The organism is Pantoea sp. CS_6 (genome assembly GCF_041954745.1).
Lineage (GTDB): Bacteria > Pseudomonadota > Gammaproteobacteria > Enterobacterales > Enterobacteriaceae > Pantoea > Pantoea stewartii.
The window spans coordinates 1-57,671 of sequence record NZ_JAVAYG010000013.1; the positions used below are offsets into that span (position 1 = coordinate 1).

A 57,671-nucleotide genomic window follows, 5' to 3' on the forward strand; every position below is an offset into this window, starting at 1 on the left:
CAATAAAGTAAAAAAGCCCCGTACGGAAGTACGGGGCTTTTTTACGTCCGGCGTCCGGGGAGGGCGGGGGCTGCCGGGCCTCTGCGGGCTTCAGGTCAGATCTCTGTTGCTGCCTGCCGGTCTCCTCCCTGGTCCTGCCCTGACCGTTTACCTTGCCTCTGCATGTATGCGGCCGTCATGACGTTTATCTTCCGACGCCGCCCTCGTACAACCCTATACGACGTCTCAGCCGATACCTGTCAGAGATAACGCGCCTTGTATCTCGTTCCCTTAACTGGCCTTTTCCAGCCATGTCATGATAAACGCAGCAACCTCTCCGGGCTGGTTCATATCCACGGTGGGCACATCCGGCTTACGCGAAAGGTCGTCAGTGACAACCGCCACGACATGCTCATCCAGCAGATCGACCAACTCCCCTTTAACACCCGATCGCCAAAGCACGATTTTGGGCACGGGCTCATCTTTGAAGCCTTCCACTAGCACCAAATCCAGTTGCGTACTATCCATTCGTGAGGCTAACGCTCTTAGACTAACGGGCTGCTCTGGCGTTTCACACATCATCGCCCAGCGCCGATCGCTGGCGACAATAACCTGATCGGCACCGGCTTTTCGCAGCCGATAGCTGTCCTTACCTGGCGTATCAACATCCATCTGATGATGCGTATGTTTGATCAGTCCTGCTCGTATTCCCTGCGCTTTCAACAGCGGTATAACCTGCTCAAGCAGCGTGGTTTTACCTGTTCCGCTCCAGGCGACAATTGCTAATAACGGGACGGGCATGATGATTTCTCCCGATTAACCAGATCGTCAGGCGTATTAATATTGCGGAAAGCTGATTCCGCATCACTGAACAGTACGGGATGTCCACCCTGTTCACGCATAAATTGCATAAGCCTGCGTTCACCACGTAACAAGCCCGCTTCAAGATCGCCGATCAGCGCCCGATTCATCAGCGCCAGAGTCGGATGATCACGTTCGGATGACTGCACCCAGACAACAGGTGCGCTGTTACGCTGCTGCCAAAGACGCGCAACAAAATCGCCGGGAATATCAGGTGTATCGCACGCGCAAAACGCAACCCACTCAGTAGGACTGTTTCGCAAACCGCTCAGCATACCTGCCAGTGGTCCGGGATAGTCCTGCATGGTGTCAGCCACGACCTGACAACCACTTATCTGATAACGATCAATGTTACGGTTGGCGCTTATTAACACAATGTCTACCTGCGGCTTTAACCGCTGAAGAACATGCTGATAAAGTGGTTTACCTTGCAGCATTATTAACCCTTTATCCTGTCCTCCCATACGGCGACCTTGTCCACCTGCAAGGATTACCCCGGTAATTGCTGTCATTTTCGTCTCCTGACTCAAATCTGGACGATACTCACATTGCGGCAGCGGACCACCTGCATAAAGGAATCATCATGAAAACGCATCGGCTGAGTGAACTGCTCGAACTCCTGCAACCTGCCTGGGAAAAAGAACCTGATCTTAACCTGCTGGCATTTTTACAAAAACTGGCCCAGGCGTCCGGTTTCGTTGGCCCATTAAGTGAATTAAGCGATGACATATTGATTTATCATCTAAAAATGCGTGATTCTGCCAGCCATGATCAGATTCCCGGACTGAAAAAAGATTATGAAGTTGATTTTAAAACGGCGCTGCTGCGTGCACGTGGAGTCATTAAAAATGATGAGTAGTGTTATCCTTAGCCGTTCACAGTAAAGATAAGCACAGGGATAACCATGAGTGATGCCGCCTTTAATTTTCAAACGCTCAATCCAGATGTCCTGCTTGATGCGCTTTGGGAAACAGGTATTCGGGTAGACTCCGGTCTTACTGCCCTGAACAGCTACGAAAACCGCGTTTATCAGTTTAGCGATGATAACAGGCAGCGCTATGTGGCCAAGTTTTACCGACCACAGCGTTGGTCTGCTGAGCAGATTACTGAGGAGCATCAGTTCTCTCACGATTTACTCGGCGATGAAGTGCCCATTGCTGCGCCCCTGGTTCTTAAGGGTAATACGTTGCAACAGCATGCGGGTTTTTACTTTGCGGTTTTCCCCAGCCTCGGGGGCCGACAATATGAAACCGATAACGACGATCAGATGGAATGGGTTGGGCGCTTCCTGGGCCGCATGCATCAAACTGGCCGAAAAAATCTGTTCTGGCATCGCCCCTCAATGGGACTTGATGAATATCTGGATCAGCCCCGGGATGTGCTGGCAAACGCTGAACTTGTGCCCGCGTCGCTGCGCAGTGCATTGTCAGAGGCCGTCGATAAGCTGGGTATGACACTCCGTCAATGCTGGCACGACAACTGGCAGCCGTTACGATTACATGGTGATTGCCACCCAGGCAATATCCTGTGGCGGGATGGCCCCCTGTTTGTCGATCTCGACGATGCCCGCAATGGCCCGGCCGTTCAGGATCTGTGGATGTTGATCAGCGGCGATAAGCAGGAGCAGCGGATCCAGTGGGATATTCTGCTGGAAGCCTATAGTGAATTCAGTGACTTCGATATTAACGAATTGTCACTGATTGAACCTTTACGTGCGATGCGCATGATTTATTATCTGGCTTGGGTTGTTCGCCGCTGGCAGGACCCCGCCTTTCCGCGCGCGTTTCCCTGGATGACCGATGAGGATTTTTGGCGCAGGCAAATTTTGCAGTTTATCGAGCAGGAAAAGGTGTTGCGGGAACCCCCGTTGCAGCTGACCCCGCAATTTTAATGACAAGTCAGGAGAGTTTTCCCCAATGAAGAAAATATTTTTTGCACTGATGGGTTTGGTGCTGGCCTTCAGCGCATCTGCTGCACAATTCTCTGAAGGTAAACAATATGTCAGCCTGCCTAAGCCGGTTGCCGGTGAACCGCAGGTCATGGAGTTTTTCTCTTTTTTCTGTCCTCACTGCTACCAGTTTGAAGAAATCTATCATGTCAGTGATGCGGTGAAAAAGAACCTGCCAGCGGATACCAAAATGGTTAAATACCATGTTGATTTCCTGGGCGGCGAGCTGGGGCCGGTTGTCACGCACGCATGGGCTGTGGCCATGGCGCTGGGGGTTGAAGATAAAGTCACGGCACCTATTTTCGACGGTATTCAGAAAACCCAGACCATTACCGATCCCGCCAGTCTGAAAGACGTTTTCATCAAAGCCGCAGGCATTACCTCTGAGCAATATGATTCGGCCTGGAATAGCTTTGCAGTAAAAGCGCTGGTTGCCCAGCAGCAAAAAGCGGCCGCTGATGTGGATCTGCGCGGTGTTCCCGCTATCTTTATTAACGGCAAATACATGGTTAATAACGGTGGACTGGATACGAGCTCAATGGAAAACTTCGTGGCGGATTATGCCAACGTTGTTAAATTCCTGGTCGAAAAGAAATAAGCGTTTTTTGCTATCATCTTCCGCAAAACGCCAGCATTCGCTGGCGTTTTCTTTTGCCATCACTCACCTTATCTCTGCTGGACTGGAGAAGCACAGTTTTTCTATCCACACAAGCAGACATGCCGTCAAAAATCACGAGCACATCACGGTTTTGTTTTAAGTTACTAATTTTAAATAATTATCATTGCTGGCTGGGATCGCTATGATATAAATAAATGATTGATATGATTTTTACGCACAAAGTTATCCACAGGAAGATCGTTACGATCCAAAAGGCTACAGCACCAAAAAACAACTTCCCGTTTGTCTTGATTAACCCTTTTCGCCAAGGTGTGGCATCCTTATAGACCAATCCATGGCAACGAAGAATACACAGACATATGGCGCAAATAGCAGAAAACCCCCTGATTTTGGTTGATGGCTCATCCTATCTTTATCGCGCGTACCACGCTTTCCCGCCGCTGACGAACAGTGCAGGAGAGCCTACCGGTGCTATGTATGGCGTGCTGAACATGCTTAAAAGCCTGTTGGTTCAATACAGCCCTACACATGTTGCTGTGGTGTTTGATGCTAAAGGCAAAACCTTCAGGGATGAGCTGTTTGAACATTACAAATCTCATCGCCCGCCCATGCCCGACGATCTGCGGTCACAGATTGAGCCGTTACACGAAATGGTGCGTGCGATGGGATTGCCTCTGCTGGCCGTCAGCGGTGTCGAAGCGGATGATGTGATTGGTACGCTGGCGTTAGAAGCGGAAAAAAAGGGTTACTCTGTCCTTATCAGTACGGGCGACAAAGATATGGCGCAGCTGGTGACGCCAGCGATAACGTTAATCAATACGATGACTAACACCATTCTTGGGCCGGAAGAAGTTGAGCAAAAGTATGGTGTGCCACCCGCCTTGATCATCGATTTTCTGGCGATGATGGGCGACAGCTCAGATAACATTCCAGGCGTACCAGGCGTGGGTGAAAAAACGGCTCAGGCCCTGCTACAGGGACTGGGAGGGATGCAGTCGATCTACGATAATCTCGATAAAGTTGCCGATCTTTCATTCCGTGGTGCCAAAACTATGGCCACAAAGCTGGAACAAAACCGCGAGGTGGCGTTTCTCTCCTATCAACTTGCGACCATTAAAACGGATGTGGCGCTGGATCAGCCTTGTGAGGCGCTCACCGTCGGTGAACCGGATATTCAGGCCTTGCAGGCGCTGTTTAGCCGTTACGAGTTCAGGCGCTGGTTGACCGACCTGCAAGAGGGAAAATGGCTGCAGGGTAAGAAAAGCAACCGACAGGCCCAACAGGTTCTTGTCGATGAGCCTGTAAAGGCGGAAGCCACAAGCGTCTTGTCTGCCGAGGGTTATGTCACCATCCTGGATCAGCAAACGCTGGACAACTGGGTTGAGAAGCTGAAAAAAAGCGACGTTTTCGCGTTTGACCTTGAAACCGATGCGCTGGACACGTTAACAGCCAACATTGTGGGTCTCAGTTTCGCCATCGCGCCAGGCGAAGCGGCTTATCTTCCTGTCGCGCATGATTATCTTGATGCGCCCGAACAGCTTGATCGCGATGCGGTACTCGCACAGCTCAAACCGCTGCTGGAAGATCCTGATGTCAGCAAAGTGGGGCAAAACCTCAAGTACGATCGCGGTGTCCTTAAGAACTACGATATTGAGTTAGCAGGCATTAAATATGACACCATGCTTGAGTCGTACATCCTGAACAGCGTGGTGGGCAAACATGATATGGACAGCCTGTCGGCACGCTGGTTGAATCATAAAACGGTCACCTTCGAAGAGATCGCCGGTAAGGGTAAAAATCAGCTTACGTTTAATCAGATTGCCCTTGAGCAGGCTGCGCATTATGCGGCAGAAGATGCTGACGTCACGTTGCAGTTGCACCTGAAGATGTGGCCTGAGCTTGAAAAAGAAGCCGGCCCGAAAAAGGTGTTCGAACAGATCGAGATGCCGTTGCTCAGGGTCATTTCGCGCATTGAGCGTAATGGTGTGTTGATCGATCAGACCATCTTAGCGCAGCACTCAAAAGAGCTGACAGCGCGCCTTGCTGAACTGGAACGTGAAGCGCATGAACTGGCGGGCGAGCCGTTTAATCTCTCTTCCACGAAGCAGCTGCAGGTCATCCTGTTTGAAAAGCAGGGCATCAAGCCCACCAAGAAAACGCCGGGTGGTGCGCCGTCGACCAGCGAAGAAGTGCTGGCAGAGCTGGCGCTGGACTATCCATTACCGAAAGTCATTCTGGAGCACCGTGGGCTGTCAAAACTCAAGTCCACGTACACCGATAAGCTGCCGTTGATGATCAATCCTGTAACCGGCCGCGTGCATACGTCTTACCATCAGGCCGTCACCGCGACCGGACGTTTATCGTCTACCGATCCTAATCTGCAAAACATCCCGGTGCGGAATGACGAAGGACGCCGCATTCGCCAGGCCTTCGTAGCAGGCAAGGGCAACCGCATCGTCGCGGCGGACTACTCGCAGATTGAACTGCGTATCATGGCCCATCTGTCGCAGGATAAAGGCCTGCTGGACGCGTTCTCGCAGGGAGAAGATATCCACCGGGCTACCGCAGCGGAAGTATTTGGCGTACCGCTCAGTAAGGTGACGGGTGAACAACGTCGCAGCGCGAAGGCCATCAACTTTGGTCTCATCTACGGTATGAGTGCATTTGGCTTATCCCGCCAGCTGAATATCGGTGCAGGTGAGGCGAAGAAATATATGGATCTGTACTTCGAGCGCTATCCAGGCGTCCTGCGCTACATGGAAAATACGCGTCAGCTCGCCGCGAGTAACGGTTATGTCGAAACGCTGGATGGGCGTCGCCTGTGGTTGCCTGACATCAAGTCCAGCAATGCGATACGACGTAAAGCGGCAGAACGCGCCGCAATCAATGCCCCTATGCAAGGAACGGCGGCCGATATCATTAAACGCGCGATGATCGCGGTTGATAACTGGTTACAGGAACAGCGAAGCGATGCAGTGAAGATGATTATGCAGGTGCACGATGAACTGGTGTTCGAAATCAAAGAGGAGGCCGTTGAAGCGGCCAGTAAGCAGATTCGTACGCTAATGGAAGGCAGTATGGCGCTGGATGTGCCCTTACTGGTTGAAGTTGGGGTAGGGGATAACTGGGAGCAGGCACACTAGGAAAGCAACCGGCGCTGACGTGATGCGTTAGCGCCCGGTGAGAAACGTGGCCCGTTCAACCATTCAGGTTTTCTCAGCATCATGAAGGAATGACTGACTCTGCCTCCACCATTTTTTTGATAATTTAACTACATGTCATCTTCATTTTTGTGACGAGCATAGTAAAAAAAGTGGCGGAAAATGAATGGGAGTAACAAAAAAACCTTTGTTGCTCACAAAAAATCAGGTAAAGTTTGAGGCGTAGGGTACAGAGGTAAGATGTTCTATCTTTCAGACCTTTTACTTCACGTAATCGGATTTGGCTGAATTTAGCCGCCCCAGTCATTCTGTGACTGGGGCGTTTTTTATTGGGCTTTTTGCCCGGCCTTACGCGTCACTGTCCTGATCGTCCACTGCGGGTTCCAGTTCACTAAACCAGCTATTCAGCTTGTGGCGCACTTTATCAACGCCAATCTTTTTCAGCGATGAGAAAACCTCCACCTGCACATCTCCCATGAAAGCCAGCGAGGCTTCCTTCACCATATTAAGCTGGGCCTTACGTGCGCCAGATGCGAGCTTGTCGGCTTTCGTCAGCAGCAGCAAAACAGGAATACCGCTGTCAACGGCCCACTGAATCATTTGCTGATCCAAATCTTTAAGAGGGTGACGAATATCCATCAGTACTACCAGGCCTTTTAATGCCTGGCGTTTTTGCAGATATTCTCCCAGTGCCCGCTGCCACTTGAGTTTCATCTCTTCCGGTACTTCGGCATAGCCATAACCGGGTAGATCGACGAGGCGCTTACCTTCGGCCACCTCAAACAGGTTAATCAACTGCGTACGACCGGGCGTTTTACTGGTACGCGCCAGGCTTTTTTGGTTGGTTAACGTGTTTAAAGCGCTGGATTTCCCCGCATTAGAACGGCCAGCGAACGCCACTTCAATGCCGGTATCAGAAGGTAAATGGCGGATATCAGGCGCGCTAAGGATGAAGCGGGTGACATGGTAATTCAGTTCAGACAAGGTAGTACTCCAGAAACGCATTAGGGCAATGGCGCTGATTATACGCATTATGGCGGGAAAGTGCTCAATACCATTGTTCAGGGCTGCCTGTAAGACATTTGCCATAAATCTTGCAAGTTATGTCGCTTTTTAATTAAAAAATTAAAAAAATAAATGATTAAAATTCAGTGCATTATACTAAAGTATAGGTTTTTCGCTCAAACACCATACAAGTATTACTTGAGCCTTTTACCAATTGGTCTACATTATTCAGCAGTGCAGGACAGCATTCATCAGGATGATGCGCTCAGGAACGTTGGGATAACGAAGAGCGAGAGGAAAGGAAATGGTCAGGGATTGCGGACCAGAAAAGGAAAAGGATGAGCTCCGGAGTTGAGCAGGCGCAGGATTAACCGGGATGTTGTGAGCCGAAACGGATTTGAAACATGATTCCTTCTGCCGAAGGTATGAAATAAGGCGACAGCTTGAGCTGTCGCCTTTTTTCTTTGTCTGGTTTCTGCTAGATTTCGCCGCAATTCTATACTGAATAAAAAACACCGGAACCCAAGATTATGAAGCAACCTGCAAGCGCGGCGAAGGGCAAGCCTGTCGCCAAAGCAAAACGTAAATCGCGTGAAGAGATCAATAACGAAGCGCGCGATCGTAAACGCGATAAAAAGCATCGTGGCCATGCGTCAGGCAGCCGTGCTAACCCGCAAGCGCAGAGCAGCAACGGTAAGCAAGCGGCCCCGGCAAAAGATCCGCGTATCGGCAGTAAAAAGCCGGTGTCGTTAATCGTTGACGACAACGCTGCACCCGCAAAAACCAAAAAAGTGACGGCAAAACCGGCGAAGCAGAAAGTGGTGCTGACACCGGAAGAAGAGCTGGCGCAGTTAGAGAACAGCGAGCGTCTTGATGCGCTACTGGACCGCCTTGAGAAAGGCGAAACGCTGTCATCTGAGGATCAGGGCTGGCTTGATGTCACGCTGGATCGCATTGATGAACTGATGGAACAGCTCGGCATCGCGATGGACGAGGAAGACGATCCGGAGGCGGAAGAAGATATGTACCGCCTGCTTAAAGGGAATTAAGCCGTCTTTGATCGGCATGCGTAAATGCGCATGCCTGGATTAACAGGTAAACGACAATGTTTTGGCCTGGATCAATTTTCGTGCTTTTGATGACATGTTATCTCCTGTGGTTATTGTTTAAACTACAACGACTGTCGCGTCTGAAGCAGCGTTTACGGCGGGTTTCCTCCCGCACTCCTCTCTTTCCTTCTGCATCGCGGCCTTTCCCACAGCGAGGTAAACGGAAGGAGTCAGCATGTCAGCGACACAAATCGACTGGGACCAGGCATTAATTGAAAAATACAATGCGGCGGGTCCGCGCTATACCTCTTATCCCACCGCGCTAGCGTTCAGCGAGACCTTTACAGACGCTGATTTTCACCGTGCCACTGAACGTTATCCGCAACGCGCGCTGTCGCTCTATGTTCATATCCCGTTCTGTCATCGCCTGTGCTATTTCTGTGGCTGCAATAAGGTTGTCACGCGTCACTTACATAAAGCCGACCGCTATCTGAACGCGCTGGAACAGGAGATTGTCGCCCGCGCGCCACTGTTTCGTGATCGTCGCGTCACTCAACTGCACTGGGGCGGCGGCACGCCGACATTTTTGAATAAGCAGCAGGTTAGCCGGCTGGTGGCGCTGCTGAAACAGCATTTCACCTTCGAGGATGACGCGGAGATGTCGATCGAGGTCGATCCGCGTGAAATTGAACTGGAGATGATCGATCATCTCCGGACGTGCGGTTTTAATCGCCTGAGCATGGGCGTACAGGACTTTAACAAGGCGGTGCAGGAACGAGTTAACCGGGTGCAGGATGAGGACGTGATTTTTGCCCTGATGGCACGGGCACGTGAGCAGGGGTTTCGTTCAACCAGCATCGACCTGATTTACGGTCTGCCGCTGCAAACACCGGAAAGCTTTGCTTTTACGCTGCAGCGGGTTATCGCGCTGGATCCCGATCGACTGAGCGTTTTTAACTATGCGCATCTTCCGTCACTCTTTGCCGCACAGCGAAAAATTAAAGAAAATGAACTGCCCTCGGCGCAACAGAAGCTGGCTATCCTGCAGCAGAGCATTACAACGCTCACCCGGCATGGCTACCAGTTCATCGGTATGGACCACTTTGCTAAACCGCAGGACGAGCTGGCGGTGGCTCAGCGCGAGGGGAACCTGCACCGCAATTTTCAGGGTTATACCACCCAGGGCGACTGCGATTTACTCGGTCTGGGCGTCTCCGCCATTAGCATGATCGGCGACCGCTACGCGCAAAACCAGAAAAGCCTGAATGAATGGTACAGCCAGGTTGAAAAACAGGGCCATGCCTTGTGGCGGGGATTCACGCTCAGTCAGGACGATTGCCTGCGCCGCGATGTGATCAAAACGCTTATCTGCAACTTTGCGCTCGATTTCAGCGCGACAGAAACGCAGTGGAATATCACCTTCGACAGCTATTTTGCCGAAGAGCTGGCGCGGTTAAAACCGCTGATTGCGGATGGGCTGGTGGTGCAAAACGCGACAGGCCTGAAAGTGACAGGAACAGGACGACTGCTGATTCGCCATATTTGTATGTGTTTTGATGCTTATCTGCGACAAAAGACGCAAACACAGCCCTATTCGCGTGTGATTTAACCGCCGGAACAGCACAGGCTGTTCCGGCGGAATCGCTTATTCCATGCCCAGCTCTTTCAGCTTACGCGTCAGCGTATTCCTTCCCCAACCCAGCAAACGCGCGGCTTCCTGTTTGTGACCCTGCGTGTGGCGCAGTGCAGTCGTCAGAAGCGTGCGTTCCATTTCCGGCTGTGCTTCTGACAGCAGGTTTTGATGACCGGAACGCAAGGCACGATCGGCCCATTGTGCCAGCAGGGTTGCCCAGCTGTCGGGAAGCGACTGCGTGGGGCTTTCCGGCGTACTGGATTCGAATAGCTCCGGTGGTAAATCCTGAATCAGCACTTCCTGACCGGCGGCCATCACCGTTAACCAACGGCAGGTATTCTCCAACTGACGCACGTTACCCGACCAGTGCAAACGGGTCAGCGCGGTCTCGGTCTCCGCATGCAGGATCTTGGCTTCCACACCAAGCTCGCGTGCGGCCACCTGCAGGAAATAACGGGCCAGACGGGGAATATCTTCACGACGCTCACGCAGCGGCGGCAAATGCACACGGATGACATTCAGGCGGTGAAACAAGTCTTCACGGAACTTGCCTTCCTGTACCCGCAGTTCAAGGTTCTGGTGCGTAGCGGCAATGATGCGCACGTCCACTTTAACCGGAGCATAGCCACCGACGCGGTAAAACTGCCCGTCTGCCAGTACGCGCAACAGGCGCGTCTGAACATCCAGCGGCATATCACCAATTTCATCTAAAAACAGCGTCCCGCCGTCGGCCTGTTCAAAGCGTCCCTGACGAATCTGATTCGCACCGGTAAAGGCCCCTTTTTCATGGCCAAACAGTTCCGACTCAATTAAATCCTTAGGGATCGCCGCCATGTTGAGGGCAATAAACGGCGCTTTACTGCGAGGACTGTGGCGGTGCAGTGCGTGCGCTACCAACTCTTTACCTGTACCCGATTCCCCGTTGATCAGCACGCTAATCGACGAACGGGAGAGACGGCCGATAATACGGAACACGTCCTGCATGGCGGGCGCTTCACCGATAATATCGGTGGTGGGGCCGCTTACCGGTTGATGACGTGGCTGCTGTTGCTCCTGATAGTGACTGATGGCACGTTCAACCAGTGCGACCGCTTCGTCGATATCGAACGGTTTGGGCAGGTAATCGAACGCGCCTTGCTGATAGGCGCTTACCGCGGCATCCAGGTCGGAATGCGCTGTCATGATGATGACAGGAAGCATGGGATGGCGCTGCTTGATTTGTTTTAGCAGAGCCAGCCCGTCCATACCCGGCATACGGATATCAGACAATAAAACGTCCGGGGTTTTTGTTGCGAGTGCATTGAGCACGTCGTTCGCGCTGTCAAAAGTGGCACAGCTTAAACCGGCTCCAGTGAGCGCGCGTTCAAGCACCCAGCGGATGGAGCTATCGTCATCGACGATCCAGACTATCCCTCGTTGCATAGAAACCTCACTGGCGAATAGGCAGGTAAACCGAAAACTCGGTATGACCCGGCCAACTGTTGAACTCAATTTTTCCCGAATGCTGATCAATCAGGCTACGGGCAATAGAAAGGCCTAAGCCGGTACCGCCTTCCCGTCCGCTTACCATTGGATAGAACAGCGTATCCTGTAGCTGGGCTGGAATACCGGGGCCGTCATCTTCGATATCAATGCGGGCAACCAGACGATAACGTGTGCCATGCAGCGTTAACTGGAAGGCTGTACGGGTTCGAATCACGATTGTGCCGCCGTCTTCGCCTAACGCCTGCAGCGCATTGCGCACGACGTTCAGCAAAACCTGCTCAATTTGATCGGGATCGTGCGGTAATTCCGGCAGGCTGGGATCGTAATCGCGAACCAGCGATACGTTTTCTGGCAGCTCCATCGAAACCAGGTTAACGACACGTTCCGCTACCTGATGAATACTCTGGGTAATATGCATACCGGGCTGTTGCGGCCCCAGTAAGCGATCAACCAGATTTCGCAGGCGGTCTGCCTGTTCAATAATGACTTTGGTATATTCATTCAGGGCAGGGTCCGGCAGGGCGCGTGACAAAAGCTGCGCCGCGCCGCGCAATCCACCTAGCGGGTTTTTAATCTCATGGGCCAGCCCGCGGACCAGATCGCGTGCGGCCACCTGCTGAGCATGCTGCAGCTGTTCCTGACTCAGGCGACGCTGATTATCCATCGGTGCCATTTCCAGCAGAATCAACCCATCAGGCAGGCGCTGTGCCGTGAGCGACATAATGTGCGCCCGGCCATCCACGACCAGAGTAACTTCGCTGTCAGTAAAGCCCTGGCCCGCCTCAAGACTCTCGCGCATGACCTCGACATTCAGCGAAAAGTAGCCGGTTAATTCAGGTAACGGCGTGCCGAACAATTTACGTGAGCTTTGCGCCAGTAATTGCTGTGCCGCCGGGTTGGCATAATGGATCGCCAAATCGGTATCCACCAACAAAATACTGTTGATTAAGGTATTGAGAATCTGCCCGGCGTCGGGCAGGGAGGCAGTTGCCATACAGCGTTCCTCTGCACTAATTTAGTGCATTGTAGTCTTTAAGCCGGAATTAAAGCGAATGAACGATGAATTCGCGGAGAAAAAAGCCCATCCGAAGATGGGCTAAAGTTTCCACGGCAACAAAAAAACGTTTCAGGTTAAGCGTGCCGCAATTGCAATCTTTCAATGCGGCACCCATTTTGCTGACTCTGAAATTAGACGCTGTAGTACAGTTCGAACTCAACCGGATGTGGCGTCATGCGCACACGGTCGTTCTCTGATTTACGCAGCTCGATGTAAGCATCGATCGCGTCGTCAGTGAAGACGCCGCCACGGGTCAGGAACTCGCGGTCTTCGTTCAGTGCATTCAGCGCTTCTTCCAGTGAACCTGCAACTTTTGGAATCTCAGCTTCTTCTTCCGGTGGCAGGTCATACAGGTTTTTATCCATCGCATCACCAGGATGGATTTTGTTGATGATGCCATCCAGGCCAGCCATCAGCAGTGCAGTAAACGCCAGGTACGGGTTAGCCGCTGGGTCCGGGAAGCGCGCTTCAATACGACGTGCTTTCGGGCTGGCAACAACCGGGATACGGATTGATGCAGAACGGTTACGGGCAGAGTAAGCCAGCATAACCGGTGCTTCATAACCCGGAACCAGACGCTTGTAAGAGTTGGTGGTTGGGTTGGCCAGGGCGTTGATTGCTTTTGCGTGCTTGATGATACCGCCGATGTAGAACAGCGCGGTTTCAGACAGGCCGCCGTATTTGTCACCAGAGAACAGGTTTTGTCCGCCTTTAGACAGAGACATGTGGCAGTGCATACCTGAACCGTTGTCACCAAACATTGGCTTCGGCATAAAGGTTGCCGTTTTGCCGTAAGCATGCGCCACGTTGTGCACAACATATTTGTAGATCTGAATTTCGTCAGCTTTTTTGGTCATGGTATTGAAGCGGGTTGCCACTTCGTTCTGACCCGCTGTCGCAACTTCGTGGTGATGAGCTTCAACAACCAGACCCATTTGCTCCATTGTCAGACACATAGCAGAACGGATGTCCTGTGATGAATCGACCGGTGGAACCGGGAAGTAGCCGCCTTTCAGACCTGGACGGTGACCTTTGTTACCGCCTTCGTATTCTTTGCCGGTGTTCCAGGCCGCTTCGATATCATCGATAGCGACGTGCGAACCAGAGGTTGACGAACCGAAACGGATATCGTCGAACAGGAAGAATTCTGGCTCGGGTCCAAACAGAACGGTATCAGCGATGCCTGAAGAACGCAGATAGTCTTCAGCGCGCTTTGCGATAGAGCGTGGATCGCGGTCATAGCCTTGCATGGTGCCAGGCTCAAGGATGTCACAGCGAATGATCAGTGTTGAATCTTCAAAGAACGGATCCATAACTGCCGTGGTTGCATCCGGCATCAGTACCATGTCTGATTCGTTAATGCCTTTCCAGCCGCCGATGGAAGAGCCATCGAACATTTTGCCTTCTTCGAAGAAGTCAGCGTTAACCTGGTGAGCCGGAATAGTAACGTGCTGTTCTTTACCTTTGGTATCGGTAAAACGCAGGTCAACAAACTTAACTTCGTGCTCGTTCATCATCGAGAGAACGTGTTCAGCGGACATACTCAACTCTCCTGGAAATGGTCATTGTCTACATGGTGAGAACCGGGTGAGGAAATGTGCGACATGTGTCAGCCATACCTCAGTCTGATCCCGACCAGCTCTGCAACCGTTGTCTTACGTCGTTTTCATCTGGATAATACAAAGCGAATTCTGTGCCAACTTTATTTCTTTGCACAAAATCGCGCTGTCATGCACCTTTTTGTCATAAAAGACGTGCACCATGATAGTTGCACTGCACTTTTTATGTGCATTGATGTTGAAAATGAGCACCATTTTGGTGCAAAACATCATTGCAGTGCAATTTTTGCACGGCTATTAGTGCGATTTTGCGACAATGCAATAAACTTTCAGTGAAAAGTGTGATCGTGTTCAGTCTCCCGCTTAATCCGTGTACAATACCGCGTTATTTCTAATGCCTGAGGCAAAAAAGCTGTGATCGAAAATTTGCGTAACATCGCCATCATCGCGCACGTTGACCATGGAAAGACCACCCTGGTTGATAAACTGCTGCAACAGTCTGGTACTTTTGATGCCCGTACTGAAGCCACCGAGCGCGTGATGGACTCCAATGATTTGGAGAAAGAGCGTGGGATTACCATCCTCGCAAAAAATACCGCCATTAAATGGAACGACTACCGTATCAACATCGTTGATACCCCAGGACACGCCGACTTCGGTGGTGAAGTTGAACGCGTAATGTCTATGGTGGATTCGGTACTGTTGGTTGTAGATGCGATGGATGGCCCTATGCCGCAAACCCGCTTCGTTACCAAAAAAGCGTTCGCGCATGGTTTGAAGCCGATTGTGGTTATCAACAAAGTTGACCGCCCTGGCGCACGTCCTGACTGGGTTGTTGATCAGGTGTTTGACCTGTTCGTTAACCTGGATGCAACGGACGAGCAGCTCGATTTCCCTATCATTTTCGCCTCTGCGCTGAATGGTATTGCCGGTCTGGATCACACCGACATGGCTGACGATATGACCCCGCTGTATCAGGCAATCGTTGACCACGTTTCACCTCCACAGGTTGAAGTCGAAGCGCCGCTGCAGATGCAAATCTCTCAGCTGGACTACAACAACTATCTGGGCGTGATCGGTATCGGCCGCATCAAGCGCGGTAAAGTGAAGCCTAACCAGCAAGTCACCATCGTAGACAGCGAAGGCAAAACCCGTAACGGTAAAGTGGGTAAAGTGCTGACTCACCTGGGGCTGGAGCGTATTGACAGCGACCTGGCAGAAGCGGGCGACATCATTGCGATCACCGGTTTGGGTGAACTGAACATTTCTGACACCATTTGCGATCCGCAGAATGTGCAGGCGCTGCCAGCCCTGAGCGTGGATGAGCCAACGGTAACCATGTTCTTCAACGTCAACACCTCACCGTTCTGCGGTAAAGAAGGTAAGTACGTGACCTCACGTCAGATCCTTGAGCGTCTGAACAAAGAACTGGTTCACAACGTGGCACTGCGTGTGGAAGAGACCGAAGATGCTGACGCGTTCCGCGTATCGGGCCGTGGTGAGCTGCATCTGTCTGTACTGATCGAGAACATGCGTCGTGAAGGTTTCGAACTGGCGGTATCCCGTCCGAAAGTTATCTTCCGCGAATTCGAAGGCCGTAAACAAGAGCCATTCGAGAACGTGACGCTGGATATCGAAGAAACGCATCAGGGTTCCGTTATGCAGGCCATGGGCGAGCGTAAAGGCGACCTGAAAAATATGGATCCAGATGGCAAAGGCCGCGTACGTCTTGACTACGTCATCCCAAGCCGTGGTCTGATCGGTTTCCGTAACGAATTTATGACCATGACATCAGGTACAGGTCTGCTGTACTCCACCTTCAGCCACTACGACGATATTCGTCCGGGCGAAGTGGGTCAGCGTCAGAACGGCGTTCTGATCTCTAACGGCCAGGGTAAAGCGGTAGCGTTCGCCCTGTTCGGTCTGCAGGATCGCGGTAAGCTGTTCCTGGGCCATGGCGCGGAAGTTTATGAAGGCCAGATCATCGGTATTCACAGCCGTTCTAACGACCTGACCGTGAACTGCCTGACCGGTAAGAAGCTGACTAACATGCGTGCTTCCGGTACTGACGAAGCCACCACACTGGTTCCACCGCAGAAAATGACGCTGGAACAGGCAATCGAGTTCATTGATGATGACGAACTGGTCGAAGTTACGCCTCTGTCAGTGCGTATCCGTAAACGTCACCTGACTGAGAACGACCGTAAGCGTGCTTCACGCGGCGGTAAAGACGCCTAATCGCGTAGTAATAAAGCCCCGTTTTAACGGGGCTTTTTTTTGTCCGGGGTTTTTACCAGCTCAGTTAAATCCAGTCTAAACCAGCCTGTAACTTCTTCTTTGTCCCCTTCCCACTTTGTCCTGTCGTACCTTAATTTAAAGTGTGTAATTTTCTCGTCCGGGCCGCCTGTTCAGGCCGCACTTTTACCGCTAGAGTGAATGATCCAGGGAACCAAAGGAGGCACCATGCTGTATATCTTTGATTTGGGCAATGTGATTATCGATATCGACTTTAACCGCGTGTTGGGCGTCTGGAGTGACCTCAGCCGCGTACCGCTGGCATCGCTTCAAAGTCATTTTCAAATGGATGCGGCTTTTGAGCAGCATGAGCGCGGTGAAATCAGCGATGAAGCCTTTGCAGAAGCCTTATGTGAAAAACTGGAGATTGCGCTGAGCTATGAACAGTTTGCTGCGGGCTGGCAGGCTATCTTTGTGGGGGTGCGTCCGGATACGCTGGCGCTGATGAATCAGCTACGCCAGGCGGGACATCGGGTGGTGATATTGTCGAATACCAATGCACTGCATTGCACCTTCTGGCCGACCCAGTATCCTGATGTGCAGCAGGCGGCTGACAAGATTTATCTGTCCCAGGAACTGGGCATGCGTAAACCTGAAGCCCGCATTTATCAGCACGTACTGGATGCGGAAGGATTCAGTGCCGATCAGGCCGTCTTCTTCGACGACAATGCCGCCAATATTGAAGGTGCGCGCGCATTAGGCATTACCAGCGTGCTGGTGACCGACAGTAAAACCGTGCCCGACTGGTTCGCGGGTCAGCCTTAAGCCATGAAGTTACATCGTTTTCGCCCCAGGTTTCATGCCTTCTGGCTGTGGCTTAAGCTGCTCTGGAAGCGCATTGATAATGATGCCATGACGACACAGGCGGGCAACCTGGCCTTTGTGTCGCTACTGGCGCTGGTGCCGCTGATCGCCGTAGTTTTTGCGCTGTTTGCCGCGTTTCCTGTGTTTTCTGATATCAGCGTCCAGCTTAAAAACTTTATTTTTGCCAACTTTATGCCTGCTGCGGGGAACACGTTGCAGCGTTACCTTGAGCAGTTTGTGGCTAACGTGCACCGCATGACCGCCGTGGGCGCCGTGGGGCTGATTGTCACGGCGCTGCTGTTGATGCATTCTGTCGATTCGGCTCTGAATGCTATCTGGCGCAGTCATAAAAAGCGCCCGCTGGTCTATTCCTTTGCCGTCTACTGGATGATATTGACGCTTGGGCCGTTGCTGGCTGGTGCCAGTTTAGCCATCAGCTCTTACCTGCTGTCGCTGAAATGGATAAACGTGACGGGGGTGACCAGCCTGGTCGATCAGACGCTGCGTTTCTTTCCCTTGCTTCTGTCGTGGCTGTCATTTTGGTTGCTGTACAGTATTGTCCCAACGCAGCGGGTGCCTTCTCGCGATGCGCTGACGGGGGCGCTGGTCGCCGGGTTGCTGTTTGAACTGGGGAAAAAGGGGTTTGCGCTGTATGTTACGATGTTCCCGACGTATCAGTTAATCTATGGCGTGCTGGCGGTGATCCCCATTCTTTTCCTGTGGGTGTACTGGACCTGGTGCATCGTTTTGCTCGGTGCCGAAATTACGGTTACCTTAGATGACTATCGCCAGTTCAAACGGCAGGAAAGAGAAAAAGAACGAGAGGACGGATGATTGCTTTAATTCAACGCGTTCAGCGTGCCAGCGTCAGCATTGATCATGCGGTCGTGGGTGAGATCGGGCAGGGATTATTGATTCTGTTAGGCGTTGAAAAAGGTGATGACGAAAAGCGCGCTGAACGACTGGCGGAGCGCGTACTGGGCTACCGTATTTTTAGCGATGAACAGGGCAAGATGAACCTGAACGTCAAACAGGCTGGCGGAAGCGTGCTGGTGGTATCACAGTTCACCCTGGCTGCCGATACGCAAAAGGGCATGCGGCCCTCTTTTTCCGGTGGCGCCGCGCCGCAGGAAGCGGAGCGGTTATATGAGTATTTCAGCGCGTGTTGTCGCCGTCATGATGTCACGACCGCCAATGGCCGTTTTGCTGCCGATATGCAGGTTGCTCTGGTCAACGACGGTCCGGTGACGTTCTGGTTACAGGTATGACGCCTCATTTCGCACGGCTTCGCCTCGGCAACCCCGCATCAGAACGAGAGAACCATTTTATGTATCATCTTCGTGTGCCACAAACGGCGGAAGAGCTGGATATGTATTATCAGTTCCGCTGGGAAATGTTACGAAAGCCGCTGCATCAGCCTCAGGGTTCTGAACGCGATGCCTGGGATGCATTAGCGCATCATCAAATGGTGGTGGATGAACAGGGCAAGCCGGTTGCAGTAGGACGGCTCTATATCAATGCTGATAACGAAGCGGCTATCCGTTTTTTGGCCGTTCATCCCACCGTACAGGGCAAAGGCCTCGGCACGCTGGTGGCGATGACGCTGGAGTCCGTTGCGCGTCAGGAAGGTGTGAAGCGCGTGACCTGTAGCGCACGAGAAGATGCGGTGGCGTTCTTCGCTAAACTTGGCTACCTGAATCAGGGCGAGATTACCGCACCGCAGACGACGCCGGTGCGCCACTTTCTGATGATCAAGCCGGTCGTCACACTGGACGATATTCTGCACCGTGCGGACTGGTGCGGGCAGTTACAACAGGCCTGGTATGAGCACATTCCTCTGAGTGAAAAAATGGGCGTGCGCATCCTGCAATATACCGGGCAGAAGTTTATTACCACCATGCCGGAAACCGGCAACCAAAATCCGCACCATACGTTGTTTGCCGGAAGCCTGTTTTCACTGGCTACGCTCACCGGCTGGGGGCTGATCTGGCTGTTACTGCGGGAGCGCCATCTGGGCGGCACCATTATTCTGGCCGACGCGCACATACGCTACAGTCGTCCGATTACCGGTAAACCCGGTGCTATTGCCGATCTTGGCTCACTGAGTGGCGATCTTGATCGCCTGGCGCGCGGACGCAAAGCCCGTGTTCAGCTTGAAGTGCAGCTGTTTGGCGATGATGAGTGTGGCGCGGTATTTGAAGCGGTTTACATCGTGTTGCCGGTGGATCCCGACGGACCACTGGAAGAGGGCGGCTCCGGCGCGCGTATCAATTAAATCACAGGGCCGCTATTGCGGCCCTGTGTGCGTTAGCGGACCTGTCCGGCCTGCATGCTCTGCTGTAGCTGCTGGCTGTCTGTGGTTACGGACAGTGTCGCGTTAACCGACGGGGCCAGCGGCTGATTCGCTTTCAGTGAGGCGTTCAGGCGCAGCTGCAAATTGCTGTCACCCTGCAAGGGAAGCGCCGGCCAGCCCCAGTTTTGCAGAACATTAACGGGCACGCCGCGTCCCGTCAGGTTCAGGCTGACAGGTCGATCAGCCTGCTGCCCTATGGTCGCCGTGCCTTCCAGCAACCCTTTACCACTAAACGCACTGAGCTCTGTCACCTTAATTTGTTGTTCATCAGCCTCCAGTGCGACAGAAGGATGACGTAAATCGGTACGATTGAAGGTCGACTCCGCCGCGTTCAGACTCAGCTTACCTGACCAGATTCCCCATTGATGCTGACGGGCCAGCTGCAGATTTTCGCCGCTGCCATCCAGTGAAGTGAGCTGGAAAGGGAAGGCCGGATTAATATCGATCAGTAAATTGCGGTTCGAGGTAAAGCGCGTCACGGTTACGGCATCCAGCCAGTCAGGCAGGGCATCCTGCCATAACGCCCGCCAGTTCTGAGGCAAGGTATATTCCAGCCCGGCCACCGCCAGATTATTCAGCGTTAACCGTTTATCCTGACGTGACCAGTTGCCGTCAGCCCGGATAACGCCATTGGCCCAGCGCGAGCTGAACTGCGTCAGGGCAATCCCCTGAGGCGAGAAATCCATGTTGATGATGGGATCGTTAAGTTCGAAGCGCCCGTTAATAAAGTTACCGGCATTCATGGCCAGCGATCCGTCCTGGCTCTGCCAGTCCCGGCCCTTCCAGCTCAGATTTTTCAGCGTCAGATCGAGATCGGTCACCGCCCAGTCAGGGCCCTGGAGCCGGGCATCGGTAATATCAACCCGGTTGAGCGTAACTGAGGGTACTTCTTCAAACGGTTTCAGGAAATCGACAAGCGTATGCGCCGTTTGCAGACGGATATCGTTCAGGCGCAGTTGATTAATCTTCCAGTTACCCTGCGCGTCGCGCTCACCGTTACCGGTCATTGAACCGCGTGCTAAGTCCGCCCCAATGTTGCTAAATACCATGCGGCCCTGGGACACATTACCCTGAATCAGCACGTTTTCACCGTCAACGCTGTTGAGCGTCATCCTGGCCGCGCTCATCTGGAACTGCGCATCACGACCCAGCAAATCACCGGCCTGCGGATGCCAGGGCACAATGCCGCCATTCACCTGCTGTGCCGCCAGCGGTAGCGCTGAGGCAGGGCTGTCGATGCGCATGTTGTTTAACTGCAGGCGGTTTGCCTGCATGGGCAGTGCGCTTTTGTTCGCCAGGTTAGCAAGGTTTACCTCGCCGTCGCGTAATTCTATGCTGGCAAAATGAAACGGATCGCTGAACTGTAACAGGGCGATGCCAAGGTCGACGCGTTTGGCCACCAGTACGGCAGGTTGGCCGTCATGACCAAAGCTGAAGTCATCCAGAATAATGTGCGTAGGTGAAGAAAAATTGTGCTCAATTTTGCTCAGCGACAGATGCCATTCTGTTTTATCACTCACCCAACGGCTAAACCAGCCCGCGCCCCACTGAGTTTGCAGCAGAACATAGACGACGATCAGCGCAAACAGCAGCAGTAACAATAAGGTGAGGAAAAACTTTCCTATAAATTTCATCGTATCCTTCCCGGGTTCAGTCCGCTGAAAGGTTGTTATGCCTGAATTATCGTTATAGCTCAACCGCCTGGATGTAAATCAGCCGAAATAGCAGGCGGGTTGCCGCCTGCCTTGAACGTTACTTTTCGGGTGGGAAGATAAGATTCAGCACAATCGCGGTAATCCCACCCGCAGCGATACCAGAAGAGAGTAACGTTTTCAGCCAGTCGGGTGCAAATTGCAGAATCAGGGGCTGCTGGGAAACACCGAGTCCTGCTGCCAGCGACAGCGCGATAATCATGATAGCCCGGCGATTCAGCGGCTCCCGGGAAACGATACGGACACCGGATGCGGCGATTGTGCCAAACATCACAATCGTAGCGCCGCCCAGCACGGGCTCAGGAATGTGCTGTACCAGTCCGCTCACTGCCGGGAACAGTCCCAGCAGGATCAGCATCAGCGCGACAACAAATCCCACGTAGCGGCTGGCAACGCCTGTCAGCTGAATCACGCCATTATTCTGGCCAAAGCAGGAGTTAGGAAAGGTATTAAACAGGGCAGATACAAAAGAGTTCAGGCCGTTTGCCAGCACACCGCCTTTCAGGCGCTTAATGTATAACGGGCCGCTGACCGGCTGTTCAGAGACATCCGAAGTGGCGGTGATGTCCCCAATGGTTTCCAGCGAGGTCACCATAAAGACCAGCATCAGCGGCATCAGCAGATTCCAGTCAAATCCCAGGCCGTAATAGAGCGGAGTGGGGAACGCCACGATCGGCTGTCCGGCAGGCGTGCTGATGGTGGGTAGCATGCCCATTGCCCAGGCCAGCAGGTAGCCCACCGCCATCGCAATCACCAGCGACGCAACGCGCAGATAGGGGTTTTTCTGGCGATTCAGCAGGATAATCACCACCAGCACGGCACCGGCTAACAGCAGATTTTTCGGCGCGCCGAAGCTGTGATCGTTCATCGCAGCAAACCCGCCGCCGATAGAGGTAAGGCCGACCTGAATCAGGGATAAGCCGATAATCATCACTACAATACCTGAGACTAACGGCGTGATGATGCGGCGTGCCAGATGCAGCACGCGCGACAGCACCATTTCCGTACAGGAGGCTACCATCAATGTACCAAACAGCGCCGCCATCATTGTGGGCACGTCCGCGCCACCATTTTTCAGCGCCATTCCCCCCATAATCAGCGGCGTGACAAAGTTAAAGCTGGTGCCCTGAATGGAGAGTAACCCTGAACCGATCGGTCCCCAGGTTTTGATTTGCAGTACCGATGCCACACCGGACGCGAACAGGGACATGCTGATAATGTGTTGTGTATCCTGCGCCGGTAAACCGAGCGCCTGGCAGATGAGCAGCGCGGGCGTGATCACCGCAACAAACATCGCCAGAAGGTGTTGTCCGGCTGCAAACAAGGTTTGCGTTAGCGGCGGACGATCTTCCAGGCGATAGATCAGTTCACTTTTACTGGCGGTGGCGGGGGCTGGTTGCTGTGTTGTTGACATCGTCATGGTTCCCAAAAAAAGTGAGGCGATTGTAATCGTCCCCGGATCAAAAGCAAACGTTTGCTCACGGTTGCAAAAAAAGTCAGGCGTTGCTGTAGCGGCCGGTTTCGGGCAGCCAACGCTCAATCAGCGCCTGCGCCTGCTCAGGATAATGTTCGTGAATATGACGAGCGACGCGCTGCACTTCAGGGAGCATGGCCTGATCGCGCAGCAGATCGGCAACTTTAAACTCCGCATTACCGGTCTGGCGTGTTCCCAGTAGCTCCCCCGGACCACGAATCTCTAAATCATGCTGAGCAATCACGAAACCGTCATTGCTGTCACGCAACACCTGCAAACGCTTCTGGGCCGTCTTGCTCAGCGGCGCTTTGTACAGCAGAACACAATGAGAGGCGACCGCGCCGCGTCCTACGCGACCACGTAGCTGGTGCAGTTGCGCCAGACCAAGTCGTTCCGGATTTTCAATAATCATCAGGCTGGCGTTCGGCACGTCCACACCGACTTCAATGACGGTTGTGGCAACTAACAGCTGGATTTCGTTGGCTTTGAAAGCCTGCATGACCGCCAGCTTCTCCGCTGGCTTCATACGGCCATGAACCAGCCCGACCTGCAAATCAGGCAGCGCCACTTTGAGTTCTTCCCATGTGGCTTCCGCAGCCTGAGCTTCCAGCAGGTCTGACTCTTCAATTAACGTACAGACCCAGTAAGCCTGACGGCCCTCGTGACAGGACTTTTGCACACGCTCAATGATCTCATTACGACGACTGTCAGGGATCGCTACGGTGGTCACCGGTGTTCTGCCTGGCGGCAGCTCATCAATGGTTGAGGTATCAAGATCGGCGTAGGCGGTCATGGCCAGCGTGCGCGGGATCGGCGTCGCTGTCATGATGAGCTGGTGGGGATGAAAACCCTGCTCTTCTCCTTTTTCCCATAACGCCAGTCGCTGATGCACGCCAAAGCGGTGTTGCTCATCAATGATGACCAGCGCCAGCCCGTTAAACTTCACCTGCTCCTGAAACAGGGCATGCGTGCCGACCACCATCGCAACCTGCCCGCTGGCAATCGCCTCTTGCTGGGCCTGTCGCGCTTTGCCCTTTTGTTTGCCCGCCAGCCAGCCGACCTCAAGGCCAAGCGGTGCCAGCCACTGGCGAAAATTATTGGCGTGTTGCTCAGCCAGTAACTCTGTAGGTGCCATCAGGGCCACCTGCTTACCGTGGGCGATAACGTTCAGCGCGGCGAGCGCGGCAACCAGGGTTTTACCTGAACCGACGTCTCCCTGTACCAGGCGCAGCATGGGGAAGTCATTCGCAAAGTCTTTTTCGATCTCTGCGACAACGCGTTTTTGGGCTGCCGTGGGGGAAAACGGCAGGGCGGCCAGTAACCGGTCACTCAATGTATGCCGGGCAGGCATCGGCAGGGCGTAATGGCGCTGTGCGCCGGCCCTGACGGCCAGCATACTGAGGTTATGCGCCAGCAGTTCTTCCAGAATCAGCCTGCGCTGTGCGGGATGCTGCCCACTCTCGAGCTCGCTGAGTTTGAGATCCGGCGGCGGGCGGTGCAGCGTGCGAAGGGCTTCAGGCAGGCTTAACAGCCCGCCGCTTAACGCCTGCGGCAAAAGTTCTGTGATGGCACAGCTATCCAGCAGGGTTAAAGCCTGATCGGTCAGGCTGCGCAGGGTCGCCTGACGAATGCCCTCGGTCGTGGAATACACGGGCGTCAGCGTTTCTTCCAGCGTGACATGGCTGTGCTCGCCCTGTACGCGGTATTCCGGATGGATGATTTCTGCGCCGCGCTGACCGCGTTTGATTTCGCCGTAAGCGGTGACACGTCGGCCCGGCGCGAGGCTGTTTTTCATGCCGGCATTGAAGTTGAAAAAGCGCAGCGTTAAAACGCCACTGCCATCCCCGATCTGACAGACCATCATGCGCCGACGGCCAAAAGTGATATCGGTATGCAGGACTTCGCCTTCCACGGTCGCCCAAATGCCGGGCAACAGGTCGTTAATGGCATATAACTGCGTACGATCTTCATAACGCAGAGGAAGGTGAAGCAGTAAATCCTGAATGGTGTGCAGGCCGATTTTAGCCAGCTTTGCTGCCTGACTGGCGCCGACGCCGGTCAGGGTACTGAGCGGGATGGCATCCAGCAGACGGCCTTTCATTTCTGACGTCTGCCCGTTGACTGCATGGCGGCCCACCAACTCTCATCGGCTTCAATGTCACCCTGCGCGTTAATATGGGGATAAGGCATCCGCTTATGTTTTGCCACGCGCGCCAGAACGGGATAGCCGCCCTCAAACAGCAGACGCTGTTGCTCTTTCTCTGCCAGGAGGCTGGACTGACGACGGTACATGCCAGCATTCTGCCGCTGGCGCTGGGCTTCATACAGAATCAGGGCAGAGGCAACGGAAACGTTAAGCGACTGGACCATACCCACCATCGGGATAATGATATGGTGGTCGGCCAGCGCCAGGGCTTCATCGGTAATGCCCGTTTTTTCCTGACCCATCAAAATGCAGGTAGGTTTGGTGTAGTCAATCTCACGAAAATCCACAGCATCCGCCGACAGGTTCGTCGCCAGTATCTGCATGTCTTGCATTTTGAGGTGGCTAATCGCGTCGCTGATTGAGCGGTGCGTTATTACGTTTACCCAACTGTTGCTGCCAGCCGAGGCTGAGGCCTGCGTTCGCATGCGTTGGCCTGGCCATACGGCATGGACTTCATGGATACCGACAGCATCCGCGGTGCGAATGACAGCAGAAACATTGTGCGGCTTATGTACCTGCTCCATGCAGACGGTAAGGTCGTGCTGGCGCAAGGCCAGCATTTCCTGAATTCGGGCAAAACGTTGAGGATTCATGCACTAGTTACGGTTGCGGTGAACTTTAATCACATCCGGCATCACACGGATTTTACGCATGATATTGGCCAGGTGGACGCGATCGCGTGCGGTCAGACGAATAAAAGCACTGTAAACACGGCCATCGCGTTCTTCCGTATTCAGGCTCTGAATATTGGAGCCCGCCGTATTGATGGCGGCCGTCAGGTTGGCCAGTGCGCCCTGGTGGTTAAACATATCCACCTTTATCTCTGCGACAAACTCCTGCTCTGTAACTTTATCCCACTCCACAGGCATGAATTTTTCGGGCTCTTTTTGATAGCCACGAATATTGCGACAGGACTCATGGTGAACGACCAGGCCCTTGCCCGGGCTGACGTGGGCAACGATAGGATCGCCTGGAATGGGGCGGCAGCATTTTGCAAAGGTAATGAGGACGCCGTCTGCCCCTTTAATCGGCAGCTTGCCTTGTTTTTTGTTGTTGTTGAGCGCGCTGGTGTCGGTCTGCAACAGGTTCTTGGCGACGACCACGCTCATGGCATTACCCAGGCCGATTTCGGCTAACAGATCGTCCAGTGAGGTCAGCTTCATCCGATCAAGCTCCTGCTTGATGTTTTCGGCTGGCACCTCCGCCAGTTTACGACTGCCACCCAACGCATGGCTGAGCAGGCGACGCCCCAGATTTACCGAGTCTTCGCGCTTCAGGTTTTTCAGCAACTGACGAATCTTCGCGCGGGCTTTGGAACTGACGACAAAGTTGAGCCAGGCCGCGTTAGGACGCGCACCAGGCGCTGTGATGATCTCGATGGTCTGGCCGCTGGTAAGCGGCTGTGACAGCGGATAAGGCTGGCGATCAACGCGCGCGCCAACGCAGGCATGACCGATATCGGTATGGACCGCGTAGGCAAAATCGACAGGCGTTGCCCCGGTAGGCAGCTCGACGATGCGGCCTTCCGGTGTAAAGACATAGATTTCATCCGGGAAGAGATCGGATTTGACGCTTTCGATGAATTCAAATGAGCTACCGGCACTTTGTTGCAGCTCCAGCAGGCTTTGCAGCCAGCGTTGCGCACGCACCTGTGCGGTTGTGCCGCTTTCACCGGCCTGTTTATAGGCCCAGTGTGCCGCCACCCCCATTTCGGCCATCTGATCCATATCTTCGGTACGGATTTGCACCTCAACCGGCACGCCATGCGGCCCGATCATAGAGGTATGCAGCGATTGATAGCCGTTAGCCTTGGGGATAGCAATGTAATCTTTGACCCGGCCCGGACGCGGCTTATATAAGCTGTGCATCTGGCCCAGTACGCGATAACAGGTATCCAGATCTTTCACGATGACGCGAAAGGCATAGATATCCATGATCGAGTGAAAACGCTGCTCTTTCAGCGTCATTTTGCGGTAAATCGAGTAAAGGTGCTTTTCGCGACCACTTACCCGGCAGGGAATACCGGCTTCCTGCAAACGGCCGTCGATTTCGGAGAGGATTTTTTGAATCATCTCTTTACGGTTGCCGCGGGCCGCTTTCACGACCTCTTTAATTACCCGAAAACGGTTCGGATAGAGCGCTTCAAAACCCAGCTCTTCCAGTTCCGTTTTAAGGTGATGAATACCCAGGCGGTGCGCCAGTGGGCTGTATATTTCCAGCGTTTCCAGCGCGATGCGACGACGTTTATCAGGGCGTAAGGACCCGAGCGTACGCATGTTGTGGGTGCGGTCAGCCAGCTTGATGAGAATAACGCGGATGTCCTGCACCATCGCCATAATCATCTTGCGGAAGTTTTCTGCCTGCGCCTCTTTCTTATCACGGAATTTCAGCTTATCCAGCTTCGAAACGCCTTCAACCAGTTCAGCTACGCTTTTGCCAAACAGTTGTTCCATGTCCTGATAGGTCGCTGGCGTATCTTCAATGACGTCGTGCAAAAGCGCGGCCATGAGGGTTTCATGGTCGAGCTTCATTTCCGCCAGAATGCACGCCACCGCAACAGGATGGGTAATGTAAGGCTCACCGCTGGAGCGTGTCTGTCCCTCGTGGGCATCACGTGATACGAGATAGGCTTGCTTGAGGCGCTTGATCTGGTCCTCAGGCAAGTATTGTTCAATCAGTTGATTGAGACTTTCAAACAGATACAAGGTTGACCTGCAGTTCGCGGTTAACGACGACCTTCAGCGATAGCGGTAACGGCCTGTAACTCAGCGGCTTCCTGCTCTTGCTGCTCCTGACGATCACGCACATCTAAAATCTGATTGGTGACCAGACCTTCTTCGATTTCGCGCAATGCGATAACGGTCGGTTTATCGTTCTCTTCCGGAACCAGCGGATCTTTGCCGCCTACCTGCATCTGACGTGCACGACGTGCAGCGACCAACACCAGGTCAAAACGATTACCAACTTTTTCTACTGCGTCCTGAACGGTTACGCGTGCCATAGGTGTGCTACTCCACAGATGAAGAAATGACTCGGCATCATACTGAAACTGGGTTCAGACTGCCAACAGTTTGCTGATTAAAGCATCATGGCGCGCTTTCTGGCGGGCCATGCGCAGACGTTCTGCACGAATAATGGTCTTCAGATCGGATAACGCCAGATCAAAATCATCATTCACAATTAAATAATCGTATTCGCCATAGTGGCTCATTTCGGCCACGGCTTGTGCCATACGACGGGCAATCACCTCTTCGCTGTCCTGACCGCGGCCGCGCAGGCGACGATCCAGCTCTTCTTTAGAAGGAGGCAGGACAAATATACTGCGCGCGTCGGGCATTTTAGCGCGAATTTGTTGTGCGCCCTGCCAGTCTATATCAAGGAAAACATCGACGCCGGTTGCCAGCACCTGTTCGATCGCCTTGCGCGACGTGCCGTAGTAGTTATCGAAAACTTTCGCGTGTTCAAGGAAAGCATCTTCCGCAATCATTTTTTCAAACTCATGCTTTTGCACAAAGAAGTAATGCTCACCGTGCGCTTCACCGGGGCGCATGCCGCGAGTGGTGTGCGAAACAGACACTTGCGTATCGTACAGCGGCTGCGTTTTTAACAGTGCCTGAATAAGGCTGGATTTTCCTGCGCCGCTAGGAGCAGAAACAATATAGAGCGTACCTTGGGCCATGATGTTCTTGAATTGATTAATTGCGGAGTCGATTTCCTGCACAGTATACACGGCTTCCCCGCGCCACGCAGCGTTTGCACCGCCCTCATCACGAAAAGTTTATGCGGGGTGCGCCGCAACCACTTTTTCGCAGGCTGTAAAGACGTATTCAATTTCCAGGAGGCGTTCCAGAACCGGAGAGCGGGGCTGGCTGAACCGGCTGTTTTGGCGGTTGAATATCCTAAACATCAGGAGGTCAGGGATGAAAGGATGCTTCGCCGCCGGGCTGCTCATAACAGCCAGCACATTTTCCGCGTTTGGGGCGCTGTGCCCGGCCTGGACGCCGGGTCGCGCGGCAAAGGAGATTAACCATTTAAAACAACAGCTCCGGCAGTGGGACGCGGCGTATTATCAGCAAGGCCATTCACCCGTTACCGATGCCGACTACGATAGCCTGCAGACGCGGCTCAATCACTGGCAACGTTGCTTCAGTACGGGTGAGAAAGAGGATGTACCGGTATTGCCCAACGATGGCACGCGCTGGCATCCCGTTGCGCATACTGGTGTCAAAAAGGTTCGGGATAAGCGTGCTTTAGGCTATTGGATGCAGCCACGCCGGGATCTCTGGGTGCAGCCCAAAGTCGATGGCGTGGCCGTTTCGCTGGTCTATCGGCACGGGAAACTGGTGTCATTCATCAGTCGTGGCGACGGCTTACACGGTGAGGAGTGGGTCGAAAAAGCCAGGCTGATCCCTGCTATTCCGCTGGAGATTGACAGCGATGAAGAGAGCGTGGTTTTACAGGGCGAACTCTTTTTGCAGATGACCGGTCATCACCAGGCGGTTGACGGCGGGAAGAATGCCAGGGCTCTGGTCGCAGGCGCAATGTTGCGTAGTGACGCCACACCGCTTTTGACACAACTGGGCATTTTTATCTGGGGATGGCCTGACGGACCAGACGCCATGCAGGAAAGACTGACGCGTTTATCGGATTGGGGGTTTAGCCTTGCGCGTCACTGGAGTCAGCCTGTTCAATATGAAGAAGACGCGGCTGAATGGCGCGAGCGCTGGTTCCACGCGCCACTGCCTTTTGTAACCGATGGCATTGTTGTGCATCAGACGGCCCGGCCTGCAGGCAAACACTGGCAGCCCGGTGAAGGCGAGTGGGCTGTCGCCTGGAAATACCCGCCTCCCGATGTCAGCACTGAGGTCCGTTCCGTTGATTTTTCGATCGGGCGAACGGGGAAAATCGCGGTCGTACTCAACCTGCAACCCGTTCAACTGGATGACAAAATCGTCCGGCGAGTCAGCATCGGTTCACTAAAACGCTGGCGAGAGCGGGACATCATTGCGGGCGACCAGGTGACGGTCAGCCTTGCCGGACAAGGCATTCCACGTCTGGATCGCGTTATCTGGCGCGTCGCGCAACGTGACTACCCTGAGCCGCCTCAGACGGATCGTTTCACGTCGCTGAGTTGTTATGTTTTGGCACCGCAGTGCCATCGTCAGTTACTGGCGCGCCTCAGTTGGTTGAGTCAAAAATCGGTGCTAAATATTGCGGGTGTGCAACGTAGCACCTGGCAACGGTTACTGGAAACGGGCTTGATTACACATCTTTTTGCGTGGCTGGCCTTAACCCCCGAACAGATCGCGACAGCAGCGAGTATTTCACCCGAAAGAGCGCAGCAAATCTGGCATCAATTCAGTTTGACCCGTCAACAGCCTTTGCGCCGCTGGGTTAGCGCGTTAGGTGTGGCGTTGCCGCAAAAGGCGCTACTGTCATTGGCCGACGGCGACTGGGAGAGTGTTCTTGCCCGTGATAAACAGGCCTGGCAATCTCTGCCGGGCGTTGGCGCACGCCGGGCAGAGCAGATTACGTCGCAGTTTCAGGATGCCGGGCTCAGAGCGTTAATCCACTTTTTGCAGCAGCAGGGCATTCCTTCTTCATCAGTGCTCAGGATGAGGGTAATTGAAGATGGGCAGCCCGAGACGGAATCTCAGCGCCAGCAGACGCGCAAAGAAGCCGAAGAGTAAGGTGATAATCACCACTGCTTCATGCGGCAGCGGCGTTTTCAGGAGCAGGATATACATCCAGCCTGCTGCAAAAGCGATGCCGGCGTACAGCTCTTTTTGGAATACCAGTGGGATGCGGTTACAAAACATATCGCGTAAAACGCCGCCAAAGACGCCCGTGATCACGGCGCTGATTGCGGCGATGATCATGGCGTGGCCTGAGTCCAGTGCCACCTGCGCGCCAATAATCGAAAATACCACCAGGCCCAGCGCATCCAATACCAGAAACACCTTGCGCAGGTGCGTCATTAGCGGTGCCAAAAAAGTCGTTACTACAGCAGCAGCGGCCACGATAATGATGTACTCAGGATGTTTGACCCAGCCAAGCGGATAGTGCCCCAGCAATATATCGCGCATGGAGCCTCCGCCTAACGCGGTAACGGAAGCAATGATAATGACGCCGAACAGATCCATTTTACGGCGACCTGCGGCAAGCGCACCTGTCATCGCCTCGGCGGTGATCCCAATAATATAAAGAACAGTAAGTAACATAGCAGGCTCCAGGAAGACGGCGGCAAGGCTACGCCACTGGCAAAAACGGCGCGACTGAGTTTTTCTGTTATTAAGAGTTAAAGTATTAGTAAAAATTATGCGGGCAAGAGTAATGCCTTTATTATCAAAAGGCTGTATCGGTTTTTACACGGAGACGAATTAAAAAACGTCGTGATGCGAATTTTTCGCCGATATGACGCCAGCCTGTTTACAACGTTGAACCCTTGCCCGTCGGCGACATTATGTGGTGACAGACAGAGAAAGCAAACCACGCAAAGCAGAGCATGGGGACCTGTCCGTGGGCTAAATGCAGGGGGAGTAAGGTGAGAATAAGGATAAAGAGGACAACAACGCACACTGAAGGTGTCTGAAATGAAAAGTGGTGGGTTTTATTAATGAAAACGTACCGGTTAACAGCACGTTTTCCTGCTTTCACCGTCGGGCTGCTTCCAGCCAGTAGCGGTTTGTCAGTGCTTCATATGAAGCTGAAAGAACGCTTTCAGGTTGAAGTCATAGTCGGGTCGAAACCATTTACGACCATAAAAGCAATACGTCAGCATTCTCACTGATGCCATTGCCAGATAGCCCCATAAAGCACATAAAACGGAAGGCGCCAGCCATAGAGTCAATAGTGTAATGATCAGGCCGACAAATACAGAGGCGATCTCGCAAAAAGCGATATCAGAGAATTGCTTTTCACGCTGCATCAGGGCGCGATAAGACTGGCCCTGAGGAATAATAATAAAGATGACCGATGCGATTTCAACAATCCTGGCCACCTCGGGTAGCCCAAACATATGTTCAAGCATAAGACCGCAAGTAAAAAGGGCAGAAAAAATGACCAGACCCACAAATATATTACCCCAGTAAACCACGGACAGCGTTTTTACTGGCAGCGGTGCATATCGAATCAACGTATTGGAAAAACCACGATCGGCCAGTGTGTCAATAACCATCAAGCCTGTAATGACGACAGCCAGCAGATTATAGGTATCGGCCTGCAGGACTTTTCCCAACACTGAAAGTTGTAACACACCAATACTCAGCATTTTGACCGATGAAAGAAAAGGCCACTTGACGTTTTCCAGATTTATTTTTCGTGTTGTCATTTTTTTCTCGCCGGGCAGAGTAGTAGGGCGCTGCGCCGATGAGTATTCATCAGGACAGCGCTGGCATTACTATAATTTAATAAAGTAAATTCTTATCTTTATAATGAGCTGTGTGTTAAAGCATACTGCTAATAATAAACGTTCCCCTGGTGATGAATTTTCCCTGTTGTCATTATTATTATCCGTTCATTTTAAATTGCTTAAATTTTCCGGCGGAAATAATGTTCGCCGGAAATGTCATGCTGTTATGTTTTGAATAGCTTTGCTGTGTGCAGATGATTTATAGCGCGTTTTATGAAAGTTAACATCATAAGGAAAATCTGATATGTGATTTGACTAATGAAATAATATTCATCATTTACAGCATTATTTGCACAGGCCTTATCACAGCGTTCTGTTTTTTTGTTTTTCCGTTAAGTCTGGAAACTGAAGCAATACATGAAAAAAATAAAAAACCGTTAAATAAGCCGTACATACAAGGGCTCGCCCGTCATTCTCCAGGATTTTTCCCATACAACATGCTTAAGCTAGGGCAAAGAATAACCGAAGGGTAAGCATTCATACCCGATACACTGCTAATGCATGTTGACTGCGAAAATAATCGTAATGCGTACGATTTATGGCTCAGGCTGGATCTGAGTTCGGGTTAAGAAGGCGAACAGAGCCCGTGGCAGGGAGGCTGGGTTATCGCGGTAATAATAAAACAGGCCGTCAGAAGGAAGCCTCCAAATCAACATAGAGGTCTGTCAAACGAAAAAGCAGGCCGAAACCTGCTTTATGTCTGTCTAAACGTAAAGAGAGGCTTCGCCAGGCGGACGCGTTTTGAAGCGGCGATGTAGCCAAAGGTATTGCTCAGGCGCTCGCATGATTTGGTTCTCAATCACTTTATTCATATAAGCCGCGGCTGCAGCTTCATCCGCATGCGGGTAATTTTCCAGAATTGGTTCAATAATCAGCTTATAGCCATCATTGCCAGGATTACGAATCAGCATAATTGGAACCATAGCGGGCTTAGCCAACCGGGACAACACATAGGTACCATTGGTCGTCGCGGCTTTTTCTACAGCAAACAAGGGGGCAAACGTACTGCCTTTGGGACCGTAATCCTGGTCTGGCGCAAACCAGACAGATTCACCTTGTTTCAGCGCCTGCACCATCCCTCTCAGATCGCGACGGTCAATCATCGCTTTATTCGAACGCATACGGCCTCTGGTCTGTACGTACTCCATCGCGTGGTTATTATGGGGACGGTACATTGCCATCATCGGCTGACACAATCCGCTGATGCGACCACCCAGCTCCAGCGACATGAAATGGATGCCGATGAGCATTACGCCACGACGCTCATTCTGGGCTGAGTAGAGGTTCGACAGGCCCGAGACGTTGAACAGACGTTTAACGGCATGGTCTGGCCAGAACCAGGCGATACCCGTTTCCATCAATGCCATGCCGAGAGAGGCAAAATTTCCCGCAATCATGATTTCTTTATCTTCGTCACTGATATCCGGAAAGCAGAGTTCAATATTACGGCGCGTAATGCGCTCTCTGCGCTGAAGAAAATGGCGGGAAAGCCGGCCGGCACCTGCGCCAAGTCGCATCAGGACAGGATAGGGGAGTTGAACCAACAGCCAAAGAAAGCCAAGACCAAACCATGTAAACCAATAGCGGGGATGTAAAAGGGAACGACTAAACTGCCTGGTGTTTTTCATTATGAACCTTAAGGAAGTAATGGATGTAGCGCAAAAAGACCCATTCCTTAAGTTCTCAAGCGGTACAGCTGTACTGACTACGACCCACACTTTATCAAAAAGTGCCTTGAATCACAGAGGACGTCACTTATCGACAGGATTAAAAAAGGGGTTAAATAACGCTAAAAACAGCAAAAAAAGAAATGCGAGAAAAATAATATCATTATAATACAACGATTTGTTTTAATTTTGTAAGCGAGGCGGGTTCTTGAAAGAGCCTGGAAATTAGGACGGTTCTGTACTGGCACAGCGCATTCTTTTCGAAAACTTTATAGTTCAGGGTGGCAAAAACGTAAAAAATGGCTACGCACATCCCTGCGCGACACATTATGCGTAGTTAACAACCGAAAAGGTGTACATAAAACATCTCAAAAACTGAGGACATGAGCGACATCTGTCTTCACAGGCTATATACGATCTGTACTCAACGTTACATCATAGCCTGAAAGAAAAGAGGGCATAAAAGAAGCGCTAGTTGTAATCAACTGTCATCAGACGAAAATGACTGTATTTTTTTAACTTCACCTTACCCAGGCTAAGCGGTAAGGATTGCTGACTGTCGTTCATACGAAGTAGGGTGGATTCTGTTCTTCCTCCTCTTGTGCAGCTTTGTTTAATTTGAGAATTAACAATAAGGGTATTACATCCGGTTTCTACAATCGCACCCTTAAAAGTGATTTGACCACCTACAGCAAAAGATAAGGGTGATAAGAACATTAAAAAAAGGGCATAAGTTAACTTTTTCATGGCTTCAGACTCTTGTTGATTTTCACAAAGAAAAGAACGGCATTAAAAAGAAAAACTTTAGGTGATAAATTTTTTTATTTTATAAAAATTATTTTTTGAACATTTATTGTGAAGGATTTGACGTTTTTCAATGTATGTTAATGCCGGTAACTGGAAATGGCAGGAGGATTATGGTTTACAGTTTTGTTAACAAATTGGCTTTTAACCACAATTATTTGTTTCTTTAACAAATGTGTTTAAAAACTGCAGTGTAGGTCACAAATAAGGGGGTAAATCAGGTGCCTGTCAAACTGATATCGGATGAGGCGCGGGACACGTATAACTGTGTTGAAAACAGGAATCGTAGCAGGCATGGCTTCACTGCTTGTACATCCTTTTCTTTTTTACTTTTCGTTATCGCCTGGTTTGCTGCGTATTAGATTTTGTTATCCTTCCAGATAATCATCTGTTGATGAGCGTATTTTCTTCGTAAGACTTCCCTAAAAACGAGTCATTAAGAAAGCCGGTTGCTGTTTCACCTGTCTTATCAGGCGTCCGGAATCGATTAATGTTGAATAAATTCCGAAAGGGCATAGCGTACGTTGTGAAAAGAGAAAAGTGCAGGGAGATCTTTAAAAAGTCCGTTTTTACACGGACTTAATAATCAAATGAAGGCGACAAACAGCAGGAAGCTTAATGTGTGGCTATTCGATATTCTGAATCTGCTCTCGCATCTGTTCAATCAACACTTTTAGCTCAATCGCTGAATTCGTAATTTCTGCATTAATGGATTTTGAAGCCAGTGTGTTTGACTCGCGGTTGAACTCCTGCATCATAAAGTCAAGACGACGGCCTACCGCCTCTTTTTTCTTCAGAATGTTATAGGTCTCTTTAACGTGCGCATCCAGACGATCCAGCTCTTCTGCGACATCGACACGTTGTGCCATCATCACCAATTCCTGCTCAAGGCGATTATTTTCAAGCTGCACCTCAGCATCTTCCAGTTTGGCGATCAGGCGCTCCCGCTGCCACTTAATCACATCGGGCAGTTGAGCGCGGACTTTGCTAACTTCATGCGTTACCGCTTCCAGCCGCTGCTCGATCAGTGCCTTCAGAGCGCTGCCTTCGCTTTCACGTGCGGCGATGAAATCATCCAGCGCGCTATCCAGCGCCTGAATCAGCTGAGTATTAATTGCATCCAAATCCTGTTCAGGTGCTGCCATGACGCCTGGCCAGCGCAGAATATCCAGCGGATTGATAACGCCCTCATCGGTCTGCAGTTTGACCCAGTTAGCCGCCTGAACCAGTTGTTTGGCCAGTGACTCATTGAGCATCAGTTCGCCCTGCGCGCCAGGATCGGCCTCGAAGCGCAGATTACATTCGATTTTTCCACGCGTCAGTCGCTGGCGAATGCGCTCCCTGATCATCGGTTCCAGTCCGCGAAACTGTTCAGGCAGACGAATATAGGTTTCAAGATAACGTTGATTGACAGAACGCAACTCCCAGGCGGCGCTGCCCCAGTCGCCCTTAATTTCACGGCGGGCATAGGCGGTCATACTGCGGATCATAAGCGTTACTCTTTTTTTAAATAAGGTTGAGGCCAGTATAACGAGGCAAGGCTGACCAGAACAGGTGTAAGCGTGTACAGGATGCGATAACAAAATGTTTCCGCTTTTCTCAACAGCCACTTATGCTAATTACTGGTTTACTCGTTGAGGCCCTCTTTTTATGTCGCGCGTATCGTCTCTTCCACTCATACTCAGCCTGCTGCTTGTGGGCTGTCAGTCGCCGTCTCCATCATCACCATCATATCCGCCTTCTACCCGACCCGTTCCGGTGTGCGCCGGCGGTGAGGTCATGATGCAAACCACATTGTGGTTTGGTCTCAGTAAGCCGCAGGGCGGCAATGTGAGCGCACTGGACTGGATGAATTTTGTCGATAAAGAGGTAACACCGCGCTTCAGGTCTGGCTTGTCTGTTTATGATGCGCAGGGCCAATGGCTGGGCGAAAACGGTCAGTTAGCACGTGAGAAAAGCAAGGCGTTAGTGCTTATCTATCAGTTCGACAGTGACAGCAACAGTCGTGTTGAAGCGCTGCGTGCCCGCTATAAAAAACAGTTTGGTCAGGAATCGGTTATGCGCGTGGATACGCCAGCCTGCATTAGTTTTTAGGGACAAACGGCGGCCAGTGCCGCCGTTGAGTCCATCAGATAAACAGTCCGGCAAATGCAGCGGAAAGCAGGCTGACCAGGGTGGAACCATAGACCAGTTTCCAGCCAAACCTTGAGACGACATTGCCTTGTTGTTCGTTCAGGCCTTTTATCGCGCCCGCAACAATTCCAATAGAAGCAAAGTTCGCGAAGGAAACCAGGAAAACAGACAGGATGCCCAATCCGCGTGGCGTCATGCCTGCCGCTATCTTTTTCAGTTCAATCATGGCGACGAATTCATTCGCCACCAGCTTCGTGGCCATAATACTGCCAGCCTGTAATGCATCGGTAGCGGGAATGCCAATCAGCCAGGCAAAAGGATAAAAAACATAGCCAAGAAGCTGCTGGAAACTGTACCCAAACAGGGTGGCAAACAGGGCATTGATAGCCGCGATTAAGGCAATAAAACCAATCAGCATGGCCAGAATAATCATCGCGACTTTGAAACCAGCGAGGATGTATTCCCCCAGCATTTCAAAGAAACTCTGATCTTCGTGTAATTTATCCAGCGGAATAGCCTGCTCATTACTGCCTTTGCCGGGGTTAATAATCGACAGGATGATAAACGTGCTGAACATGTTAAGCAGGAGAGCCGCAACGACATATTTGGCCTCGATCATCGACATATACGCACCAACAATCGACAGCGAAACGGTAGACATCGCGGTTGCCGCCATGGTGTAAAGTCGGCGTGGTGGGATATCGGCCAAAATACCTTTATAGGCAATGAAGTTCTCTGACTGGCCCAGCACCAGCGTGCTTACCGCATTAAAGGACTCCAGTTTTCCCATGCCGTTAACTTTTGATAATAGCGTGCCAACAACGCGAATCAGTAACGGCAGAATGCGCCAGTGTTGCAAAATACCAATCAGTGCGGAAATAAAAATAATAGGGCAGAGCACGCCAAGGAAGATAAAGGCCAGTCCCTGCTGACTCATGCCACCAAACACAAATTCCGTGCCCTGTGCAGCAAAACGCAGCAGCGTTTCAAAGAAATGCCCCACCGTGCCTACCAGCGCCAGTCCACTGGCTGAGTGAAGAAAGAACCAGCCCAGTGCGGCTTCTACAACAATCAGTTGAATGATAAAGCGCAGGCGAATGCGTTTTCGGTCATGACTGACCAGTAGCGCAAGGGCAAAAATTACCACCAGCGCCAGCAGGAAATGAAGAAGAGCGGTCATAGTTTAGTCAGTTAGCGGATATGCAGGAAAAGGTAAGGCATTTAGCCATACTCCGGCATGAATTTCATCCCAGGCTGCACTGACCACTGCAAGAGACAGCAGGCCAGGAAGTCCGTATAATACGCAGCCAATCATTAGCAAGCCGGAGATAACCATGCGTCCAGCAGGCCGTAGCACACATCAGGTGCGTCCAGTCACATTGACCCGCAATTACACTAAACACGCAGAGGGCTCCGTTCTGGTGGAATTCGGTGAAACCAAAGTGCTCTGCACTGCAACGGTGGATGAAGGAGTTCCGCGCTTTCTCAAAGGGCAGGGCCAGGGCTGGGTCACTGCCGAATATGGCATGTTGCCGCGTTCCACTCACAGCCGTATGGCACGTGAAGCCGCGAAAGGCAAACAGGGTGGTCGCACGCTTGAAATTCAGCGCCTGATCGCCCGTTCTCTGCGTGCTGCGGTCGATCTCACCATGCTCGGTGAATACACGATTACGCTCGATTGTGACGTCATTCAGGCCGATGGCGGTACACGTACGGCTTCCATTACTGGCGCCTGTGTAGCCCTGGCAGATGCGCTTAATGCCCTGGTCGCGAGTGGTAAGCTGAAAGCGAATCCGATGAAAGGCATGGTTGCCGCCGTGTCAGTGGGGATTGTCAATGGTGAAGCGTTGTGTGACCTTGAATACGTTGAGGACTCTGCCGCTGAAACGGATATGAATGTCGTCATGATGGAAGATGGCCGCATGATTGAGGTGCAGGGCACCGCTGAAGGTGAACCCTTTAGCCACGAAGAACTGCTGGCATTACTGGCGTTAGCGCGTGGCGGTATTGAAGAATTGATTCAGGCCCAGAAAGCGGCGCTGGAAAATTAAGGTAACAGGCGACCACAGAGTCGCCTTTTTTTTATCTGAGGAGTAAGACATGAAAGCCTGGCAGCGGCAGTTTATTGAATTTGCACTGAATAAGCAGGTGCTCAAATTTGGTGAGTTCACATTAAAGTCGGGTCGTAAAAGCCCCTATTTTTTTAATGCCGGTTTATTTAACACGGGCCGGGATTTAGCGCTGCTGGGACGGTTTTATGCGCAGGCGTTAGTCGACAGCGGAATCGATTTTGATTTGTTATTTGGTCCGGCCTACAAAGGCATCCCTATCGCCACCACCACAGCCGTTGCGTTAGCCGATCATCACGATCGTGACGTACCTTACTGCTTCAATCGTAAAGAAGCGAAAGATCACGGAGAGGGCGGTTTGCTGGTGGGAAGCCCGCTGCAGGGTAAAGTGATGCTGGTCGATGATGTCATCACGGCCGGCACGGCGATTCGCGAATCCATGGATATTATCAATGCACATGATGCCAGCCTGGCGGGCGTGCTGATTTCACTGGACCGTCAGGAACGCGGCCGGGGTGAACTCTCTGCTATTCAGGAAGTGGAGCGGGATTATTCCTGCAAAGTTACCGCGATAATTACGCTTAACGACCTGATTGATTACCTGGCTGAAAAAACGCACATGGCCGATCATTTAGCGCAGGTACGGGCGTACCAAAAAGCATACGGCGTCTGATAACTGGCGGGCATTGCGCCCGCCTGTGTATTACACCAGTTGTGCCGCAATCAGCGGCCAGCGGGTGTCAAAGTCGGCCGTTGGGCTAAACCGGAACTCGGAACGGACGTACCGCGATAACAGCCCTTCACACAGGGCCAGCAGCTGGCTGGCCAGTAAGGTTTCATCCGTTTGAAAGCCTTCACCTTCGCGCATTTTGCGTTCGCGCATCACCTGGCGTAGCTGCACTTCAATGCGCTCAAACAGCTGATTAATGCGCCCCTGCAGACGGTCCTGTTCAAACATTAACGCGTGACCTGTCAAAATCCGCGTCAGCCCCGGATTACGCTCACCAAATCCCAGAATCAGTTGCACAATAAGACGCAGGCGCGCCATTGTTTCTTTTTCATCTTTCAGGATCAGATTGATGCGGGTAATCAGACTGTCTTCAATAAATTCGATCAGGCTGTCAAACATCCGCGTTTTACTGGGAAAGTGACGATAAAGCGCCGCCTCCGATACACCGACGTTAGCCGCCAGTTTTGCAGTAGTAATGCGTTGGCTGCCATCACTTGACTCAAGCATCTGCGCCAGCGCCTGCAAAATCTCCTCGCGGCGATTCCGCTTTACGACTTTTTTCTCTGCCATGCCCTTAAAAACCCCTGAATTTCACCATATACAGGCAACACCTACGCATCTGCCACAAGAGAAAGCCTTGGGGCGATGAGAAATAATAAGATTGGCGTAAGTGAAAATCGGTCGTGCTGGTTACTGACGGCCTGAGTGACCGAAGCCACCTTCACCGCGCAAGCTGGCGTCAAACTCGTCTACCAGATTGAACTCGGCCTGGACGACAGGGACAAAAACCAGCTGGGCCATGCGGTCGCCCGGCTGAAGCGTAAAGCTTTCCTGCCCGCGATTCCATACCGATACCATAAGTTGTCCCTGATAGTCGGCATCAATCAGACCAACCAGATTACCCAGGACAATACCATGTTTGTGGCCCAGGCCAGAGCGCGGAAGAATCACGGCGGCAAGGTTCGGATCGGCGATGTGAATAGCCAGACCGGTAGGAATTAATGTCGTTGTGCCGGGTGCGATTTCCATCACATCATCAATACAGGCACGAAGGTCTAACCCAGCGGAACCCGGTGTCGCATAGGTCGGCAAGGGAAACGCTTTGCCGACGCGCGCATCAAGAATTTTAACGTCTATTTTTTTCATCATAACGGCTGACAATCTCGTCTATTAAAAGTTGACCAAGGAGTGACTTATCGCTGAGCGGTAAGGTTTTTTCTCCTTCCTGCCAAAAAAGGTGAAGAGCATTGGTGTCGCTATTGAACCCGTGGCCTGCTTTTGACACATCGTTAGCACAAATCAGGTCCAGGTTTTTACGCGCGCGTTTTTTTCGGGCGTATTCTTCCACATTCTGGGTTTCAGCCGCAAATCCAACCACAAATGGCCGGCTCTGCGTTAAGGCCGCGACCCCCGCGACAATATCGGGATTTTTAATGAGCTGCAGGCTGACTTTCTCATCGTCATCCTGTTTCTTTATTTTTTCATCCGCGATCTCAGTTGCCCGGTAGTCTGCCACGGCTGCGCTTGCAATGAAAATATGTTGTGCGTTTATCTCCCCCATTACCGCCGCCTGCATTTCCAGGGCCGATGTCACATCCACTCGTTTAACGCCGGCGGGCGTTGGCAGGGCAACCGGACCGCTTACCAGCGTAATGCGGGCGCCGCGCTTTGCTGCCGCCGCAGCAATCGCAAACCCCATTTTTCCCGAACTGTGGTTGCTGATATAACGCACGGGGTCGATCGCTTCACGGGTAGGGCCCGCGGTAATCATAATATTGAGATGTTGCAGGTCGTTGACGGGCGCGGCCCACTGAACGGCGTGGTCAACGATAGCTAAAGGATCAAGCATGCGACCGGGGCCAATATCCCCGCAGGCCTGGCTGCCGCTGTCTGGCCCCCAAATTAACAGGCCGCGCGCCTGAAGCCTGATCAGGTTTTCCTGCGTTACGGCAGCGCGATACATCTGCTGATTCATCGCCGGCACAATCGCGACAGGCGCTGCTGTTGCCAGCACGGCAGTGGTGACTAAATCATTGGCCATCCCTGCCGTAATGCGCGCAATCAGGTCGGCCGTGGCCGGGGCCAGCACGATCAGGTCAGCCCATTTGGCCAGCTCAATGTGTCCCATTGCGGCTTCAGCTGCCGGGTCAAGCAGATCATCAAAAACAGGATAACCGGAGACGGCCTGCAGGCTGAGTGGCGTGATAAAAGCCTTTGCGCCCTCGGTCATCATCACGCGGACATCGGCACCGCGATCGCGCAGACGACGGACCAGCTCGGGGGTTTTATAGGCAGCAATTCCACCACTGACGCCCAGAAGAACTTTTTTACCGGCTAATCCCATCATGCTGTTGACCTCATTTTCGATTGCCGTCGCAGGGACGGTGTAATGGCCGAATTTTATCACAAAACGTGGCATGCACCTTTTCAATGGCTGCGTTTGCGAGACATGCCGGAGAATCACAATCACGCGCTGGTGGCGGATAGGTTCGCACGCGATGATACAGGGGGCGACAGGGAGAGCAGCAATGAAAAATTTGCCACCACGAGAAAAACTTCAGCAATGGGGTGCGGATGCGTTAAGTGACGTAGAGCTGTTAGCGATTTTCTTACGAACAGGTTCAAAAGGCGTTCCTGTCATGATGCTGGCGCAGCAGATGCTGCAGGAGCTGGGGTCGCTTTATAATATCGTTAATGCGACGGCTGCAGACTTTAAGGGCATTAAAGGCGCTGGCGAAATCAAGTTGATTCAGATGCGCGCAGTGGCAGAACTGGCCAAACGGTTTTTCGCCAGCCAGCTGGCGCGTGAGAGCACAATTGACAGTCCCGCAGCGACGCGTCAGTACCTGCAGACATTATTGGCCAGGCAGGAGCGTGAGGTGTTTGTCGTGCTGTTTTTGGATAATCAACATCGGGTATTAATGGCCAGAGAAATGTTTTCCGGATCGATTAACAGCGTCGAAGTCCATCCTCGTGAAATTGTGCGTGAAGCCCTGAAAATCAACGCGGCTGCGCTCATCGTGGCGCATAACCATCCGTCAGGAATTGCTGAACCCAGCCAGGCTGACCGCGACATTACACTAAAAATCTGCGAAGCTTGTCGCTTATTGAATATCCGGTTGCTTGATCATCTGGTGATTGGACACGGTCAATCTGTCTCATTTGTCGAACGCGGATGGCTCTGAGCCTGGAAATCTGGTCCAGGTGGCGGCTTTTTACACGATCATTCGGGATCTTTATCTGTTCGGGACTTGAGCACTTGGGCCGAGCGGCGTATACTACGCCACCTTTGAGAATCTCGGGTTTGGCGGTTAGGCCAGCTTAGCGGGTTCCATGGAACTCGCCTGGCGGGCTGCAAGCCTGACGAGGCGGCCAAAACCTAATTTTTAAAGCTCGAGCTGATTTGATTTTTGGAGAATAGACATGTCACGAGTCTGCCAGGTAACTGGAAAGCGTCCGGTGACCGGTAACAACCGTTCCCACGCAATGAACGCGACGAAACGCCGTTTCCTTCCGAACCTGCACTCACACCGTTTTTGGGTTGAGAGCGAGAAGCGCTTCGTTACTCTGCGTGTATCTGTAAAAGGTATGCGTATTATTGATAAAAAGGGCATTGATACGGTGTTAGCCGACATGCGTGCCCGTGGTGAGAAGTACTAAGAGTACTAAGGAACTGAATCATGGCTAAAGGTATTCGTGAGAAGATCAAGCTGGTTTCCTCTGCTGGTACAGGTCACTTCTATACCACCACGAAGAACAAACGTACTAAACCAGAAAAACTTGAACTGAAAAAGTTCGATCCGGTTGTACGTCAGCATGTGATCTACAAAGAAGCCAAAATTAAATAATTTTGGTGTTCTGCTAAAAACCCGGCTCCGGCCGGGTTTTTTGTTTGTGTAATGCGCAGGGGAGAGGTTATGCCAGAGTTGCCAGAGGTAGAAACCAGCCGACGCGGCATTGAGCCACATCTGGTTGGTCAAACAATTCTTCACGCCGTCGTTCGCAACGCACGCTTGCGTTGGCCGGTATCCAATGAAATCCTCGCATTAAGCGATCAGCCAGTACTGAGTGTTCAGCGGCGCGCTAAATACCTTTTGCTTGAGCTGCCACACGGCTGGATCATTATCCATCTTGGTATGTCTGGCAGTCTGCGCGTTCTGCCCGAAGAATTGCCTGCCGCCAAACACGATCATGTTGACCTGGTGATGAGCAACGGGAAGGTCCTGCGCTACACCGATCCCCGACGTTTTGGTGCCTGGTTGTGGAGCAGCGATCTGGACGGAAGCAGCGTGCTGGCCCATTTAGGTCCAGAACCACTGAGTGAAATGTTCAGTGGCGACTATTTGTTTGAAAAATCCCGCGGTAAGCGAACGGTGATCAAGCAGTGGTTGATGGACAATAAAGTCGTGGTGGGCGTGGGCAATATCTATGCGAGCGAGTCACTGTTTACGGCAGGGATCCTGCCTGATCGAGCAGCGATGAGCCTGTCTCACGATGAAGCGGCGTTTTTGGCTAACACTATTAAAGCGGTACTGCTCCGCTCTATCGAGCAGGGTGGAACGACATTGCGTGACTTTTTACAAAGCGATGGCAAGCCAGGCTATTTTGCTCAGGAGTTGCAGGTTTACGGCCGGGCTGGCGAACCCTGCAGGGCGTGCGGCACGCCGATTGTAAGTGGGAAGCACGGGCAGCGCAGCACCTACTGGTGCCCCAACTGCCAGCATTAAGGCAGCTTTGCGAGTAAGGCCTGATGGACAGGTGCGGACAGGAAGGCAGAGACATCGCCACCATGCCGCGCCACTTCTTTGACCAGTGACGATGAGATAAAAGAAAAGCCTTCTGAAGGCATTAAAAATACGCTTTCCAGCGTTGGCAACAGGTGTCGGTTCATACGCGCGAGCTGCATTTCATATTCAAAATCGGACACGGCACGTAATCCACGAACCAGCACATTTGCCTGCTGCGCCCGGGCGAAGTTTGCCATCAGATCGCTAAAACCGACCACGTCAACATTGGGAAGATGTGCAGTGGCCTGTTGCGCCAGCGCCACTCTTTCGTCCAGCGTAAACAGCGGTTTTTTACTCGGGCTGGCGGCAATCGCCACAACAAGCCGATCAAACATCTGTGCTGCACGAGTGACGATATCAATATGGCCCAGGGTAATGGGATCGAAGGTGCCAGGATAAATCGCTTTTGTCGTCATGTGCGCCCTTCCGCCGAAGTCTTATTTAGCGCCCAAAGCGCTGCATATTTATTGAATGTGTACTGGGCATTAACGACTGCCAGTAGCCAGCCCTGTTTGCCATCAAGGAATCCGGCACGCAGCAGCAGCGTTTTTACAAAGGCACCCGCTGTATGACTGAAGACAGAAAACAGGCTGCACGTTTTTCCACGCTGGAATCTTTCCTGCGCCCAGGCTTCAGCATAAGCCAGTTGTTTTCGCTGGAAAACCATCAGGTCACGGCAGGTCAGATGCTGTAAATCGCCTTTCAGTACCTTAACGGGCGCACCTTCGGTCTTGAGTGACTCATGGACCTGATTATCGTTATAACCCAGTGTACGCGGATACAGACGCATCACTCTGTCAGGATACCAGCCGCTGTGACGCATAAAACGGCCCAGGAACAGGTTGCTACGACTGAGGCTGTAAACGGTTGGCCCCGGCGGCGCTTCCAGAACCTGTTCAATCGCCTGACGCAATTCTGGCGTCACGCGCTCGTCGGCATCGATCATCAAAATCATATCGCCACTGGCAAAACTTTGCGCCCGCTGGCGTTGTTTTCCATAACCCTGCCATTCCGTTGCCTGAAAAACCTGTGCGCCGGCCTGTTGAGCCAGCGAGAGGGTGTCATCGGTACTTCCGGAATCCAGCACGATAATTTCATCGGCCCAGCTGACTGAGGCAAGACAGTCAGGCAGCAAGGCGGCTTCATTTTTGGCAATCATCACCACTGAAAGGCGTTGGCGCGTAGTGGTCATCAATGAGCCCGTGGCGGTAAATGAGGTTCAAGTAACTGTAGCAGGCGCTGCAGCGCACCCTGATTTTGGTGCAGCACCTCGACGGCGTGGCGACCGTAATAACGACGATAGTCGTCATCCTGTAGCAAATTCGTCACTTCTTTTTCCAGCGACGCCGCGTCAGTCACAGTGATCAATCCCTGTGCCTCCTGCAGTTTGCTGCAAATATCTTTGAAGTTCCAGGTATGCGGGCCCATCAGTACCGGGATAGCATGGGCTGCCGGTTCCAGCGGATTATGACCGCCACGCTCAACCAGGCTGCCTCCTACGAAAGCCAGGTCGGCTATACCGTAGAGCAGCATCAGTTCGCCCATTGAGTCACCAATGACAACCTGTGTTGAACTGGAGGGGATCTCTCCGCTACTGCGTAAGGTAAAGCTGAAGTGACGTTTTTGAGTGAGTTCGCGCGCATCGTTGAAGCGCTCAGGATGGCGTGGTACCAAAATCAGCAGCAGATCGGGAAAGGTCTCCAGTAAACGGCGATGCGTATCCAACAGAATCGCTTCTTCACCTTCATGTGTACTGGTCGCGATCCAGACCGGACGGCGCGGAGCCCATTGGCGACGCAGCGTGACGGCGCGTGCCGCCAGCTCGGGAGTAACTGAAATATCGAATTTCAGGCTGCCGGTGATCGACAGGTGAGAGCGTTTCAGCCCAAGCTGGATAAAACGCTCACCATCCTCGGCATTTTGCGCAGCGATCAGCGTGATGCTCTGCAGGAGATTGCGCATAAACTTGCCCAGCTTGCGATAGCCTTTGGCTGAGCGTTCTGACAGGCGAGCATTGGCGATCACCAGCGGAATATGGCGCTGATGCAGAATACGGATGATATTAGGCCACAGCTCCGTTTCCATAATGATGACCAAACGTGGATTCACCGTATCAAGAAAACGATTAATGGCGCCGGGTAAGTCGTAAGGCAAATAGACATGGTGTACATCTTTGCCAAAGGCGGACTGCGCGCGCTCCGAACCGGTTGGCGTCATGGTGGTCACGGTAATAGGCAGGGTAGGGTAGCGATGACGCAGCGCGCGTACCAACGGCACCGCCGCCAGCGTTTCCCCCACAGAAACCGAATGCAGGACAATGCCGTCCGGCTTCACTTTTCCGGCGCAGTAGCCATAACGCTCTGCCCAGCGTTTGCGATAGGCCGGGGCTTTACGACCGCGCAGCCACAGGCGCAGCCAGATGAGTGGCTGAATGAAATAGAGCAATGCGGTGTAAATGGTCGTCATAGTTACCGTTATGACACGTTGGCGTCAAAAAAGCAGTTTAAAGTCAGATTACTGCATATTATCAGAAACAGCATAATCACTCATCTCACATCATGATTGGGTACGCAGCACCTGCTCATAGAGGGAGGTAAGGGAATGCGCCAGGTGCTGTGGGCTGTATGGCTCAACCCTGCGCCGCGCCGCTTCTCCCATTCGCGCGTCGATGGTCAGACTCGACAGGGCGTTTATCGCCTGGTTCAGGCCTTTAATATCCAGCGCATCGCGAACAAATCCTTCCTGGCCTTCGCGAATAAACTCAGCGCCGCCACAGCCGGTGCTGGTAATGACCGGTAAACCACAGGCCATCGCCTCCAGTACGACGTTGGGGAAGGGATCATATAAGGTCGGCAGCAGCAAACCATCGGCAGCATGATAGAAAGGCTGTACGTCCTGCTGCACGCCGACAAAACGCAAGCGGTCAAGGCAGTTCAGTTGATTAGCCAACTGCTGATAACGTTTTACCTGTTTGTCCTGGCCTACCACAATCAGATAACGATGACTGTTGGCCAGCGCTTCAATGGCCGCTTTCAGGCCTTTGCGTTCAAAACCCGATCCCACGTAAATCAGCACTGTCGCGTTGGTGGGCAGATTCAGTTGGGTCCGCATGGCATGGCGCGTGGCCTCGGTCGCAGGCTGAAAGCGCGTGGCATCAATCGCATTGTAGATAACGTGTATTTTGTCTGCCTGCAGCGTAAAACAGCGCAAAATGTCTTGTTTTACCATCTCAGAATTGCAGATCACCGCTTTCAGTGAGGGAGACTGGAACATGTCCGCTTCCGCCCGCAAAACGTAACGATGGTAAGGACTCAGGCTGGCACTCAGGCGCTGTAGTGGTGACACAATGCGGGCACGTTGCTCAAGCCAGACACGGTGAACGCCATCGCCAGCCCGAAAAATATCACAGCCTGCGATGCGCTCATGGCTTTGTACGATATCAAACTTCTCCCGCTCCCAGCAGGCCCGCGCAGCCTGTGCAAATCCTCGCTCGCGTGAAACCCGCCCCAGTTTGCCTGGATTACAGATGTGCAGATGCCAGTCTGGGTTGGGTTTGCCCTGCCAGCTGCGGGTAATGATATTGAGATCCAGTTGCTCACTTCCCAGCGCTTCCAGCGCGCGTGAGATAAACCGTTCTGCGCCGCCATCAGGACGATATTTTTGCCGGACAATGGCCAGACGTAACTTACGCATTCAGATAGCTCCTTGCGGCATTCACGACATCCTCAACCGGGATGGCCGATAAATAACGCTGATCGGTCCGGGTATCAATAGAATCCGGATGGGGCAGAGATCCATAGTCGCCCGCCCAAATCACCCGATTGTTGTCTCCCCACGGACGCCAGTGCTGCAGCTTGGTCGGTCCGAAAAGGGCGATGCAGGGTGTATCCAGCGCCGCCGCCATATGCATGGGCGCGGAGTCGACACCGATAAAGAGTTGCGCGCCCGCGATAAGCGCCGCCAACTGAGGTAAAGAGAGTTGACCCGCAAACGAGATAACGTGAGGGGAATGGCATTGTGCCAGAATACGTTCGACCATCTCCCGTTCATTTGCATCGGGGCCTGCCGTCAGTATCACTTTGCGATCGGCTTGGGCTAACTTATCGATGGTGGCCGCGACCTTGTCCTCTTCCCAACATTTAAACTGCCAGCGTGAAGTGGGCTGTAAAACAATATAGCCCCCGGCAACCTGCTGCTGACGGAGCTTGTCCTGCACTTTTTGCGCATCGTCGGGGCTGAAATGCATTGAGGCACCGATGCCTTCCGCTGGAATAGTCAATGGAGAAAGTGCGGACAGATTTTGTTCCACTGTATGTAATTGCTCATGATTTTCAGTGGTAACTAAATGCGTGTGGCACCAGCGCCAGATGGCCTTGTCACGTTTTGTGAAGGCAAAGCCAATACGTACTGGTGCACCAGATAAACCGGTGATAATGGCGCTGCGCCACTGATCGGCAAGGTTAATGACCAGGTCATACTGACAGTTGCGGACGGCAGCGACCAGCGCCATTTCATGGCGGAATTTTTGCCAGCCACCTTCCTTTTTCCAGCCGCGGTCAATGACATGCAGATGGCGGATGGCAGGATGTGCTTCCAGCATAGGACGGGTTTCTTTATAGAGCAGAACATCAATCACGGCCTGTGGGTAATGCCGATGCAAAGCATTGATGACAGGCGTGGTCAGCAGCATGTCGCCATGATGACGCAGTTTGATTATCAGTATTTTTTTCGGTGCAAACTGGACTGGAATCGGGCTTGTCATACTCAAATGCTCTCAAAATTCAGTGAGCTGATTGTAGGGCAAACCCTTTAGGGGTTAAAGCAAGTGACGGCGCTTATTTCCTGCGCCAGTAATAAATCCGTCCCAGCCACAGCAGCAGGTGATACCACTGCTTAATACCACGTGCATTGCGCAACATACGTTTGTGCGTCCCGGTCGCGAACACATCTGCAATCATCGCCTGACGCGCAGCCTCATCGGGCTCACGTCGAATACTGTGACAAACGCTCAGGGCTTCATGCGTTATCTGATAATGGAACGTCGGGTATATGTTAACTTTATCGCGGTAGCGCGCATTAATCTCTTCCAGCATTCTGGCAATTTTCAGGTAATGGCGCTGATACTCGACATTGGCCTGTCCAGTGCGCTTGCGGTTACTGATTGAAGCGTCATGCGTATGATAACGGTACAGTTGTCTGTCGGTGTAGCGCACGCGCTGCGCATTGAGCATGAGTTCTGTCGTCCACGGAATGTCCTGGTGGTGTAGTCCGGGTTCGAACGCCAGCTTTGTTTTTTCAATCAGTTCACGGCGATAAATGCCCAGCCAGACAACATGCTTATAGCGATGTGTTTTCAGCGCCATGTTAAGCCACTCTGGGCCGCTGAGAACTGACGTGCCAGAAAGGCGCTCCAGCGGTATTAGCGGTTGAATCGCATTGTCGGCCGGAAAAAACCATTCAGCGTTACATTGCGCGACATCCAGATTATCCGCTTCTGCCATGTCTGTCAGCGTCAGGTACATGTCGGGCTTCATGGTGTCATCAGCATCAGGAAAGGTCACGTACTTGCCGCGAGCCACTGCCAGGCCAGCATTGCGCGCACGGGATACGCCACCGTTTGGTTGGTGAATGACCCGAATGTGAGGATAGCGTTGCGCATAGTTGTCAGCCTGTTTACCGGAGTCATCGGTGGAACCATCATCAACGATGATGATTTCAAGTGATGTGAGCGTTTGCGCCAGTAAAGACTGGATAAACCTTTCAAAACCGGCACCAGCATTAAACATCGGCGTGATAATGGACAATAAAGGCGAATTCTGTATCACGGCATTATGCATTTTAGTGAAATCTAGGCGGAACTTTGCCCGCATTATTACGAAAGCATTCAGAACTTTTTGTGCATTTAGGGTCAAATAAACGAGTAGCAGAAATTATTTTTTATGCAACTTTTGCGTGCGGGTGATCAAAAGCCCGGCTATGACTGTTTTAACCTGGGCACAGTATGAAAAATATTCTCGTCATCAGGCGCGATAACATCGGGGATATGGTGTGTACCACCCCGCTGCTGGAAGGTATTAAAAAGGTTTTTCCCGAGGCAAAACTGACATTATTGGTTAACAAAGTCGCGCAGGATGTGGTGCTGAATAATCCCCACATTGATTCGCTACATGTCTATAAAAAAGCCAAACACCGTAGTAAAAACGAGAGCGCAATGGGTGTCTACTGGCATCGTTTGAAAATTTTCTGGATGTTGAGACAGACTCGTTTTGATGCGGTATTGCTGGCCAATCCGGTGCCCTGCAGGTACAGCCTGCGTCTCGCACGTTTAGCGGGAGCAACAAATATCATTGGCGCGGGCCAGCCTAATCAAGGGCTTACCCGAAGTTTCAGTAGCGCAGATTTTTCTGGAAATCATCAGGTTGAACACACTTACTCTTACCTCTCATCGTTAACCGCTCATTTACCCGACGTTCCCCCCGTAAGAGTTTATCTGACAAAGTCAGAGCGGGAGGAGGCAGAATCGCGTGTACATGCGTTGTTTCCCGTTGAGGGTCAGACTTATGGCGTGCATATCAGCAGTCGCTGTGCAAAGCGCCGCTGGGCAATAGACAATTATGCTGCGTTTATCCATCACCTCTTAAAGGATGAAAAGGCTCGCGTATTACTGTTTTGGTCACCTCAGGGTGCGCTGGGGCCTGAGGATATGGGAGATAACACGCGTGCTGAAAAGCTCCTGCAGTTAGTTAATTCTCCACGAATAGCAGCCTATCCTACAGGGTCAGTGCGTGACCTGATGGCGGGTTTTCATTGCTGTGATCAGATTTTGTGTAGTGACGGCGGTCAAATGCATATCGCAGCGGGTTTGCACAAAAAACAGGTCGTGTTTTTTGGTGATACGGATGCCCTTGGCTGGCATCCGTGGTCAGGTGAATACAAAATTTTGCAGTCACCTTCTGGTGAAAGCAATGATTTCACCCCTGAATACGTTATCCACGCCTGGCGAGAACTCGAGGGGATCTCGCAAAAAGGAGAATACAGGCGGTCAACCTTCTGTGACTCGCCTGATTTTTTTCAGACGTCCTGAATAAGACATAGCCCCTCTCGAACATGCCGTTCCTGTCATCTGTTAAGGCGATGACAGAACGGCTAACGATCACAAAAAGTTAAGTAACGGCGAGCGCGAGGGTTCAGGTCTCCGTTAACTGCAGATATTGGTGACAAATCGTGGAAAGACTATAGATGCTTAAGTCCACCTGGTTTAAATCGGGCGGATTAGTGTAGATGTCACGCATTTTTTCAGCCAGCGAGGCGGCATTCATTTCAGAAAGACCGCGTGCTAAATCGCCGGTTAAAATACTTGCAGGTCCACCGGGGCATCGTGTGCTGACCACCGGCGTTCCACAGCCCATGGCTTCAATCAGCACATTGCCGAATCCTTCACTGTCCGAACTCAAAATCAGCATTCGCGCATGCCGTAGCCAGGGATAAGGATTCGACTGAAAGCCTGCAAATTGTACGCGGTCTGAAATACCCAATTGTTGAGCCAGACGATATAACTTTTCTTTTGTCCCTTCGTTGCCTTGACCCAGTAGAACTAAAGGTGCATGAATCCCACTTCGCGCATAAGCATCCAGCAAACGGTCATGGCGTTTAGTTTCATGAAAGCGCCCGACATGTAGAAGAAATTCAGTGCCTGCGAGTGGGCACGGTTCTGATGCGCGTTGTCTGATTTCATCAAAATCAAAAGGATTGAAAATCACACCGGTCCGGGAAGGTTTCACGCCAACGCGTGTCCTCAGATCATCGAGCGCATACTGAGAAACGGCTATCACCTGGCGATTACGATAGACGTGACGGATTTTCTGACGTTTGAGCCACAACGAAAAGCCGGATTTGCGCGCCAGATAAGAGGCTGAAAAGACGCCGTGGATGCAGTACCAGGTCTTAAGGGCGTTAAGTGCACGCGAAGCGCTTACAATGCGGTCAGTTTTATGAAGATGTGAGAGCACTAAATCAAATTTGCCCTCCCGGGCCTCGCTGAGTCGGACGGCATTGTCCAGCAGAGTGGCACGGCGAGCTGTTTCTGTGAGCTTCCGCCAGGGGCGACGACATGTGTCGCGAATGACCTGATAATCAAGCCCTGCCGGAAGGGCATAATCGCAAACGTCCCGCAGTGAAAAAAGCGATACGCGATGTCCTTCATTGATCATACCCTGAGCCAGCGTCAGCACCACTTTTTCAGCGCCGCCGCCGGGTAACCCATCAATTATCATCAAAATACGCTTGGACAACTTACCACCTCATCAACGCCGACAATTTATGCATGATCTCAACGCTGACATTTCCCGTCATAAAAGGGATACCAAAAAACGGACCGGACTATTCTGAGGTATCTCACTGAATATCAAGAAAACATCGCCATACTTCTACCGTATTTTTACGATGAAGACATCCTGATTAAACGCATTATTCTAGGATATCACTTAGCGGATGACCACGGATAAAGATCGCGCTGTGGACAATTATAGTTTTGCTTGCGTCGGTTGCCCTGCGTAACATAGCAGGATGATCTCTACCGCTTGTTGGATAAGTTATGGACAAACCCGCGTTTTTAATCACCCTGGATACTGAAGGCGATAATATCTGGCGCAATCGCAGTGGCAATGTCACTACGCACAATGTTCGGTTTTTGCCACGTTTTCAGTCTCTGTGCGAAAAATACGCGTTCAAACCTACCTGGCTTACCAACTATGAAATGGTTAGCGATCCGGCTTATGTTGAATTCGGGCGTGACCTTCTTTCACGGGGTCAGGGTGAAATCGGTATGCATCTGCACGCCTGGTATAGTCCTCCTGATTATGCGCTGACTGAAGATGACTGGCGTTATAAACCTTACCTGATTGAATATCCTGAAAACATCCTGCGGGATAAAGTCGCCCGTATGACGGATTTGCTTGAGACCGCTTTTGAGACAAAAATGCGCAGTCATCGGGCCGGTCGCTGGGCCTTTAATGAAATATACGCACGCGCACTAATTGAGCATGGTTATCTGGTGGACTGCTCCGTCACACCACGTGTTGACTGGCGCAATTCGTTGGGGGCACCTCAGGGAACGGGCGGTACCGATTACAGTGGTTTCCCTGACCAGGCTTATTATGTCGATATCAACGACATTTCGAAACCTGGCGACTCGACCTTATTAGAATTACCGATGAGCATTCAGTACCGGCATGGCGCATTGAAAAATACGCTAAAAAAAGCCTGGGATAATGTTCGGGGTAAATCAAGAGGAGCAAGGGTAAACTGGTTGAGGCCCGTGGGTGGAAATCTGGCACAAATGAAACAGGTGGTTGAACAAACCCTGGCGCAGGGCAATGATTATGTTGAGTTCATGCTGCATTCGTCTGAATTTATGCCAGACGGGAGCCCGACCTTCAAAAACCACGCTGATATAGACCGTCTGTATGATGATTTGGAACAGCTGTTTAGCTGGCTTCAGGTACGCACTCAGGGCATGACGCTGACTGAATACGCCCTAAAGAAAAAACATTCCCCGGTGTCATGACCGGGGGAACGTTAAAGGCCCGCTATTGGCTTTTGTAGCGAAGCCATGAAAAAAACGTGTCGACTTCCGGGTAGCGCATTTGCATGTATTTTTTTGTTTTGCAACTGCCCTTGCAAATACGTGCCGCAGACTTGATTGCGTGTTTAGTCTGATTGTCATAATGATAAAAGCCATAAACTTTTTTCGACATGCTTTTGACTTCATTAAAGCAATTAACGATCATGCCCGCCGCAAGATCGCGCAGTTCATTATTTGACTGCGCCATCGTGCACATTTTGTTCATCGCGAACAGCATATCCTGAATATCACTCTTGCGTACATTCCGCGTAATACTGTGGTTGTTATCACGGTAGTAATAGAGGGTGTTCTCAATATGAGCGATTTTTTGTGTTTTCAGGTATTGAAAGGGAGTGAACATCACGTCCTCGTAACGTCTCCCTACTTCAAAGCGCTCACCTTCCAGCAAAGTGCGTCTGTAAATGCGATTCCACAGGTGCCACATGGATCGGGTAAAGAGTGAATTCAGGCAATTCAACCCCTGACCTGAAAAATCGTACGCGATGCGTTGGGGCAGTTCGTCATCTGTGGCTTCCGGAATACTGTGCTCAAATCGGGCATAATTAAAATCAATCAGGTCATCCACATCGGCTAACAATAGCGGCCGGATAATTGAGAGATAGTTCCTGCTGAGCAAATCATCAGCATCCAGAAAGGTAATGAATTTTCCTTTGGCTTCCTGAAGGCCTGCATTGCGGGCCGCAGAAACGCCCTGATTAGTTTGCTGGATAAATTCAACTGAACAGGGTGGATTTGTGCTCAGCAATTCTTTAACACGCAGCGCAGAGTCATCTGTCGAACCATCATCGATAATGATGACCTGGATATCCTCACCTGCCTGAATGAACAGCGACGTCAGGCAAGAATGAATATATTGTTGACTATTATATAGAGGGATGATGATGCTTAATAGCCAGTCCCGGTGTTGACTCATTCCGTTTCCTGTAATCCATCGGATGTTTTTATGAGTAAGATACTCATGATGACAGCCAGGCAATAGATCAATGTGCCTTCAGTACTGAAAAAGATGACGTCGCTCAGACCATAGGTTATGAGCGAAATGGTCACGGCCAACAACGCTGGATTACGATAAGGCAGCAGGGCATTATATAATAAACAGAAATACAGGCCAATCAGCGCCAGCACGCCCAGAATGCCTTTAATCGAAAAGGTTTCCATTACTTCGTTATGCATGTGAACCGTGAGATAAGTAAGCGCGCCATAAAGTGCGGGTTCTTTTGCCACAATGGCTTTTGCTTCCTCCGCTCTTTGCTCAGCGGACTCTCCCCAAATGGCTTCTGAGCCTGTCCGAAATGCCACAGTTTGCATACTTAAGCGCGAAATAATCGAGTTTTCACCTTTTTGCTCATGCTTATGCGCAATATCTTCATTAAATTGTTGAATGCGCAAAGCAATAACGTTATGAAAGATGGCTGCACTTAGCGCAATCATCACAGGGACCAGCGTGAACAGAATGATTTTATGTCGGCGACTGATGATGTGAGTACTCATTAGTACAATGATTAAGGTCAGGACTGGATAAGCAAGCATCGCGGCCCGCGTTCCGGTCAGCACGATCGCAGCATAGCTAAAGGTAAAGGCAGCAAGGAAAAGTAGGACTCTGTGTCTTGATTTTAAGAGTAAGACCGCTTTAATGAAAACCAGGTTAACTGCCGTAATAATATAGGCGGCAACCGTCGCCCTGTCGAAATTCAGCTCTACACGATGAATATGCATGTCAATGCCCTGGTAAATCGCATAGCCGTTCACAACCAGCCCACAAAGAATGGCAGCAAGGATTGTATTTTTTTGCAGGGCTGCTTTTTCATTGAGCGTCACAAGTAAAATAAATGCGGCAGCAATCTGCAGTCGCCCTGTCGACTGGTACTGTCTATAAAGACTAATAAAATCACCGGGCTGTTTATACATTACTGTCCAGATTATGCTGATAATCCCAACAGCAAAAAATGCCCCAGGTAACATTAGGTTATGTTTTTTAACGAGATAAGTTTTTAGATTGAAAACGACCACTAAAAAAGAGAGATAACTCGTCAGATAAAACGCATTTCTGCCAAGAGAACCACCGAACGGCGAAGTAATAAAGGAAAAGATACATCCTATAAAAATAAGTATGTTTATAGTGCGAGATAAGGCCTCTTTTTTAATAATTAAATGGTCAGTTTTCATTTTTTCCTTATAACGTCCATTAAAGCATCGTTAAATTCTGTCTTAAACAGCGCATAATCAAAATGTTCTGCTGTCCAGTTTTTTGCTGTGTCACTGTATTGCTGATAGGTTTCATGCTGAGATAAAACGTCAACGGCATCGGCGCAATCAATATGAGAAACCAGTTTGGCGTCTTGCATTACATCCCGCACAGGATCGTAAATCTTATAAGGGAAATCCACATGAATTCCTGTTAATTTTTCATGTTCATCAATCGTTACTGAAGGAATCAACCCCAGGCCACATTGTTGATGCCTGACCACTTCAGGTTGGCCATCGATCATCGGGAATATCACGGGGACGCCGAAATAGAGTGCTTCCATACAGGAAAGACCAAAGGGTTCAGTGACAGGTGTGCTGAGATAAATATCAATACGATTGAAAAATGCACCAATGTCATGCTGAAAACCGCTGAAAGTAACGAATTCGCTGATATCTAAACGTTTAGCGAGCGCAACAAAAGCATCATGATCGGGCCCTTTGCCCGCAATTTCCAGTACGACATTCCGGCCGCGCTGGCGTAATTCCTTTAAAGCTAACAGCGCGACGCTAATACCCTTCAGGCTAACCTGACGAGCAGCAGTGCCGAGACGGATCGGGTTATTTAGCGTCCGGATGCCAGAATGGATTCCCTGAGGCACCATGATGCGGTTAATCACTACGTGATGGGGACAGGGCAGATTAAAACGAAGCTGCATCACGCGATTAGAGGCATAAGAAGCAGAAATGACACCATCCAGCATGGCCATAAAGCCCAGCGTTTTTTTATTTTTAGGATATCGCCATGAGCAGCCATGATCGTAATAAACCAGACTTGCCCGCTCAGGTTTTGCGCTTAATCCCGGAATCAAATCCCAGACGACGATTACATCGGCATCGCTCGACTCTACGCGCTTTTGTAGCAAATATTTCCGAAGAAATTGTGGGACTTTTATTTTCAGGTTATTTAACCATCGATTGGCGAAGATGATTTTCTGTTGAGGGATGTGACGACGAATGTCATCATCGATCTCGTTACTGAT

General features: G+C 51.6%; 53 protein-coding genes (1 of these 53 running past the window's edge). 21 read left to right on the top strand and 32 right to left on the bottom strand.

Going from position 1 to position 57,671, the window contains the following annotated elements; translation table 11 throughout:
• Window positions 1–270 precede the first annotated feature (270 nt).
• Both mobB and mobA read right to left on the bottom strand, forming a co-directional pair.
• The gene (gene mobB / locus RAC90_RS17865; protein WP_039342398.1) at window positions 271–780 is read right to left on the bottom strand and encodes a molybdopterin-guanine dinucleotide biosynthesis protein MobB; all 510 of its coding nucleotides are present in this window, start codon (window positions 778–780) and stop codon (window positions 271–273) included.
• A complete protein-coding gene (gene mobA, locus RAC90_RS17870; protein WP_033738021.1) occupies window positions 762–1,352 on the bottom strand; it encodes a molybdenum cofactor guanylyltransferase MobA in 591 nt (196 codons plus the stop codon). Before mobA ends, mobB begins: the two co-directional genes overlap by 19 nt.
• A 71-nt stretch (window positions 1,353–1,423) precedes the next feature.
• On the opposite strand from mobA, the gene RAC90_RS17875 reads away from it, so the two are divergent.
• The 4 genes from RAC90_RS17875 to polA all read left to right on the top strand — a co-directional run bounded on the left by RAC90_RS17875 (window position 1,424) and on the right by polA (window position 6,550).
• On the top strand, window positions 1,424–1,699 hold the full coding sequence (locus tag RAC90_RS17875) for a YihD family protein (RefSeq protein ID WP_006121318.1): 276 nt from the start codon (window positions 1,424–1,426) through the stop codon (window positions 1,697–1,699).
• Window positions 1,700–1,744: 45 nt separating this feature from the next.
• Window positions 1,745–2,731, top strand: coding sequence for a serine/threonine protein kinase (locus RAC90_RS17880; RefSeq protein WP_375124596.1), 987 nt, complete (start codon window positions 1,745–1,747; stop codon window positions 2,729–2,731).
• A 25-nt stretch (window positions 2,732–2,756) separates the two neighbouring features.
• A complete protein-coding gene (gene dsbA / locus RAC90_RS17885) occupies window positions 2,757–3,386 on the top strand; it encodes a thiol:disulfide interchange protein DsbA (RefSeq protein WP_006121321.1) in 630 nt (209 codons plus the stop codon).
• A 380-nt stretch (window positions 3,387–3,766) separates the two neighbouring features.
• Window positions 3,767–6,550, top strand: coding sequence for a DNA polymerase I (polA, locus tag RAC90_RS17890; RefSeq protein ID WP_375124597.1), 2,784 nt, complete (start codon window positions 3,767–3,769; stop codon window positions 6,548–6,550).
• A 366-nt stretch (window positions 6,551–6,916) separates the two neighbouring features.
• On the opposite strand, the gene yihA is transcribed toward polA, so the two are convergent.
• Window positions 6,917–7,552 (bottom strand): ribosome biogenesis GTP-binding protein YihA/YsxC, encoded by a 636-nt coding sequence (gene yihA, locus RAC90_RS17895; RefSeq protein ID WP_006121326.1) that lies wholly within the window; start codon window positions 7,550–7,552, stop codon window positions 6,917–6,919.
• Window positions 7,553–8,103: 551 nt separating this feature from the next.
• On the opposite strand from yihA, the gene yihI reads away from it, so the two are divergent.
• Together yihI and hemN are read left to right on the top strand one after the other, a co-directional pair.
• On the top strand, window positions 8,104–8,622 hold the full coding sequence (gene yihI / locus RAC90_RS17900; protein ID WP_039342410.1) for a Der GTPase-activating protein YihI: 519 nt from the start codon (window positions 8,104–8,106) through the stop codon (window positions 8,620–8,622).
• 235 nt (window positions 8,623–8,857) lie between these two features.
• Window positions 8,858–10,231: an oxygen-independent coproporphyrinogen III oxidase gene (hemN, locus tag RAC90_RS17905; protein ID WP_375124598.1), complete on the top strand. Its 1,374-nt coding sequence runs from the start codon at window positions 8,858–8,860 to the stop codon at window positions 10,229–10,231.
• Window positions 10,232–10,267: 36 nt separating this feature from the next.
• Here the strand turns inward: hemN and glnG are convergent, their stop codons facing one another.
• The 3 genes from glnG to glnA form a co-directional block, all read right to left on the bottom strand.
• The gene (gene glnG, locus RAC90_RS17910) at window positions 10,268–11,677 is read right to left on the bottom strand and encodes a nitrogen regulation protein NR(I) (protein WP_375124599.1); all 1,410 of its coding nucleotides are present in this window, start codon (window positions 11,675–11,677) and stop codon (window positions 10,268–10,270) included.
• A 7-nt stretch (window positions 11,678–11,684) separates the two neighbouring features.
• Entirely contained in the window at window positions 11,685–12,734 is a 1,050-nt protein-coding gene (gene glnL / locus RAC90_RS17915; protein ID WP_033738029.1) for a nitrogen regulation protein NR(II), read from the bottom strand.
• 194 nt (window positions 12,735–12,928) lie between these two features.
• Window positions 12,929–14,338: a glutamate--ammonia ligase gene (glnA, locus tag RAC90_RS17920; protein ID WP_006121331.1), complete on the bottom strand. Its 1,410-nt coding sequence runs from the start codon at window positions 14,336–14,338 to the stop codon at window positions 12,929–12,931.
• A gap of 432 nt (window positions 14,339–14,770) precedes the next feature.
• Here glnA and typA point away from each other — a divergent pair, with 432 nt between their 5' ends.
• The 5 genes from typA to fabY all read left to right on the top strand — a co-directional run bounded on the left by typA (window position 14,771) and on the right by fabY (window position 19,730).
• Entirely contained in the window at window positions 14,771–16,594 is a 1,824-nt protein-coding gene (gene typA, locus RAC90_RS17925; protein WP_006121332.1) for a ribosome-dependent GTPase TypA, read from the top strand.
• 225 nt (window positions 16,595–16,819) lie between these two features.
• Window positions 16,820–17,416, top strand: coding sequence for a glucose-1-phosphatase (gene yihX, locus RAC90_RS17930; RefSeq protein WP_006121333.1), 597 nt, complete (start codon window positions 16,820–16,822; stop codon window positions 17,414–17,416).
• Between the two features lie 3 nt (window positions 17,417–17,419).
• On the top strand, window positions 17,420–18,289 hold the full coding sequence (locus RAC90_RS17935) for a virulence factor BrkB family protein (protein WP_033738033.1): 870 nt from the start codon (window positions 17,420–17,422) through the stop codon (window positions 18,287–18,289).
• Window positions 18,286–18,723, top strand: a complete 438-nt coding sequence (gene dtd / locus RAC90_RS17940) for a D-aminoacyl-tRNA deacylase (RefSeq protein ID WP_006121336.1) — start codon at window positions 18,286–18,288, stop codon at window positions 18,721–18,723. The genes RAC90_RS17935 and dtd overlap by 4 nt, the downstream gene beginning before the upstream one ends.
• A 59-nt stretch (window positions 18,724–18,782) precedes the next feature.
• On the top strand, window positions 18,783–19,730 hold the full coding sequence (gene fabY / locus RAC90_RS17945) for a fatty acid biosynthesis protein FabY (RefSeq protein ID WP_033738037.1): 948 nt from the start codon (window positions 18,783–18,785) through the stop codon (window positions 19,728–19,730).
• A gap of 32 nt (window positions 19,731–19,762) precedes the next feature.
• Here the strand turns inward: fabY and RAC90_RS17950 are convergent, their stop codons facing one another.
• The 7 genes from RAC90_RS17950 to gmk form a co-directional block, all read right to left on the bottom strand.
• Entirely contained in the window at window positions 19,763–21,442 is a 1,680-nt protein-coding gene (locus RAC90_RS17950; protein WP_033738039.1) for an AsmA family protein, read from the bottom strand.
• A gap of 118 nt (window positions 21,443–21,560) precedes the next feature.
• Entirely contained in the window at window positions 21,561–22,934 is a 1,374-nt protein-coding gene (locus RAC90_RS17955; protein ID WP_375124600.1) for an NCS2 family protein, read from the bottom strand.
• A gap of 82 nt (window positions 22,935–23,016) precedes the next feature.
• Window positions 23,017–25,095, bottom strand: a complete 2,079-nt coding sequence (recG, locus tag RAC90_RS17960) for an ATP-dependent DNA helicase RecG (RefSeq protein ID WP_375124601.1) — start codon at window positions 25,093–25,095, stop codon at window positions 23,017–23,019.
• Entirely contained in the window at window positions 25,092–25,793 is a 702-nt protein-coding gene (trmH, locus tag RAC90_RS17965; RefSeq protein WP_375124602.1) for a tRNA (guanosine(18)-2'-O)-methyltransferase TrmH, read from the bottom strand. The genes recG and trmH overlap by 4 nt, the downstream gene beginning before the upstream one ends.
• Window positions 25,794–25,796: 3 nt before the next feature.
• Window positions 25,797–27,905, bottom strand: a complete 2,109-nt coding sequence (gene spoT / locus RAC90_RS17970; RefSeq protein WP_054632862.1) for a bifunctional GTP diphosphokinase/guanosine-3',5'-bis pyrophosphate 3'-pyrophosphohydrolase — start codon at window positions 27,903–27,905, stop codon at window positions 25,797–25,799.
• Between the two features lie 20 nt (window positions 27,906–27,925).
• Complete coding sequence (gene rpoZ / locus RAC90_RS17975; protein ID WP_003851346.1) at window positions 27,926–28,201, bottom strand: DNA-directed RNA polymerase subunit omega; 276 nt, start codon at window positions 28,199–28,201, stop codon at window positions 27,926–27,928.
• Window positions 28,202–28,255: 54 nt separating this feature from the next.
• Complete coding sequence (gene gmk / locus RAC90_RS17980) at window positions 28,256–28,879, bottom strand: guanylate kinase (protein WP_006121348.1); 624 nt, start codon at window positions 28,877–28,879, stop codon at window positions 28,256–28,258.
• A 241-nt stretch (window positions 28,880–29,120) separates the two neighbouring features.
• Here gmk and ligB point away from each other — a divergent pair, with 241 nt between their 5' ends.
• On the top strand, window positions 29,121–30,890 hold the full coding sequence (ligB, locus tag RAC90_RS17985; protein WP_375124603.1) for an NAD-dependent DNA ligase LigB: 1,770 nt from the start codon (window positions 29,121–29,123) through the stop codon (window positions 30,888–30,890).
• Here the strand turns inward: ligB and RAC90_RS17990 are convergent.
• The 5 genes from RAC90_RS17990 to RAC90_RS18010 all read right to left on the bottom strand — a co-directional run bounded on the left by RAC90_RS17990 (window position 30,804) and on the right by RAC90_RS18010 (window position 36,572).
• Entirely contained in the window at window positions 30,804–31,421 is a 618-nt protein-coding gene (locus tag RAC90_RS17990) for a trimeric intracellular cation channel family protein (RefSeq protein ID WP_375124604.1), read from the bottom strand. The genes ligB and RAC90_RS17990 overlap by 87 nt on opposite strands.
• 467 nt (window positions 31,422–31,888) lie before the next feature.
• A complete protein-coding gene (locus RAC90_RS17995; RefSeq protein WP_375124605.1) occupies window positions 31,889–32,530 on the bottom strand; it encodes an oligosaccharide flippase family protein in 642 nt (213 codons plus the stop codon).
• Between the two features lie 785 nt (window positions 32,531–33,315).
• On the bottom strand, window positions 33,316–34,239 hold the full coding sequence (gene lpxP / locus RAC90_RS18000; protein WP_375124606.1) for a kdo(2)-lipid IV(A) palmitoleoyltransferase: 924 nt from the start codon (window positions 34,237–34,239) through the stop codon (window positions 33,316–33,318).
• Window positions 34,240–34,749: 510 nt separating this feature from the next.
• Complete coding sequence (locus RAC90_RS18005) at window positions 34,750–35,025, bottom strand: hypothetical protein (protein WP_375124607.1); 276 nt, start codon at window positions 35,023–35,025, stop codon at window positions 34,750–34,752.
• 683 nt (window positions 35,026–35,708) lie between these two features.
• Window positions 35,709–36,572 (bottom strand): YicC/YloC family endoribonuclease, encoded by an 864-nt coding sequence (locus RAC90_RS18010; protein ID WP_375124608.1) that lies wholly within the window; start codon window positions 36,570–36,572, stop codon window positions 35,709–35,711.
• 160 nt (window positions 36,573–36,732) lie between these two features.
• Between RAC90_RS18010 and RAC90_RS18015 the strand changes: the two genes are divergently transcribed.
• Entirely contained in the window at window positions 36,733–37,176 is a 444-nt protein-coding gene (locus RAC90_RS18015) for a DUF3574 domain-containing protein (RefSeq protein ID WP_054632866.1), read from the top strand.
• Window positions 37,177–37,210: 34 nt separating this feature from the next.
• On the opposite strand, the gene RAC90_RS18020 is transcribed toward RAC90_RS18015, so the two are convergent.
• Window positions 37,211–38,395, bottom strand: coding sequence for a NupC/NupG family nucleoside CNT transporter (locus tag RAC90_RS18020; RefSeq protein WP_039342462.1), 1,185 nt, complete (start codon window positions 38,393–38,395; stop codon window positions 37,211–37,213).
• 154 nt (window positions 38,396–38,549) lie between these two features.
• Between RAC90_RS18020 and rph the strand changes: the two genes are divergently transcribed.
• Complete coding sequence (gene rph, locus RAC90_RS18025; protein ID WP_375124609.1) at window positions 38,550–39,266, top strand: ribonuclease PH; 717 nt, start codon at window positions 38,550–38,552, stop codon at window positions 39,264–39,266.
• A gap of 49 nt (window positions 39,267–39,315) precedes the next feature.
• A complete protein-coding gene (gene pyrE, locus RAC90_RS18030; RefSeq protein ID WP_006121244.1) occupies window positions 39,316–39,957 on the top strand; it encodes an orotate phosphoribosyltransferase in 642 nt (213 codons plus the stop codon).
• Between the two features lie 30 nt (window positions 39,958–39,987).
• Here pyrE and slmA read toward each other — a convergent pair whose 3' ends face one another.
• The 3 genes from slmA to coaBC form a co-directional block, all read right to left on the bottom strand.
• On the bottom strand, window positions 39,988–40,584 hold the full coding sequence (gene slmA, locus RAC90_RS18035) for a nucleoid occlusion factor SlmA (RefSeq protein WP_006121245.1): 597 nt from the start codon (window positions 40,582–40,584) through the stop codon (window positions 39,988–39,990).
• A gap of 120 nt (window positions 40,585–40,704) precedes the next feature.
• Window positions 40,705–41,163: a dUTP diphosphatase gene (gene dut, locus RAC90_RS18040; RefSeq protein ID WP_033738053.1), complete on the bottom strand. Its 459-nt coding sequence runs from the start codon at window positions 41,161–41,163 to the stop codon at window positions 40,705–40,707.
• Window positions 41,141–42,361 (bottom strand): bifunctional phosphopantothenoylcysteine decarboxylase/phosphopantothenate--cysteine ligase CoaBC, encoded by a 1,221-nt coding sequence (gene coaBC / locus RAC90_RS18045; protein ID WP_375124627.1) that lies wholly within the window; start codon window positions 42,359–42,361, stop codon window positions 41,141–41,143. The genes dut and coaBC overlap by 23 nt, the downstream gene beginning before the upstream one ends.
• A 181-nt stretch (window positions 42,362–42,542) precedes the next feature.
• Between coaBC and radC the strand changes: the two genes are divergently transcribed.
• The 4 genes from radC to mutM all read left to right on the top strand — a co-directional run bounded on the left by radC (window position 42,543) and on the right by mutM (window position 44,741).
• Entirely contained in the window at window positions 42,543–43,199 is a 657-nt protein-coding gene (gene radC / locus RAC90_RS18050) for a DNA repair protein RadC (protein WP_033738055.1), read from the top strand.
• A gap of 238 nt (window positions 43,200–43,437) precedes the next feature.
• Window positions 43,438–43,674: a 50S ribosomal protein L28 gene (gene rpmB / locus RAC90_RS18055; protein WP_006121249.1), complete on the top strand. Its 237-nt coding sequence runs from the start codon at window positions 43,438–43,440 to the stop codon at window positions 43,672–43,674.
• Between the two features lie 20 nt (window positions 43,675–43,694).
• A complete protein-coding gene (rpmG, locus tag RAC90_RS18060; RefSeq protein WP_001051798.1) occupies window positions 43,695–43,862 on the top strand; it encodes a 50S ribosomal protein L33 in 168 nt (55 codons plus the stop codon).
• Window positions 43,863–43,931: 69 nt separating this feature from the next.
• On the top strand, window positions 43,932–44,741 hold the full coding sequence (gene mutM / locus RAC90_RS18065; protein ID WP_006121251.1) for a bifunctional DNA-formamidopyrimidine glycosylase/DNA-(apurinic or apyrimidinic site) lyase: 810 nt from the start codon (window positions 43,932–43,934) through the stop codon (window positions 44,739–44,741).
• Here the strand turns inward: mutM and coaD are convergent.
• The 6 genes from coaD to RAC90_RS18095 form a co-directional block, all read right to left on the bottom strand.
• On the bottom strand, window positions 44,738–45,217 hold the full coding sequence (coaD, locus tag RAC90_RS18070; protein WP_006121252.1) for a pantetheine-phosphate adenylyltransferase: 480 nt from the start codon (window positions 45,215–45,217) through the stop codon (window positions 44,738–44,740). The genes mutM and coaD overlap by 4 nt on opposite strands.
• The gene (locus RAC90_RS18075) at window positions 45,214–45,993 is read right to left on the bottom strand and encodes a glycosyltransferase family 2 protein (RefSeq protein WP_375124610.1); all 780 of its coding nucleotides are present in this window, start codon (window positions 45,991–45,993) and stop codon (window positions 45,214–45,216) included. Before RAC90_RS18075 ends, coaD begins: the two co-directional genes overlap by 4 nt.
• Window positions 45,993–47,267 (bottom strand): lipid IV(A) 3-deoxy-D-manno-octulosonic acid transferase, encoded by a 1,275-nt coding sequence (gene waaA, locus RAC90_RS18080; RefSeq protein ID WP_039342468.1) that lies wholly within the window; start codon window positions 47,265–47,267, stop codon window positions 45,993–45,995. The genes RAC90_RS18075 and waaA overlap by 1 nt, the downstream gene beginning before the upstream one ends.
• Window positions 47,268–47,357: 90 nt before the next feature.
• On the bottom strand, window positions 47,358–48,494 hold the full coding sequence (locus RAC90_RS18085; protein WP_375124611.1) for a glycosyltransferase family 4 protein: 1,137 nt from the start codon (window positions 48,492–48,494) through the stop codon (window positions 47,358–47,360).
• The gene (gene rfaQ / locus RAC90_RS18090; RefSeq protein WP_375124612.1) at window positions 48,487–49,563 is read right to left on the bottom strand and encodes a putative lipopolysaccharide heptosyltransferase III; all 1,077 of its coding nucleotides are present in this window, start codon (window positions 49,561–49,563) and stop codon (window positions 48,487–48,489) included. The genes RAC90_RS18085 and rfaQ overlap by 8 nt, the downstream gene beginning before the upstream one ends.
• Window positions 49,564–49,636: 73 nt before the next feature.
• A complete protein-coding gene (locus RAC90_RS18095; RefSeq protein ID WP_375124613.1) occupies window positions 49,637–50,638 on the bottom strand; it encodes a glycosyltransferase in 1,002 nt (333 codons plus the stop codon).
• 164 nt (window positions 50,639–50,802) lie between these two features.
• Between RAC90_RS18095 and RAC90_RS18100 the strand changes: the two genes are divergently transcribed.
• The gene (locus tag RAC90_RS18100; protein WP_375124614.1) at window positions 50,803–51,885 is read left to right on the top strand and encodes a glycosyltransferase family 9 protein; all 1,083 of its coding nucleotides are present in this window, start codon (window positions 50,803–50,805) and stop codon (window positions 51,883–51,885) included.
• A 103-nt stretch (window positions 51,886–51,988) separates the two neighbouring features.
• On the opposite strand, the gene RAC90_RS18105 is transcribed toward RAC90_RS18100, so the two are convergent.
• Window positions 51,989–53,074 carry a glycosyltransferase gene (locus RAC90_RS18105; RefSeq protein ID WP_375124628.1) on the bottom strand — a complete coding sequence of 362 codons (1,086 nt, stop codon included), beginning with the start codon at window positions 53,072–53,074 and terminating at the stop codon, window positions 51,989–51,991.
• Between the two features lie 320 nt (window positions 53,075–53,394).
• Here RAC90_RS18105 and RAC90_RS18110 point away from each other — a divergent pair, with 320 nt between their 5' ends.
• Complete coding sequence (locus RAC90_RS18110; RefSeq protein ID WP_054632871.1) at window positions 53,395–54,366, top strand: polysaccharide deacetylase family protein; 972 nt, start codon at window positions 53,395–53,397, stop codon at window positions 54,364–54,366.
• A 22-nt stretch (window positions 54,367–54,388) separates the two neighbouring features.
• Here RAC90_RS18110 and RAC90_RS18115 read toward each other — a convergent pair whose 3' ends face one another.
• The 3 genes in view from RAC90_RS18115 to RAC90_RS18125 are tightly spaced (each overlapping or abutting the next) and all read right to left on the bottom strand, a layout consistent with a single transcriptional unit that may run on beyond the window.
• Window positions 54,389–55,357, bottom strand: a complete 969-nt coding sequence (locus RAC90_RS18115; protein WP_375124615.1) for a glycosyltransferase family 2 protein — start codon at window positions 55,355–55,357, stop codon at window positions 54,389–54,391.
• A complete protein-coding gene (locus tag RAC90_RS18120; protein WP_375124616.1) occupies window positions 55,354–56,610 on the bottom strand; it encodes an O-antigen ligase family protein in 1,257 nt (418 codons plus the stop codon). Before RAC90_RS18120 ends, RAC90_RS18115 begins: the two co-directional genes overlap by 4 nt.
• A protein-coding gene (locus RAC90_RS18125) for a glycosyltransferase (protein ID WP_054632874.1) crosses the window boundary here: on the bottom strand, window positions 56,607–57,671 show its 3' portion. 105 nt of this gene lie beyond the right edge of the window; 1,065 of the gene's 1,170 nt are visible here — the last part of the coding sequence; its start codon lies off the right edge, out of view; the stop codon is at window positions 56,607–56,609. Before RAC90_RS18125 ends, RAC90_RS18120 begins: the two co-directional genes overlap by 4 nt.

Bases quoted from the DNA above. Each gene is read 5' to 3' on its own strand.
- glnL (WP_033738029.1), bottom strand. From the start codon at position 12,734: ATGGCAACTGCCTCCCTGCCCGACGCCGGGCAGATTCTCAATACCTTA.
- polA (WP_375124597.1), top strand. From the start codon at position 3,767: ATGGCGCAAATAGCAGAAAACCCCCTGATTTTGGTTGATGGCTCATCC.
- fabY (WP_033738037.1), top strand. From the start codon at position 18,783: ATGTATCATCTTCGTGTGCCACAAACGGCGGAAGAGCTGGATATGTAT.
- RAC90_RS18015 (WP_054632866.1), top strand. From the start codon at position 36,733: ATGTCGCGCGTATCGTCTCTTCCACTCATACTCAGCCTGCTGCTTGTG.
- RAC90_RS18095 (WP_375124613.1), bottom strand. From the start codon at position 50,638: ATGCATAATGCCGTGATACAGAATTCGCCTTTATTGTCCATTATCACG.
- RAC90_RS18110 (WP_054632871.1), top strand. From the start codon at position 53,395: ATGGACAAACCCGCGTTTTTAATCACCCTGGATACTGAAGGCGATAAT.
- coaD (WP_006121252.1), bottom strand. From the start codon at position 45,217: ATGACGACAAAAGCGATTTATCCTGGCACCTTCGATCCCATTACCCTG.
- RAC90_RS18085 (WP_375124611.1), bottom strand. From the start codon at position 48,494: ATGCGTAAGTTACGTCTGGCCATTGTCCGGCAAAAATATCGTCCTGAT.
- hemN (WP_375124598.1), top strand. From the start codon at position 8,858: ATGTCAGCGACACAAATCGACTGGGACCAGGCATTAATTGAAAAATAC.
- glnA (WP_006121331.1), bottom strand. From the start codon at position 14,338: ATGTCCGCTGAACACGTTCTCTCGATGATGAACGAGCACGAAGTTAAG.
- RAC90_RS18115 (WP_375124615.1), bottom strand. From the start codon at position 55,357: ATGAGTCAACACCGGGACTGGCTATTAAGCATCATCATCCCTCTATAT.
- recG (WP_375124601.1), bottom strand. From the start codon at position 25,095: ATGAAAGGCCGTCTGCTGGATGCCATCCCGCTCAGTACCCTGACCGGC.
- RAC90_RS18100 (WP_375124614.1), top strand. From the start codon at position 50,803: ATGAAAAATATTCTCGTCATCAGGCGCGATAACATCGGGGATATGGTG.
- yihX (WP_006121333.1), top strand. From the start codon at position 16,820: ATGCTGTATATCTTTGATTTGGGCAATGTGATTATCGATATCGACTTT.
- RAC90_RS18120 (WP_375124616.1), bottom strand. From the start codon at position 56,610: ATGAAAACTGACCATTTAATTATTAAAAAAGAGGCCTTATCTCGCACT.
- coaBC (WP_375124627.1), bottom strand. From the start codon at position 42,361: ATGATGGGATTAGCCGGTAAAAAAGTTCTTCTGGGCGTCAGTGGTGGA.
- RAC90_RS17880 (WP_375124596.1), top strand. From the start codon at position 1,745: ATGAGTGATGCCGCCTTTAATTTTCAAACGCTCAATCCAGATGTCCTG.
- RAC90_RS17875 (WP_006121318.1), top strand. From the start codon at position 1,424: ATGAAAACGCATCGGCTGAGTGAACTGCTCGAACTCCTGCAACCTGCC.
- RAC90_RS17955 (WP_375124600.1), bottom strand. From the start codon at position 22,934: ATGTCAACAACACAGCAACCAGCCCCCGCCACCGCCAGTAAAAGTGAA.
- mobB (WP_039342398.1), bottom strand. From the start codon at position 780: ATGCCCGTCCCGTTATTAGCAATTGTCGCCTGGAGCGGAACAGGTAAA.
- slmA (WP_006121245.1), bottom strand. From the start codon at position 40,584: ATGGCAGAGAAAAAAGTCGTAAAGCGGAATCGCCGCGAGGAGATTTTG.
- waaA (WP_039342468.1), bottom strand. From the start codon at position 47,267: ATGACGACCATTTACACCGCATTGCTCTATTTCATTCAGCCACTCATC.
- dtd (WP_006121336.1), top strand. From the start codon at position 18,286: ATGATTGCTTTAATTCAACGCGTTCAGCGTGCCAGCGTCAGCATTGAT.
- mutM (WP_006121251.1), top strand. From the start codon at position 43,932: ATGCCAGAGTTGCCAGAGGTAGAAACCAGCCGACGCGGCATTGAGCCA.
- RAC90_RS18105 (WP_375124628.1), bottom strand. From the start codon at position 53,074: ATGATAATTGATGGGTTACCCGGCGGCGGCGCTGAAAAAGTGGTGCTG.
- dsbA (WP_006121321.1), top strand. From the start codon at position 2,757: ATGAAGAAAATATTTTTTGCACTGATGGGTTTGGTGCTGGCCTTCAGC.
- rpmB (WP_006121249.1), top strand. From the start codon at position 43,438: ATGTCACGAGTCTGCCAGGTAACTGGAAAGCGTCCGGTGACCGGTAAC.
- rph (WP_375124609.1), top strand. From the start codon at position 38,550: ATGCGTCCAGCAGGCCGTAGCACACATCAGGTGCGTCCAGTCACATTG.
- gmk (WP_006121348.1), bottom strand. From the start codon at position 28,879: ATGGCCCAAGGTACGCTCTATATTGTTTCTGCTCCTAGCGGCGCAGGA.
- RAC90_RS17950 (WP_033738039.1), bottom strand. From the start codon at position 21,442: ATGAAATTTATAGGAAAGTTTTTCCTCACCTTATTGTTACTGCTGCTG.
- trmH (WP_375124602.1), bottom strand. From the start codon at position 25,793: ATGAATCCTCAACGTTTTGCCCGAATTCAGGAAATGCTGGCCTTGCGC.
- rpmG (WP_001051798.1), top strand. From the start codon at position 43,695: ATGGCTAAAGGTATTCGTGAGAAGATCAAGCTGGTTTCCTCTGCTGGT.
- ligB (WP_375124603.1), top strand. From the start codon at position 29,121: ATGAAAGGATGCTTCGCCGCCGGGCTGCTCATAACAGCCAGCACATTT.
- lpxP (WP_375124606.1), bottom strand. From the start codon at position 34,239: ATGAAAAACACCAGGCAGTTTAGTCGTTCCCTTTTACATCCCCGCTAT.
- RAC90_RS17935 (WP_033738033.1), top strand. From the start codon at position 17,420: ATGAAGTTACATCGTTTTCGCCCCAGGTTTCATGCCTTCTGGCTGTGG.
- mobA (WP_033738021.1), bottom strand. From the start codon at position 1,352: ATGACAGCAATTACCGGGGTAATCCTTGCAGGTGGACAAGGTCGCCGT.
- RAC90_RS18010 (WP_375124608.1), bottom strand. From the start codon at position 36,572: ATGATCCGCAGTATGACCGCCTATGCCCGCCGTGAAATTAAGGGCGAC.
- RAC90_RS17990 (WP_375124604.1), bottom strand. From the start codon at position 31,421: ATGTTACTTACTGTTCTTTATATTATTGGGATCACCGCCGAGGCGATG.
- RAC90_RS17995 (WP_375124605.1), bottom strand. From the start codon at position 32,530: ATGACAACACGAAAAATAAATCTGGAAAACGTCAAGTGGCCTTTTCTT.
- RAC90_RS18075 (WP_375124610.1), bottom strand. From the start codon at position 45,993: ATGACCACTACGCGCCAACGCCTTTCAGTGGTGATGATTGCCAAAAAT.
- rpoZ (WP_003851346.1), bottom strand. From the start codon at position 28,201: ATGGCACGCGTAACCGTTCAGGACGCAGTAGAAAAAGTTGGTAATCGT.
- glnG (WP_375124599.1), bottom strand. From the start codon at position 11,677: ATGCAACGAGGGATAGTCTGGATCGTCGATGACGATAGCTCCATCCGC.
- dut (WP_033738053.1), bottom strand. From the start codon at position 41,163: ATGATGAAAAAAATAGACGTTAAAATTCTTGATGCGCGCGTCGGCAAA.
- RAC90_RS18020 (WP_039342462.1), bottom strand. From the start codon at position 38,395: ATGACCGCTCTTCTTCATTTCCTGCTGGCGCTGGTGGTAATTTTTGCC.
- rfaQ (WP_375124612.1), bottom strand. From the start codon at position 49,563: ATGACAAGCCCGATTCCAGTCCAGTTTGCACCGAAAAAAATACTGATA.
- RAC90_RS18005 (WP_375124607.1), bottom strand. From the start codon at position 35,025: ATGAAAAAGTTAACTTATGCCCTTTTTTTAATGTTCTTATCACCCTTA.
- yihI (WP_039342410.1), top strand. From the start codon at position 8,104: ATGAAGCAACCTGCAAGCGCGGCGAAGGGCAAGCCTGTCGCCAAAGCA.
- pyrE (WP_006121244.1), top strand. From the start codon at position 39,316: ATGAAAGCCTGGCAGCGGCAGTTTATTGAATTTGCACTGAATAAGCAG.
- radC (WP_033738055.1), top strand. From the start codon at position 42,543: ATGAAAAATTTGCCACCACGAGAAAAACTTCAGCAATGGGGTGCGGAT.